Source organism: Metabacillus mesotrionivorans (genome assembly GCF_052171315.1).
Lineage (GTDB): Bacteria > Bacillota > Bacilli > Bacillales > Bacillaceae > Bacillus_P.
Genome location: NZ_JBQMFF010000005.1, coordinates 1 through 57,671, shown reverse-complemented (window position 1 = coordinate 57,671; position 57,671 = coordinate 1). Strand labels below are relative to the sequence as shown.

At 45.6% G+C, this 57,671-nt stretch carries 53 protein-coding genes, 1 tRNA gene and 2 pseudogenes (1 of these 56 running past the window's edge); 20 read left to right on the top strand and 36 right to left on the bottom strand.

Translation table 11 applies throughout. From position 1 onward, the window contains the following. The 4 genes from ACTSEZ_RS14535 to ACTSEZ_RS14520 all read left to right on the top strand — a co-directional run. Positions 1 to 427, top strand: partial view of a PulJ/GspJ family protein gene (locus tag ACTSEZ_RS14535; protein ID WP_369734893.1) — the 3' portion only. Its footprint begins 50 nt before the window's first position; only the last 427 of its 477 coding nucleotides appear in the window; the start codon falls outside the window, past its left edge; its stop codon occupies positions 425 to 427. A 12-nt stretch (positions 428 to 439) separates the two neighbouring features. Continuing rightward, on the top strand, positions 440 to 1,654 hold the full coding sequence (locus tag ACTSEZ_RS14530; RefSeq protein ID WP_369734891.1) for a type II secretion system protein: 1,215 nt from the start codon (positions 440 to 442) through the stop codon (positions 1,652 to 1,654). Positions 1,655 to 1,840: 186 nt separating this feature from the next. Beyond that, positions 1,841 to 3,100 carry a S8 family peptidase gene (locus tag ACTSEZ_RS14525; protein ID WP_369734890.1) on the top strand — a complete coding sequence of 420 codons (1,260 nt, stop codon included), beginning with the start codon at positions 1,841 to 1,843 and terminating at the stop codon, positions 3,098 to 3,100. Positions 3,101 to 3,325: 225 nt separating this feature from the next. Further along, positions 3,326 to 4,531 carry an MFS transporter gene (locus ACTSEZ_RS14520; protein WP_369734889.1) on the top strand — a complete coding sequence of 402 codons (1,206 nt, stop codon included), beginning with the start codon at positions 3,326 to 3,328 and terminating at the stop codon, positions 4,529 to 4,531. Between the two features lie 304 nt (positions 4,532 to 4,835). On the opposite strand, the gene ACTSEZ_RS14515 is transcribed toward ACTSEZ_RS14520, so the two are convergent. Continuing rightward, positions 4,836 to 5,540, bottom strand: coding sequence for a hypothetical protein (locus ACTSEZ_RS14515; RefSeq protein ID WP_369734887.1), 705 nt, complete (start codon positions 5,538 to 5,540; stop codon positions 4,836 to 4,838). A 240-nt stretch (positions 5,541 to 5,780) separates the two neighbouring features. On the opposite strand from ACTSEZ_RS14515, the gene ACTSEZ_RS14510 reads away from it, so the two are divergent. The 4 genes and pseudogenes from ACTSEZ_RS14510 to ACTSEZ_RS14495 all read left to right on the top strand — a co-directional run bounded on the left by ACTSEZ_RS14510 (position 5,781) and on the right by ACTSEZ_RS14495 (position 7,868). Further along, positions 5,781 to 6,743 carry a bile acid:sodium symporter family protein gene (locus ACTSEZ_RS14510; protein WP_369734886.1) on the top strand — a complete coding sequence of 321 codons (963 nt, stop codon included), beginning with the start codon at positions 5,781 to 5,783 and terminating at the stop codon, positions 6,741 to 6,743. A gap of 115 nt (positions 6,744 to 6,858) precedes the next feature. Continuing rightward, positions 6,859 to 7,002: a hypothetical protein gene (locus tag ACTSEZ_RS14505; protein ID WP_369735145.1), complete on the top strand. Its 144-nt coding sequence runs from the start codon at positions 6,859 to 6,861 to the stop codon at positions 7,000 to 7,002. Beyond that, positions 6,989 to 7,081: pseudogene (locus tag ACTSEZ_RS14500) on the top strand (6-phospho-3-hexuloisomerase); the annotation flags it as partial. The gene ACTSEZ_RS14505 and the pseudogene ACTSEZ_RS14500, both read left to right, overlap by 14 nt. Before the next feature lie 70 nt (positions 7,082 to 7,151). Continuing rightward, positions 7,152 to 7,868, top strand: coding sequence for a 3-ketoacyl-ACP reductase (locus ACTSEZ_RS14495; RefSeq protein WP_029282993.1), 717 nt, complete (start codon positions 7,152 to 7,154; stop codon positions 7,866 to 7,868). 189 nt (positions 7,869 to 8,057) lie between these two features. Here the strand turns inward: ACTSEZ_RS14495 and ACTSEZ_RS14490 are convergent, their stop codons facing one another. The 3 genes from ACTSEZ_RS14490 to ACTSEZ_RS14480 are packed head-to-tail and all read right to left on the bottom strand — an operon-like array spanning position 8,058 to position 11,768. After that, on the bottom strand, positions 8,058 to 9,218 hold the full coding sequence (locus ACTSEZ_RS14490) for a Ger(x)C family spore germination protein (RefSeq protein WP_369734884.1): 1,161 nt from the start codon (positions 9,216 to 9,218) through the stop codon (positions 8,058 to 8,060). Continuing rightward, entirely contained in the window at positions 9,218 to 10,675 is a 1,458-nt protein-coding gene (locus ACTSEZ_RS14485; RefSeq protein WP_369734883.1) for a spore germination protein, read from the bottom strand. The genes ACTSEZ_RS14490 and ACTSEZ_RS14485 overlap by 1 nt, the downstream gene beginning before the upstream one ends. Further along, on the bottom strand, positions 10,641 to 11,768 hold the full coding sequence (locus tag ACTSEZ_RS14480; RefSeq protein ID WP_369734881.1) for a GerAB/ArcD/ProY family transporter: 1,128 nt from the start codon (positions 11,766 to 11,768) through the stop codon (positions 10,641 to 10,643). The genes ACTSEZ_RS14485 and ACTSEZ_RS14480 overlap by 35 nt, the downstream gene beginning before the upstream one ends. A 326-nt stretch (positions 11,769 to 12,094) precedes the next feature. On the opposite strand from ACTSEZ_RS14480, the pseudogene ACTSEZ_RS14475 reads away from it, so the two are divergent. After that, a pseudogene (locus ACTSEZ_RS14475) lies at positions 12,095 to 12,535 on the top strand (ferritin-like domain-containing protein); the annotation flags it as partial. A 139-nt stretch (positions 12,536 to 12,674) separates the two neighbouring features. On the opposite strand, the gene rlmH reads toward ACTSEZ_RS14475, so the two are convergent. The 21 genes from rlmH to ACTSEZ_RS14370 all read right to left on the bottom strand — a co-directional run bounded on the left by rlmH (position 12,675) and on the right by ACTSEZ_RS14370 (position 33,194). Beyond that, positions 12,675 to 13,154, bottom strand: coding sequence for a 23S rRNA (pseudouridine(1915)-N(3))-methyltransferase RlmH (gene rlmH, locus ACTSEZ_RS14470; RefSeq protein WP_369734880.1), 480 nt, complete (start codon positions 13,152 to 13,154; stop codon positions 12,675 to 12,677). Positions 13,155 to 13,236: 82 nt separating this feature from the next. After that, positions 13,237 to 13,392 carry a CxxH/CxxC protein gene (locus tag ACTSEZ_RS14465; RefSeq protein WP_070878890.1) on the bottom strand — a complete coding sequence of 52 codons (156 nt, stop codon included), beginning with the start codon at positions 13,390 to 13,392 and terminating at the stop codon, positions 13,237 to 13,239. A 52-nt stretch (positions 13,393 to 13,444) separates the two neighbouring features. Then, positions 13,445 to 14,662 carry a S1C family serine protease gene (locus ACTSEZ_RS14460; RefSeq protein WP_369734879.1) on the bottom strand — a complete coding sequence of 406 codons (1,218 nt, stop codon included), beginning with the start codon at positions 14,660 to 14,662 and terminating at the stop codon, positions 13,445 to 13,447. A gap of 117 nt (positions 14,663 to 14,779) precedes the next feature. Next, entirely contained in the window at positions 14,780 to 15,574 is a 795-nt protein-coding gene (gene yycJ, locus ACTSEZ_RS14455) for an exodeoxyribonuclease YycJ (protein WP_369734878.1), read from the bottom strand. A gap of 5 nt (positions 15,575 to 15,579) precedes the next feature. Next, positions 15,580 to 16,386 (bottom strand): two-component system regulatory protein YycI, encoded by an 807-nt coding sequence (locus tag ACTSEZ_RS14450; RefSeq protein WP_369734877.1) that lies wholly within the window; start codon positions 16,384 to 16,386, stop codon positions 15,580 to 15,582. Next, a complete protein-coding gene (locus ACTSEZ_RS14445) occupies positions 16,373 to 17,713 on the bottom strand; it encodes a YycH family regulatory protein (protein ID WP_369734875.1) in 1,341 nt (446 codons plus the stop codon). Before ACTSEZ_RS14445 ends, ACTSEZ_RS14450 begins: the two co-directional genes overlap by 14 nt. Then, positions 17,703 to 19,547, bottom strand: a complete 1,845-nt coding sequence (walK, locus tag ACTSEZ_RS14440; protein ID WP_369734873.1) for a cell wall metabolism sensor histidine kinase WalK — start codon at positions 19,545 to 19,547, stop codon at positions 17,703 to 17,705. Before walK ends, ACTSEZ_RS14445 begins: the two co-directional genes overlap by 11 nt. A 5-nt stretch (positions 19,548 to 19,552) precedes the next feature. Then, positions 19,553 to 20,257 (bottom strand): response regulator YycF, encoded by a 705-nt coding sequence (gene yycF / locus ACTSEZ_RS14435; RefSeq protein WP_369734871.1) that lies wholly within the window; start codon positions 20,255 to 20,257, stop codon positions 19,553 to 19,555. A 214-nt stretch (positions 20,258 to 20,471) separates the two neighbouring features. Continuing rightward, positions 20,472 to 21,920, bottom strand: coding sequence for a peptidoglycan DD-metalloendopeptidase family protein (locus ACTSEZ_RS14430; RefSeq protein WP_369734870.1), 1,449 nt, complete (start codon positions 21,918 to 21,920; stop codon positions 20,472 to 20,474). Positions 21,921 to 22,335: 415 nt separating this feature from the next. Then, positions 22,336 to 22,408 (bottom strand) — tRNA-Phe (locus tag ACTSEZ_RS14425). A gap of 127 nt (positions 22,409 to 22,535) precedes the next feature. After that, on the bottom strand, positions 22,536 to 23,822 hold the full coding sequence (locus tag ACTSEZ_RS14420; protein WP_029282960.1) for an adenylosuccinate synthase: 1,287 nt from the start codon (positions 23,820 to 23,822) through the stop codon (positions 22,536 to 22,538). Between the two features lie 698 nt (positions 23,823 to 24,520). Next, the gene (gene dnaB, locus ACTSEZ_RS14415; protein WP_029282958.1) at positions 24,521 to 25,885 is read right to left on the bottom strand and encodes a replicative DNA helicase; all 1,365 of its coding nucleotides are present in this window, start codon (positions 25,883 to 25,885) and stop codon (positions 24,521 to 24,523) included. 104 nt (positions 25,886 to 25,989) lie between these two features. After that, the gene (gene rplI, locus ACTSEZ_RS14410; protein ID WP_369734868.1) at positions 25,990 to 26,436 is read right to left on the bottom strand and encodes a 50S ribosomal protein L9; all 447 of its coding nucleotides are present in this window, start codon (positions 26,434 to 26,436) and stop codon (positions 25,990 to 25,992) included. Then, complete coding sequence (locus tag ACTSEZ_RS14405) at positions 26,433 to 28,412, bottom strand: DHH family phosphoesterase (RefSeq protein ID WP_369734867.1); 1,980 nt, start codon at positions 28,410 to 28,412, stop codon at positions 26,433 to 26,435. Before ACTSEZ_RS14405 ends, rplI begins: the two co-directional genes overlap by 4 nt. Before the next feature lie 84 nt (positions 28,413 to 28,496). Next, positions 28,497 to 29,426, bottom strand: coding sequence for a YybS family protein (locus tag ACTSEZ_RS14400; protein WP_369734865.1), 930 nt, complete (start codon positions 29,424 to 29,426; stop codon positions 28,497 to 28,499). A 125-nt stretch (positions 29,427 to 29,551) separates the two neighbouring features. Further along, positions 29,552 to 29,791 carry a 30S ribosomal protein S18 gene (gene rpsR / locus ACTSEZ_RS14395; protein ID WP_029282950.1) on the bottom strand — a complete coding sequence of 80 codons (240 nt, stop codon included), beginning with the start codon at positions 29,789 to 29,791 and terminating at the stop codon, positions 29,552 to 29,554. Between the two features lie 46 nt (positions 29,792 to 29,837). Beyond that, entirely contained in the window at positions 29,838 to 30,365 is a 528-nt protein-coding gene (gene ssb / locus ACTSEZ_RS14390; protein ID WP_203289290.1) for a single-stranded DNA-binding protein, read from the bottom strand. Between the two features lie 38 nt (positions 30,366 to 30,403). Beyond that, a complete protein-coding gene (gene rpsF, locus ACTSEZ_RS14385) occupies positions 30,404 to 30,691 on the bottom strand; it encodes a 30S ribosomal protein S6 (protein ID WP_369734863.1) in 288 nt (95 codons plus the stop codon). 113 nt (positions 30,692 to 30,804) lie between these two features. Further along, positions 30,805 to 31,905 (bottom strand): redox-regulated ATPase YchF, encoded by a 1,101-nt coding sequence (ychF, locus tag ACTSEZ_RS14380; protein ID WP_282033553.1) that lies wholly within the window; start codon positions 31,903 to 31,905, stop codon positions 30,805 to 30,807. 234 nt (positions 31,906 to 32,139) lie between these two features. After that, positions 32,140 to 32,337: a DUF951 domain-containing protein gene (locus ACTSEZ_RS14375; RefSeq protein ID WP_029282942.1), complete on the bottom strand. Its 198-nt coding sequence runs from the start codon at positions 32,335 to 32,337 to the stop codon at positions 32,140 to 32,142. Continuing rightward, on the bottom strand, positions 32,334 to 33,194 hold the full coding sequence (locus ACTSEZ_RS14370) for a mechanosensitive ion channel family protein (RefSeq protein ID WP_369735135.1): 861 nt from the start codon (positions 33,192 to 33,194) through the stop codon (positions 32,334 to 32,336). Before ACTSEZ_RS14370 ends, ACTSEZ_RS14375 begins: the two co-directional genes overlap by 4 nt. Positions 33,195 to 33,396: 202 nt before the next feature. Here ACTSEZ_RS14370 and yyaC point away from each other — a divergent pair, with 202 nt between their 5' ends. Beyond that, positions 33,397 to 34,020 (top strand): spore protease YyaC, encoded by a 624-nt coding sequence (yyaC, locus tag ACTSEZ_RS14365; RefSeq protein ID WP_369734861.1) that lies wholly within the window; start codon positions 33,397 to 33,399, stop codon positions 34,018 to 34,020. Between the two features lie 2 nt (positions 34,021 to 34,022). Here yyaC and ACTSEZ_RS14360 read toward each other — a convergent pair whose 3' ends face one another. From ACTSEZ_RS14360 to rpmH, 11 genes are all read right to left on the bottom strand, one after another. Then, positions 34,023 to 34,724, bottom strand: coding sequence for a DUF554 domain-containing protein (locus ACTSEZ_RS14360; protein ID WP_369734859.1), 702 nt, complete (start codon positions 34,722 to 34,724; stop codon positions 34,023 to 34,025). Between the two features lie 74 nt (positions 34,725 to 34,798). Further along, positions 34,799 to 35,653 (bottom strand): ParB/RepB/Spo0J family partition protein, encoded by an 855-nt coding sequence (locus ACTSEZ_RS14355; RefSeq protein ID WP_369734858.1) that lies wholly within the window; start codon positions 35,651 to 35,653, stop codon positions 34,799 to 34,801. Next, the gene (locus tag ACTSEZ_RS14350; protein WP_029282932.1) at positions 35,646 to 36,407 is read right to left on the bottom strand and encodes a ParA family protein; all 762 of its coding nucleotides are present in this window, start codon (positions 36,405 to 36,407) and stop codon (positions 35,646 to 35,648) included. Before ACTSEZ_RS14350 ends, ACTSEZ_RS14355 begins: the two co-directional genes overlap by 8 nt. A 175-nt stretch (positions 36,408 to 36,582) precedes the next feature. Then, on the bottom strand, positions 36,583 to 37,449 hold the full coding sequence (gene noc / locus ACTSEZ_RS14345) for a nucleoid occlusion protein (RefSeq protein WP_342826968.1): 867 nt from the start codon (positions 37,447 to 37,449) through the stop codon (positions 36,583 to 36,585). A gap of 118 nt (positions 37,450 to 37,567) precedes the next feature. Beyond that, a complete protein-coding gene (gene rsmG, locus ACTSEZ_RS14340) occupies positions 37,568 to 38,284 on the bottom strand; it encodes a 16S rRNA (guanine(527)-N(7))-methyltransferase RsmG (protein WP_369734857.1) in 717 nt (238 codons plus the stop codon). Between the two features lie 19 nt (positions 38,285 to 38,303). Then, on the bottom strand, positions 38,304 to 40,193 hold the full coding sequence (mnmG, locus tag ACTSEZ_RS14335) for a tRNA uridine-5-carboxymethylaminomethyl(34) synthesis enzyme MnmG (protein ID WP_369734855.1): 1,890 nt from the start codon (positions 40,191 to 40,193) through the stop codon (positions 38,304 to 38,306). Positions 40,194 to 40,251: 58 nt separating this feature from the next. Next, positions 40,252 to 41,637 carry a tRNA uridine-5-carboxymethylaminomethyl(34) synthesis GTPase MnmE gene (mnmE, locus tag ACTSEZ_RS14330; RefSeq protein ID WP_369734853.1) on the bottom strand — a complete coding sequence of 462 codons (1,386 nt, stop codon included), beginning with the start codon at positions 41,635 to 41,637 and terminating at the stop codon, positions 40,252 to 40,254. A gap of 259 nt (positions 41,638 to 41,896) precedes the next feature. Then, positions 41,897 to 42,517 carry an RNA-binding cell elongation regulator Jag/EloR gene (gene jag / locus ACTSEZ_RS14325; protein ID WP_369734851.1) on the bottom strand — a complete coding sequence of 207 codons (621 nt, stop codon included), beginning with the start codon at positions 42,515 to 42,517 and terminating at the stop codon, positions 41,897 to 41,899. Next, a complete protein-coding gene (spoIIIJ, locus tag ACTSEZ_RS14320) occupies positions 42,514 to 43,290 on the bottom strand; it encodes a YidC family membrane integrase SpoIIIJ (RefSeq protein WP_369734850.1) in 777 nt (258 codons plus the stop codon). The genes jag and spoIIIJ overlap by 4 nt, the downstream gene beginning before the upstream one ends. A 107-nt stretch (positions 43,291 to 43,397) precedes the next feature. Continuing rightward, the gene (gene rnpA / locus ACTSEZ_RS14315) at positions 43,398 to 43,772 is read right to left on the bottom strand and encodes a ribonuclease P protein component (RefSeq protein WP_282033546.1); all 375 of its coding nucleotides are present in this window, start codon (positions 43,770 to 43,772) and stop codon (positions 43,398 to 43,400) included. Positions 43,773 to 43,938: 166 nt separating this feature from the next. Next, complete coding sequence (rpmH, locus tag ACTSEZ_RS14310) at positions 43,939 to 44,073, bottom strand: 50S ribosomal protein L34 (RefSeq protein ID WP_029282916.1); 135 nt, start codon at positions 44,071 to 44,073, stop codon at positions 43,939 to 43,941. Between the two features lie 854 nt (positions 44,074 to 44,927). On the opposite strand from rpmH, the gene dnaA reads away from it, so the two are divergent. From dnaA to ACTSEZ_RS14260, 10 genes are all read left to right on the top strand, one after another. Continuing rightward, the gene (gene dnaA / locus ACTSEZ_RS14305; RefSeq protein ID WP_029282914.1) at positions 44,928 to 46,274 is read left to right on the top strand and encodes a chromosomal replication initiator protein DnaA; all 1,347 of its coding nucleotides are present in this window, start codon (positions 44,928 to 44,930) and stop codon (positions 46,272 to 46,274) included. Between the two features lie 256 nt (positions 46,275 to 46,530). Further along, positions 46,531 to 47,667 (top strand): DNA polymerase III subunit beta, encoded by a 1,137-nt coding sequence (gene dnaN / locus ACTSEZ_RS14300; protein ID WP_029282912.1) that lies wholly within the window; start codon positions 46,531 to 46,533, stop codon positions 47,665 to 47,667. A gap of 205 nt (positions 47,668 to 47,872) precedes the next feature. Then, a complete protein-coding gene (gene yaaA / locus ACTSEZ_RS14295; protein ID WP_029282910.1) occupies positions 47,873 to 48,091 on the top strand; it encodes a S4 domain-containing protein YaaA in 219 nt (72 codons plus the stop codon). A gap of 45 nt (positions 48,092 to 48,136) precedes the next feature. Continuing rightward, complete coding sequence (gene recF, locus ACTSEZ_RS14290; RefSeq protein WP_369734847.1) at positions 48,137 to 49,246, top strand: DNA replication/repair protein RecF; 1,110 nt, start codon at positions 48,137 to 48,139, stop codon at positions 49,244 to 49,246. 19 nt (positions 49,247 to 49,265) lie between these two features. Then, the gene (remB, locus tag ACTSEZ_RS14285; RefSeq protein ID WP_369734846.1) at positions 49,266 to 49,520 is read left to right on the top strand and encodes an extracellular matrix regulator RemB; all 255 of its coding nucleotides are present in this window, start codon (positions 49,266 to 49,268) and stop codon (positions 49,518 to 49,520) included. 56 nt (positions 49,521 to 49,576) lie between these two features. Continuing rightward, positions 49,577 to 51,499 (top strand): DNA topoisomerase (ATP-hydrolyzing) subunit B, encoded by a 1,923-nt coding sequence (gene gyrB, locus ACTSEZ_RS14280; protein WP_369734844.1) that lies wholly within the window; start codon positions 49,577 to 49,579, stop codon positions 51,497 to 51,499. Positions 51,500 to 51,635: 136 nt separating this feature from the next. After that, positions 51,636 to 51,890, top strand: coding sequence for an inner spore coat protein YmaG (gene ymaG / locus ACTSEZ_RS14275; RefSeq protein ID WP_203289294.1), 255 nt, complete (start codon positions 51,636 to 51,638; stop codon positions 51,888 to 51,890). Between the two features lie 127 nt (positions 51,891 to 52,017). Continuing rightward, positions 52,018 to 53,391 carry a copper amine oxidase gene (locus ACTSEZ_RS14270; protein ID WP_369734842.1) on the top strand — a complete coding sequence of 458 codons (1,374 nt, stop codon included), beginning with the start codon at positions 52,018 to 52,020 and terminating at the stop codon, positions 53,389 to 53,391. A 285-nt stretch (positions 53,392 to 53,676) separates the two neighbouring features. Further along, positions 53,677 to 56,196: a DNA gyrase subunit A gene (gyrA, locus tag ACTSEZ_RS14265; RefSeq protein ID WP_369734840.1), complete on the top strand. Its 2,520-nt coding sequence runs from the start codon at positions 53,677 to 53,679 to the stop codon at positions 56,194 to 56,196. A gap of 106 nt (positions 56,197 to 56,302) precedes the next feature. Next, positions 56,303 to 57,352 carry an HD-GYP domain-containing protein gene (locus ACTSEZ_RS14260; RefSeq protein WP_369734839.1) on the top strand — a complete coding sequence of 350 codons (1,050 nt, stop codon included), beginning with the start codon at positions 56,303 to 56,305 and terminating at the stop codon, positions 57,350 to 57,352. Positions 57,353 to 57,671 lie beyond the last annotated feature (319 nt).

Genomic DNA, 57,671 nt, shown 5'->3' with positions numbered 1-57,671 from the left:
TGCCGTACTGGTCATTCTTTCGATTGTCGGCACACTCGTATCAAGCGTTTTATTAAACGGGATCAACTACTCGAAAAAATCGGAAGAGCAAGTATCCATCCAGCAGGAAATGAATCTATTTTTAACAACCATCACCAAATCCCATGAGTCTTTCGCATCGTACGAGCTTGTCGCTGACCAAAACCCGGCTGCAAATACCATAAAACTCATAGGAAAAGACGCGTCAGGCAAGGTTATCCGAACCGCAGAACTATCCAATGAGAACTATGTATATTCCCTTTACAATTACCAAGGAGGAAGCGATATTCCTCTTCCTGCTTCAGCTATGATTCAGACATCAAAGCCATTCTACATACACATCATCATTACCAGCAAAAAGAAGCCGAACCAGACCTACAGGATAAAAACCATTATTTCCAGGCTATAGGAGGGAATACACGTGCCGAATCTAAAGAATGAACGGGGGATGACCCTTGTAGCTGTATTATTGATCATGACGATGTTTTCTATTTTAGGTCTGGCCGTCATGGCCGCTTCCATCAATAACATGAAGCAGGTCAGCAAATCGGAATTCGATGTCAAGCAGACGGATATCGCCGAAATGGGGGTCGTCTATTATGAGACTCAGCTCAAGGAGTTTCTAAGCCAGCATCTGCTTGATTCAGCTGCACAGAACACGCTCATGAACAGCCTGTTTCCTGCTGCAGCAACCAAAGACCAGCTGATTCAAAGCTTTAAAACTCAGTTTCCAACTAAGTTAAACAGCCTTTATAAAGCTGATCCTTCCCTGTACTCGGCAGACGGGGTTCTTCCGGAGATAACAGTCGATTCAAAAAACGCCTTCAGGATTAAAATTGACTCCAGTGGAATTATACCGCTTGCTACTTGCAAATCGAATGTTCCAAGAGATTCACAGTGTTTCGAGATCCATTTTACGAGTGAGGGCTACCACACCCAAAAGCTCGAAAAAACATTAAAAGCAGTGTATTCCTTTTCCTATTCCGTTAACGCCGGCAGCATAAGCATTTCCACTGCGCCAACATCTGCACCCCTGTACAAAAGCATTTTGGACAGCATTCCCGGCAAAAACTTGAGACAGTGCACCATAAATTCTAAAACAAATTATCTAGAAGCAACCTGCATGACAGATTTGCCTCCTGCAAGTTTCCCAAAAATAAATGGAATCTCCAATTCGTTTATTGTTTTCAACAACAGTGCCAATTTTCAGCATCTGTCTCATGCAGTGTCCCGTTCCACACTGGTCATTTACAGTAAGGACAGCAGCAATCCTGCCACCCTCGGGAAGTTAAATCCCAATGGGTTTATACATTCACAAATCGTGATTGTCGGGAACGCCAAATTGGATGATCAAATCATGAAACCCGTCAATTCAAGCATCTACATAACCGGTGATGCGGACCTTAAAGGGTTCTCCTTCAAAAACCGTGATTCCCTCACGAAAGTATGTGTAGACGGTACGATCACCCCGCCGGCCATGGCAGCTTACGAAGGCGTTTATTCGAAGAAATCCAATCCATCAGCCTATCAGAACAGCTGCATGGGAAAATCGAACACAGGCGGAACCACCTTCCTTACCATTAACGGTGCGATTATTACTCCCATGTTAGAAGATAAACCAGTGGTGACTTATTAAGATCTTTTATCCTATAAGACAAAAAGCGTACATACTGATATGTCCGCTTTTTTTGTATGCCATTGATGATTGGTACGTTCTAGTCCATTCCACCCCGTGAAGATCTGCCTATGTACAGCTTGGACTATTTTTGTTAGGTTTTGGTTGTGTAAAAAAATAGGAACTTTTCAGGGAAGGATGACGAAAATGAAGAGAAGATCAACATGGTTAGGTTCACTCCTGCTAGGTATCGCTTTATTGACCCCTTCACTAGGAGTGCAGGCAGACGCAAATGCACAGGATGCAGACAAAGGACAGGAAACGTTCAGAGTCTATATCCAATCTGAGAAAAGTGATTTTATACAGCAAGCGAAAAACAAGTACGGTTCCAGATGGAACTTAGGTGATCATTCGTTTTCAACAAGTGTTAACCAAAGCCAGTTTGAAGCCCTTCAAAACAATAAAAATCTTTCCGTTCAAAAAGTTTCTAAAGTGAAGGTTAACATTCTCGGAGGGTCGAATCAAACCGTTACTCCTGAGGACCAAACTCCATGGGGAATTGAAGCAATGTATGAGGACCCTGCCATCAAGGCAACAAGCGGCGGTGAAAACATTCGTGTAGCCGTTTTAGATACAGGTGTAAAAACCAATCATCAGGATTTAAAGAACCGCTCAGAGCAATGCAAAGATTTCACAGGTCTCCTTCTGCCGTTAAAAGATGGCAGCTGTTATGATCTGAACGGTCATGGAACCCATGTATCAGGAAGCGTTCTGGCCGATGGAGGAGACAGCGGGACAGGGATTTACGGGGTAGCTCCGGAAGCCAAGCTCTGGGCATACAAAGTACTGGGTAATACCGGAACAGGCTTCTCCGACGACATCGCTGCTGCCATCCGTCATGCAGCCGATGAAGGAAAGCGCCTTGGCGTAAAAACGATCATTTCCATGTCTCTTGGTTCTGAGGGTAAGGACGAATTGATAGCTGAGGCTATATCCTATGCAAATAAGAACGGCACTCTGGTCGTGGCAACTGCCGGAAACACGGGCCCCGATCATAACACGATCGGATATCCAGGCGGTCATCCGGATGCGGTTGGAGTGGCTGCACTTGAGAACACCTTCGAAAACGGATCGTACCGCATCGCAGATTTTTCTTCAAGAGGAAATCCGGCAACGGACGGAGACTATGTGATCGGTGAACGTGACGTAGAAGTGTCTGCTCCCGGTAAAGATATCTTATCTACTTGGAAAGACGGAACGTATAATACCATCAGCGGCACATCAATGGCGACTCCTCATGTGTCTGGGCTTGCAGCAAAGATCTGGGCAGAAAATCCATCCCTGTCGAACGCGGATGTCAGAAAGGAACTGCAAAACAGGGCGAAAGCCAAGGATATACTTGGCGGCCTGCATGCCGCTCAAGGGGATGACATAGCTTCAGGATTCGGTTTCCCGACAGTCAAATAAATCTATCATGAAAAAACAGCCTTCTTTCCCGCATTGTTATCGAGTGGGGAAGGAAGGCTTTTGTTTATTTTTAAGAGGGGAAGACGGTCTGATGATCACTCCGCCCAGGTATTGTGCAACCAGCCTATCATTACCAGGCGTTTTTGTCCGTTCAAAAAGCGCATCTATGGTATCATAGTTAAATTGTTTCATACTGTGCAAGTTCACCTAAGAAGGAAGGTCATTATGAACACTACAGAATTGACTAAGCGGCACTGGCTGCTTATTTTAACACTTTCACTCTTAACATTTGTCCTTGGCACAAGCGAATTTGTCATCGTCGGGATCCTGACCGACATTTCATCGAGTCTTGGAATAACTAATTCACAGGCAGGCACCCTTGTATCCGCCTTTGCGATCACGTTTGCCATAGCCACACCAATCGTGATGTCAGCGACAAGCCATTTCCAAAAGCGCAAATGGATGCTGTTTTTAATCGGGGCATTCATCATGCTGAATGCGCTGTGCATCCTGTCGTCAAGCTATTTCCTGCTCCTTGGTCTCCGCATGCTGACGGCCATTGTCACAGGGGTCTTGATCTCGCTTGCCATGATGGTTGCCAGTGAAACGATGCCGGCTGCAAAACGCAGCCTTGCCATCTCTTTTGTATTCGGGGGCTTTACGCTTGCGAACGTAGTTGGGGTTCCACTGGGCACGCTGGTCGCCGGCTGGTTCAACTGGAATGCAACGTTTATGCTGACGACGCTTCTCGGGGGAATTGCCTTTTTAGCCGCTTTCTTCGTCTTGCCTGATCTGCAGAAGCAAGCCCGAAGTTCCATGCGCGATCAATTCTCATTATTGACGCACCCGAGAATCCTGATGGCCTTTTTCATCCCGTCTCTCGGATTTGGAGCAACGTATGCCGTCTTTACGTATCTTGTCCCAATCCTGAAACAGATGGAAGCGCCAGGCGGCTCCATCAGCCTGATCCTGTTCGGCTACGGATTCATCTCGATTTTCAGCAACATACTAGCCGGCAAAATCGCGGGCCGCAACGCCATCGGACGACTCCGATTTGTCTTTCTCATCCAGGCCATCGTCCTGATCAGTCTATATTGGACAACCAATCAGTTTACGCTCGGTCTGATTAACATCGGCCTCATGTCCCTGATGGCTATCCTGTTAACCACATCCACCCAGCTTTACCTGATCGACCTTGCCGGCATCTACCAGCCAAAAGCAACAGGCCTCGCCGCCTCCCTTATGCCTGTCGCAAGCAACGTCGGCATCGCATTCGGCTCCGCACTGGGCGGAATCGTTTACCATCAGGGAGAGCTGATGAATGTAACGTGGGTAGGCGGAATTGTTGCCGTCGCCGCAAGTCTGTTGACGTTCCTAAGCTATCGTTTGGATCAGAAGCAAATAGTAAGTGAAGAGCTGCGAACTGGTTGAGGGATTATAAATTTAAAAGAAGTACCATGAACATTGAGTGTTCTTTGGTACTTCTTTTTACTTGATTCCCTGCATATACTTGCCAAGCTGACAAGTTGTTCCTTGCAATTATCCGTCTATACTCTGTTTAAATTTATACCATACGAAGCAACAGGACGGTTCTTTTCCATGTGTCCAATTAAAGAAAAAGCACGAGAACCGCCCTTGACCTTCCGTAAATTCCCCCCAAAAAAAGACCTTTAAATTCAGGTCCTTTTTATGCAAACTATCTTCATCCATTTCCAATCCTTTTTAAACCAATCCCCTAGTAATTGAGCCTTTCCTCTATCTCCATTGTTGGAAAGTAATCCCCATATTCATTTGTTTCCTTCTCACTGCGATTCATGCTAATGGTGCCCACATTTAGAAAAGTAACGGTGAGGGTTTCCCAGCCGGTATAGAATAAGAGCTCATCCGATAATTTAGCATAACTGGATACTGCCACATCTTCTGGAGAGCCTATATCATATCCTGATAAGTCAGCTATTGCCTTTATCTCTCCATTTTCAAAAGAAAATTCGCCACCCAAGTGGTTATCGACAATTTCTTTTATTCCATCTTCTTTTATTTCTCCCCCTGGTATCTCCAGTGCATCCATAAGCTCATCTTCCTCTTTAGACTCAGCCTCAGCTTGTAGTTTCGCCTCTTGTTCCGCTGCTTCTGCTTTGGCTTTCGCTTCTACCTCAGCTTTTGCTTCTGCTTCAGCCTCTGCTTTGGCTTTTGCTTCTTCTTGTTCTTTAAACCACGGTGCTGCTTCATCTACCTGTTGCTCCAGGCTTTCAATCTCCTTTTCCAAGTCTTTCTCTGCTGCAGTTTTTTCAACAAGCTGTTCTTCCAAACCGGTTATTTTCGCACCAGCAGTATTCAATTGTTCTTGGGATGGACCAATCAATGATCCAACAGCCAGCGCAATTATTGCAGTTAATACGTACGTCCATCTCTTTTTCAAAAACTCAAATATGATATTCAAAATTTTATCCCCTTACCTTTGGTTCATTTATACAAATCTCATTCATCTTACCAGAATTATAGTTAAAAAGGACTACTTTTTCGACATATTACGAGATGAATTGATAAATTATTTAATAGATCACAGACTGCCCTTGCAGTAGAACGTTTTTTTACTATTTACTTTTCTAAAAAAACGAAATATTGAAATTTTTTAAAAGGTGTTATACAATCTCACAAACAGTGAATGAGGATGTGGGGAATGAAAACGTTAGAAAGGTTTAGTCAGTTTGTATCAAGTACCTTTGCTTATTGGGTCATTTTGTTTGCGGTCGTAGCTTTTATACTGCCGGCAGGATTCACGTGGATTGTTCCGTTTATTAACCCGCTACTCGGAATCATTATGTTTGGTATGGGTTTGACTTTGTCAGCAAGCGATTTTAAAGGCGTGGTAAAACGGCCATTTGAGGTTATGGCAGTTGTAGTGGCACAGTTCTTAATCATGCCGCTGCTTGCTTTTGTTTTGGCAAAAGGGCTGCAATTGCCTCCAGAAGTAGCTGTGGGTGTGATTCTTGTAGGCTGCTGTCCTGGCGGAACGTCCTCTAACGTCATGACCTTCCTGGCTAAAGGTGATGTTCCCTTATCAGTAACGGCTACAGCAATAACAACAGTACTCGCACCGATCGTGACACCTGCACTCATTCTATTGTTCGCGAGCGAATGGATTGAAGTCAGCCCCGTCTCCCTATTTATCTCGATCGTGAATGTCGTCATCATCCCAATAGCTTTGGGACTGCTAGTGAAACGATTCTTCAACAGACAGGCCCAAGCGAGCGTAAAAGTATTGCCCCTGGTCTCAGCTGTGGCTATTATAGCCATCGTAGCAGCTGTCGTATCCAACAGTCAGGAACAGATTGCACAGACCGGACTGGCGATCTTCGGTGTCGTGGTGCTGCATAATGTACTTGGCTATCTACTCGGATTCGCCTTCGCTAAACTTCTGCGAATGGATCTGTCCAAAGTCAAAACCACTTCCATTGAAGTGGGCATGCAAAACTCCGGATTAGGTGCTCAGCTTGCAACCGCTCACTTCTCCCCGCTGGCAGCTGTACCAAGCGCGATCTTTAGTGTCTGGCATAATATTTCAGGTTCTATTTTGGCTAATATCTTAGCGAGGATGGGAACTGTTGAGGAAGAGGGAGTTCCTAAGCAGGAGGTATCGTAATGAAATCAGCCATTCTCCTATTGGAGGATGGCTAGTTCCTTTAAAACCAGTTCCCTGTCATCTCAAATAAAATGCTACAATATATTCCATATAACCCCAAAGAGGTGGCACTGATTTGATCATATACGAAGCAACAAAGACTGAATTCATATCGGATGTGCCGAACGAGCTTCTTGTTGAACGTCATTATGAGTCATACCAAAAGAAGATTGGCCGGGAAGCAACGGGACGGTTCTCGTGCTTCCTTATTTTTTTATAATACGTTGATCTTGCGGTATATAGAGAAAAAAGGATTGGATACCGATAAAATGTACAGCAAACATGCCAATTTGGAATAGATATGATAACCTCTTAAGCAGAGATAACTTTTTGTCTCTGCCTTATTTTCTTTACTGGGAGTGAATCGTTATGGCTTCAATAAAAGGAAAAGCAGCATTAATTACAGGAGCAGGAAGAGGCATCGGGAGATCAACTGCCATCGCTTTGGCTAAAGAAGGCGTAAACCTTGGGCTGCTGGGACTGAACCCGGACAACCTTGAAAAAGTGAAAACCGAATTACAGGAATACGATATCAAGGTTTCAATCGCATCTGGTGACGTTGCTGACCTCGAATCCGTCACACAGGCTGTCGAGCACATAAAATCCGAACTTGGATCCATCGACATTCTCATCAACAATGCAGGAATTGCTCAATTCGGCGGTTTTCTAGAGTTATCACCCGAAGAATGGGAAAAAATAATACGTGTAAATGTAATGGGCGTCTACAATGTCACACGTGCTGTTCTCCCTGAAATGATCGAAAGAAAAACAGGCGATATCGTGAATATCTCATCCTCTGCCGGTCAAAAAGGAGCACCTGTCACCAGCGCCTACAGCGCGTCAAAATTCGCAGTATTAGGGTTGACTGAATCCTTAATGCTGGAAGTACGCAAACACAATATCCGTGTGACAGCACTAACTCCAAGCACAGTAGCCACTGATTTAGCCTATGATGCCAACCTGATCAATGGAGATCCGGAAAGGGTCATGCATCCAGAGGATCTGGCTGAACTCCTTGTTTCCGGATTAAAACTAAACCGCAGAGTATTCGTAAAAACAGCAGGGTTATGGTCGACGAATCCATAAAATAGGTATATTAAATAAAGGATAGATGAACAGAGTATTTCTGTTTTGATCTATCCTTTATCTATTTATCCTTCTATCATGCCAATGTCACCTTTGAACTGAAACAGCATACACAGCCTTTACGGATCTGTATCAATTCTGTTATTGATTTTCTTTCTAAAAGACACGGCGCTTCATTCGCTGTGATTCTTATAAACCCCCATCTATACCCCGGTTAAATTTATAGCTGTTGAAATGCAGAATTTGCACGTTGACTTTCACCTCTGTAAGAGATTCCTGATCAAGATAAAAGGTGTGGTTTTCCTTTAATTTTTGAAACTGCTTCGGGTGCTTTCTGTACCATTTCCCTCCTGCATTCAGGATATCAAGCTCGTTTTCCACCCCCTCATAGTAGATGGATTCAACCTTTGCTTTGATATCTTCTTCTACCTGCTTTTTCAATGAATTCAATGTGAGGTTCTTTTGTATTTTTTCCAGGAGATCCGCACTGACGGAAATTTCTATGGAAAACTTCGGTTTTTCTGCCGTTTCATCATACTTGATTTTCATCTTCGGCTCCCCAAGCTTGACTGCAGCTGCAAGCTTACCCGCCTTTTCGACCCTCTGATCGATAGATATTCCTTTTTCCGTCAGCCAATTAATAATGACTGCATGCTCCAGAGGAATGTCTTTCTTATACTCCTGGTGCTGAAAAGCGGAAAATCCATCGAGGTACAAGACTGGATAGTCCTGATTGGCCTTCCAGCTGCTTTTATCAATTTTTACAGTTGGAATTTTTGCCGTTCCCATGGGTTCATAATAGTCCCGCAGGAAATTCATCATGGTATTAGCTTTTAATTCATTCTCTGCCATCTGACTGATTTTCGCCCTGAAAAGAACGGTGTAGATAGCAGGATAGTTGAAAAGAGCCGGCAGATTGAAGACATCCTCGACTTTCTCTTCTGTTGTAAATACTTTCATGGTCGGCCGCAGGGAACGGTTTCTCCCGACTTCTTCAAGCACTTCACTGGACTTGCTCTGAATGAGACGGTTCGTTAACAACAGAGTATTGACATGTCCGAAGTAAAGGGGCGGTTCGGCTTTCCCGTAGAGCTTGCTTACTGCTATATTCAGGGTTTCTCCTCTTGCCGTAGCGATAAAAATCGGGACAGGATCCACCGATTTCGCACCCTCCTGCTTGGCGACATTGGCAAAATTCAGCCCTTGGAGATAGACGACATATTCATCCTCTGCCTCATCAAAGTCCATCCCGATTGCCACAATATAGGTAAGATCCTGGATATTCTTTACCCCTGAACACCCTGTAAGAAATAGGACACAGCTTAATATGAGTATTTTCACCTTGCCCATTATGACTGGTCTCCCCTTGTGGAATCATTTGGACTGGTGGAGGAGGTTCGTGATTTATAAAATTGGATCGGCGCCCTGAAAAATGATTTAATGCCCTCTTTTAAACTGATAGGAGCCAGTGAACCGAAGTATGGCGTGCCAAAGGACGTCAGGGTAGAAAAATAAAAGACAGTTAAAATAAAGCCCAGCACTACACCGAACAATCCCAGGAAGGTACTAAGAAAGATGGCGCCGAATCTGATGATGGTGATGGCGGAACTAAGCGATTGATTCACCAGTGTAAAGGAGGAAATATAGGTGATCGCCGCAACGACAAGCATAGTCGGCGAGGTCAGGCCTGCCCTGATTGCAGCATCCCCCACAATCAAGCCCCCAAGAACGGCAACGGTCTGTCCGATTGCGCGCGGCAGACGCACTCCTGCTTCATTGAACAGTTCAAACAGAAAAAGAATGACAAACATTTCAACGGGTGCGGATAAAGGCAGTCCGAACCTTGAGACAGAGATGGTAGCCACAAGTAGATAGGGGATCTGCTCAATGTTAAAGGCCGAGAACGCAATCCAGATGCTTGGCAGAAAGCCGGATACCGTAATGCCAATGACCCTGATAATTCTCTCCAGTGACACATAAGCATAGTTGATATACGTGTCTTCAGGAGATTTCGTCTGCAGCAGCAAATTGATCGGCGCATAGGAGACTGTAGGATTCCCATCGACCAAAAGGGCAAATCTGCCCTGGTTCATTGACTGTACGATAAAATCCGGCCTCCCCGTATAGTCCATAGTAGGAAAGACGGAATAAGGCGTATCCCGGATGGCGGATTCTAATTCATAAATACTTGTTAGAAGATCCAAATCTACTCCATTCAATCGTTTACGAACTTCAGCGAGAACGTTTGGATCAATGACATCATCCAGGTACATGAGGGCCACTTTTGTATTGCTTCTTTTTCCGATTGTAAACTTCTCAAGGCAAAGGGAAGTTGTATTAAGCCTTCTTCTGATTAAGGAGATGTTCGTTCTGATATCCTCTACAAACCCATCCTTCGGGCCTCTGATGGATGTTTCCAGTGACGATTCCTCCGGCTGGCGTTTCGGGAAGTCTCCTGCCTGGATGCTTAAAAGCTTCTCTTCAATCAGAAACAGCACATTCCCTTCAAAAAGCAGCTGAGACAGTTCTTCTGCCGACTGACAGGTAACATCCTCCGCCTGAAATCGCGCCTTGATCGTCTTCTCTACCGTTCCTTCATGAACTCCTCCAAGCTTCGGCAGGATCGATTGATTCATAAAATGGCTGTCAATTAAGGTATCCAGATAAATGAGCTCTAAGCTGCCGATCTCCGTTTCGTGCTGCTTCCAGACAAGATCCTGACTTTTCGAGAATTTCCCCTTAAGCCCCGCTGCTTTCTGTGCCACGCTTTCCTCATCCTGAGGAGTCGATCCTTGTATCATTGCCATGCTTTTCATCCCTTTTTTTGATTACAAATATGAGTAGCGCTGATAGTAGTATCTGGATAAAAAAGAATGCCATGCATGCCGGCAAAAAGTATTGAAAAATGACTTGAGAAAACGTATACGTGTCCACATCAATCATGATTGCGGCAAATAAGAGCAGATACATGATGATAACAAGCTTGGCATTCAGCCTGTAATGGTGTTTTTTCTTTGCAAAAAAAGCACCAAGCAAATACATGAACAAGCCGATGCGAATGACAGCTCCGCTCAGCCACTGATACAAAGCAAAAAAATCAAGATGGGAAATGTATTCCCCAATTTTCAGAATCCGCCATTGTTCATAGGCGGGATAGCGGAAGTTGACCGCTTCCGTTGGCCCAAATTCCATAATGGCGGCAGTAAGAGGACCGAGAATCAAGCCAATCAGAATGATCAGAAGCACAAGCAGCTGGCCAAACTTAATCCTTGCCTGGGAGAAGGGCTGCAGGAGGATGACAAGATAAATTTCAAGCAGACCTGACAGGGTGTAGATTCCCCCTTTTATCAAAGGCTCATAGCCATCTGCAAGCAAAGGAAACAAAAGCTGCGGGTCCTTCAGGCTGGTGTTTGTAATGGCGATGAAAATGCCAAAAAGCATCACAAGCGGGAGAAGAAAGCCGCTTGAAATCGCCATCGATCTTATTCCAGCCCAAGTAACGGCACAACAGACAATAATGAGCATGATATTAATCAATAGTAATGAAGCATCTGCGAGAAAATAAGCGTTCAGCCATAAAACAAGATCTTTAAATGTTAAATACGAACTGCAAAACAAAAAAAGAACGACGGGAAGCGATAAAATGGCGGAGAACACCTTGCCGAACCGGTTCCTGACCATGCTGAAAAAACCTTCATCCGGACAATTCTTAACAATGTAGGAAATAAGCCATAAAAACAATAAGGCCACCGGACAGCACAAAAGAACACTCAACCAGCTGTCCCTTCCTGAAGCGGTAAGCAGATTCGGGATGAGAATCACGTGATTAAGCAGACCAGTGGATAGAATAAGGAGCGTAAACAGCTGTCTCGGTATAAGGATTTTCGTTAGACTTTGCATAGGCATCTCCAGGCTGTATAGATTTACCTTTTTATGGTTGCCGGTGAGGTGGTTTATTATGTAAAAAAGAAGGACCAAGAACGCTGGGTGGGTTCTTGGTCCTTCTTTTTAAGTCATGATTTTCGAATAAACCTTACATACATGTCCTGTTTTAAATCAGTTATAAAATCATACGATGTCCTTACACCATACTGATGAGAAAACATATGCTAAACCTAAAAATGACAACAGGGAGGGAATTGCTCACCGTGTATGTATATTACAGAAATCCATTCTATTATGCTCCCGCCGGGACAGCTCATATGGCAGGTCATGCAAATCTTTATAGACAAATCGAAAATTACGGTGCTAAAGGAGCATTAAATGCAGCAACGCTGTCTTTTCCTCAAATGCTGACTTACGCCCTTCAGGACGAATATCTGGCTCAGGCAAGATACAACAATATCCTAGGAACATTTGGATATATCCCTACATTTGCACGAATCAAAGAATCAGAACTGAGACACATAAGCGCATTACTTCCACTCTTTGAACGCTATCAGGTACCTTTACCTGAAGATACATCACAGTCATTCGTGACAACTCCCCCAAACATTAAAGCAGCCTATGCAGCCGGAGTTCAAGGGGAAATCGACAATATCGGCATGTACAACAGATTCTTGACGTTCAATATCCCAAGTGATGCGAGATTGGTTTTTACTCAATTGCGTGACGCTTCACTTAATCATTTAGCTGCTTTTGAGAGAGGGGTTGGGAGGGGGTATTAAGGACCTACCTATTATCTTTAAGAGTTTATATGGGCCTTCCATAGTCAGACTAACTATTAATAAAGTTTAACATCAAGAGAGTGCATTCTTCAGAAGAAGTACACTCTCTTGGTGTTGTCGTTTCTAATTGTTACTCCTATTATTTATGATACGGCTCCCCCCGATTTATCCGAAAAGCCCTATAAACCTGCTCCACCAAAATCAGCCTCATCAACTGATGCGGGAACGTCATTTTCGAAAACGACAGGGTATCATTCGCCCTCTTCAAAACCTCATCGCTCAATCCTAATGATCCTCCAATAACAAACGCCACTTTGCTCTTTCCATATGTAGCAAGCCGGTCCAGATCAGCTGCAAGCTCCTCAGATGATTTCATTTTCCCTTTGATTGCCAGCGCAATGACATGGGTGTCATCGGAAATTTTTGAAAGGAGGCGTTCGCCTTCTTTTTGCTTGACCATTTCCATTTCGGATTCGCTGAGGTTTTCGGGTGCTTTTTCGTCCGGGAGTTCGATGATGTCGACTTTGGCGTATGGTGTGAGACGTTTGAGGAATTCGTCGATTCCTTGTTTCAGGTATTTTTCTTTTAGCTTGCCGATTGTGCAAATTGTGATGTTCACAGGCTATCCCCACTTTGATTCAAATTACCAACAGATGTTATCCACATTTGTGTACAACTTATCCACATTTAGTGTGCGAATATTAGTTCCCCACTATATATACAGCAGGGTTTGTGCACAATTCACAGGTTGTGGATAACTTGTTGATTTCTCTGATTTTTTCGATTTCTGGAGCGATTTCGTGCTCGTCTACGTACATATCTATCGCTAATTCAATGTGTTCTTCGCAGCATTTCATGTTTACTACTCCTTTATCAACAGATTGACTAACAAGAAAAAACAGGAGAAGTTTACCCCTCCTGTTCTTCTCCGAGCTTTAGCTTCACTGATTCCTGTTTTCCTTCACGGTAGTAGGTGATGTCGATCGTTTCCCCGACTGACCGTTTGTAGAGCTGCTTGCGCAGGTCGATGATGTCTTTGATTTCCTGTCCGTCAAATTCGGTGATGACGTCCATTTCCTTAAGTCCTGCCTGGCCTGCAGGGGAGACCGGGTTCACGCTCATGACGACGACGCCTGATAATACTTTGTCAGGCAGTTTGAGCGTCTGTTCCCAGTGGTAGCTTGAGACTTCGTTTAAGGATCTCATGCCGATTCCAAGGAACGGGCGTCTGACTTCGCCGTATTTCTCCAAGTCTTGGATGATTGGAGCAGCAAGATTGATCGGGATTGCCAGACCAATTCCTTCTACCGCTGATTCGGCGATTTTCATGGAGTTGATGCCGATGAGCTTGCCGTCGATGTTGACGAGCGCTCCGCCGCTGTTGCCGGGGTTGATGGCTGCGTCTGTCTGGAGAACTTCCGCGTTCCAGTCGACTTCTCCGTCCTGGTTCGAGTCGACCGGAATGGCGCGCTCTGTGCCGGAGATGATGCCCTGTGTGACAGAGCCCGAGAACTGGAGGCCAAGAGGGTTTCCAATGGCGATGACCGGTTCTCCAGGCTTCACATTGTCGGAGTTGGCAAATTCGGCTACCTGCTCGACGGCTTTGCTTTCGGATCTTAGAACAGCAAGGTCCATAAGCTCGTCGCTGCCGAGTACCTCAGCAGGGATCCGGGTGCCGTCGCTCAGGCTGAGCTCGATTTGCGTGGCTCCCTCAATGACGTGGTAGTTCGTGACGATGAAGGCACTTCCGCCTTCTTTTTTGTAGATGACACCAGATCCGGTTCCGGCTTCGCCTTTTTCATTCCAGAATCCCGCTTCCTGGATGTTGACGACCCCAACAACCGCTTTTGATACGCTGTCTACAGCTTTTGTGACCGCCGTGCTCACATCTACTGAGATGTTCCGGGACGGAACGGTCGAGTTCGGTGTCTCGTCCTCTGTTTCTTCCTCGTCCCCGCCGAGTGCGAGGTCGTACGGAAGGATGTTCATGTTGGCAAGGATCGGAACGGAAAAAAGGACGAGCAGGCCGCCAAGGATGGCGCCGAGCAGGCCGGGCAGAAATTTGCCGCCGCGGTTGCCTTTTTGCTTCCGGTTGTAGTGTTCATAGTCCTGATCATAGTACCCCATTGGTTATCCCACCCATCTTTTATGTAGCGCGAAAGCTCCTTTTTAGCAGGAGCTTTTGCAGGACGTTATATAGATTCAGTATACCCAATGATCTTCAAAAAAACTCCATTTGCTGTGCTAAACGAGCACAAGGGGGGTGGGGGTTTTCGGGTCTGTGTCGTAAAGGTCGAACTGCTCTCCCGGCATATAGCCTTTGCCCTCAAGCGTCTGCTGGACGGACATGCGGGCGAGCTCTTTCATATTGTTGTCTTTACTGAGATGGGCAAGGTAGATGCGTTTTGTGTTGTCGCCGATGACATCGGTCATGGCAAGCGCCGCGTCTTCGTTTGAAACGTGGCCGACATCGCTCAGGATCCGGCGTTTGACGCTCCACGGATAGTGGCCCATACGCAGCATGTCCACATCATGGTTGCTTTCAAACACGAAGGCATCCGCATTGTGGATGATGCCTTTCATTCTGTCGCTGACATATCCGGTGTCCGTGATCAGGGCGAGCTTTTTCCCTTCGTGGTGGAAGGTATAGAACATCGGCTCTGCCGCATCATGGGACACGCCGAAAGATTCGACGTCGATTCCGCCGAACGATTGAACAGTCCCGGTCTGAAAGATGAATTTCTGGTCGGTATGAATCGCTCCGATCAGGCCTTCCATCGCCTGCCAAGTTTTTTCGTTGGCGTAGACAGGCAGATTGTACTTTCGTGCCAGGATGCCGAGTCCTTTGATGTGGTCGCTGTGCTCATGGGTAACGAGTATCCCGGACAGCTTATTGATTTTTCTTCCGATCTGCTGAAACAGGGCTTCCATCTGCTTGCCGCTGAATCCGGCATCAACTAGCAGAGAGTGCTTGTCTGTTTCGACATATGTTGCATTTCCCGTGCTTCCGCTTGCGAGAACACTGAACTGCAGACTCATTGCGTTCACTCCAATTTTTCATTAGAACGGATGACCTGTCCTTCTAATGCATTTACGTAATAATCCTCCGAATCATTGACGACGATGTGCCAGGTCGGGGCGAGGATCTGTTCGCCCGAGAGCGGGAACGGCGTATAATATCCGAACTGAACCTCTGTCACCGTGCTGTTCGGTTTTAAGTCATTCTTGTTGTACAGGGCCTCAAGCGCCTTAATGGCAGGGAGGGTGTCCTGCTTGCCTTCAAGGTCCTGGATGTTTTCAAGCAGCGTCTGCTCATAGCTGACGAGCTGATTTTTATCATTCAAAAACAGGGTCAGCATCCCGATTTTCTGGTCGGCTGACAGGTCCTGAAACACAAGCCGGTCATTGTAGGTCTGGATGTAGATGATCGTGTTTTTCACGTTGTCCGTTTTCCAGAAGGCATATTGGTCGCCCGAGAGAATGTTTTCTCTTACAATCTGATTAAGCTTGCTTTGTGTGTTTGTTTCAGGCAGGGTGAAGGGCTTTTCAAATTCCGCCCGCAGGGACGTAATTTTGTCCTCGAGATTCAGTACGTCCTGAGCAGGGAGGGACTCTAGTTCTTCCTTTGTAAACACCTTGCTTTCAGCCGTAATGTAGGCGCCGGTTTCATTGCCTTCGGGGAGCTTCTTGTACGTAATGCCCTCTGCCGCAAGCTGCTCCTCGATCAGCGGCTCTTTAATAACATCATACCGGCTGTTGGTGATGACGATATTGAAATATTGAATGGCTAAGAAGGTGTTTAGGACAAGGAAAGCCAGAATGAAAATGGTTTTCGTTTTACTCCAGTCCATCGCTGTTCCCTCCAAGCGTTTCGGTATGCAGTTTCACGTATTGGCCGCCCGTTGTTTCAGCGTACCAGTACGGTTTGATGGCAACAATTCTCGGCTCTGCCGTTGCCGACATTTCATAAGCAGGGAAGACCCGCTTCACTTTATCAGGTTCGATGCTTTTTTTCTGCTTAAGCTCGCTGACAATTTCTTTGCTTGAAAGCATGTCGACAGCGCTTGGGCTGTAGCCTGAATTCAGTCGGTAGAGCGGTCTTGAGTAGGTGGCGATTTCATTATCTCCCCAGCGCATCGCGATCTCTGTCGGGCCGAATGTTTTTGAATTGTTTTCAAAAACGGGAATGGAATCGATCATCAGCCGGAATGAGACGAGCTGGCTGTCGGGATTCATGCTGTAGAAGTGGTACTCATCCGTCCATCCGCCGTGATCGTTCAAAAACTCGATGCTCTGTTTCATCGCTTTTCCCCGTTCAATAAACATGCTCGGGTCAATGGTCGGGTTCACAAACCGCAGACGCTCCTGGCTCGGGTAGATCGTTAAAAGACTCGTTCCGTCCGTATAAACGTTCTGTGTCGGCTTCATTTCCCGGCGGACGTAATCGGGATTTGTAAAGAGCGCCCGCTTGAATGCTTCGCCATTGACGGAGTTGATGATATATTCGATTTCATCCAGAGCAATCCGGCCCTCAGGAAGCAGCAGTCGATTGTCTTCAGAAATCACCTCTGGCACGAAGCGGTCAAGGTTTTCCCGCTTTTCAATCACAGACGCAATGATGCCTTTGGCGTTCTCATTGCTGATGGAAGCTTCATAAACAAGTCTTTGCTCCATTGAAATAAACAGGATTTTTTGGAACGACCCGCTTTTTCCGCTTGGAAGGACAATCCGGTCAAACGATGAGTAGATCGTCTTTTGGGACTTGTATTGAAAAATAGACTGAAAGAGTTCAAACGGGACTTTGTCGCTGAAGAGAAACTCAATCTTTCTCGATTCGCTTTTCCCTGTCAGCCACTCATCCAGCTCATCTGCCGTGTATTTGCCGGATACATTTTTCACTTCGCCCATATTCCAGTTTTTCAGCTGATTCCAGACAAAGTCGATCCGTTCCGGCCGGTAGGTGCCGTAATGCTCCGCTTTGTCATGAACCATCATCTGATAGGGACGGATGACGTCCTCCGGCTCATGCTTCACGTTGCTGATCGGCTCGTTCTCAAGGTACTGGCTGCTGTCGATGAAATCGTAGTTCGGCTTAAACGTCCAAAGGTTGTAGGTGAAAAACACACTTCCGCAGACGAGCAGCACCAATATAACGGTTTTTATATTTTCACGATTCATCCCACTCATCCTCTTGATCCCTTGTAAATGGAAGGGTAAACAGGATCGTCGTCCCTTTGCCTTCCACGCTTTCCGCCCAGATTTCACCGTCATGGGCCCCGATCATTTCTTTTGCGATGGCAAGCCCCAGTCCAGTGCCGCCAAGCTTTCTCGTTCTTGCTTTATCCACGCGGTAAAACCGCTCAAAAATCTTATGCTCTGTTCCTTTTGGGATGCCCATCCCCTGGTCGGTGACGCTGATCTGGAGCATGTCATCCATGATTTCTGTCTTAAAGGTAATCAGTCCGCCCTCTGGAGAATATTTCAGGGCGTTGGAAATAATGTTGTCGAGCACCTGTGTAATTTTATCAGGATCAATATCGACATAGAGCTTTTCTTCCGGCAGGTCGCGAAGAAAGGAGACATGCTGCTCTTTCGTCATTTCAAACCTGTCGATAATCTGATTGAAAAAAGCTGTGAAGTTGACCCATTCTTTATTGATGCGGTAATCCTTGCTGTCGAGCTTTGACAGCTGCAGAAGATCGTTGACAAGGCGGATCATCCGCTCGGTTTCATTTTGCGTTACATTTAAAAACTGCGGGGCAATGTCCCTGTCTTCCCACGCGCCGTCAGCAAGTGCTTCCAGGTAGCTGCGCATCGTCGTAAGCGGCGTCCGGAGCTCATGTGACACGTTCGCAACAAATTCGCGGCGCTCCTCATCAATTTTCTCCTGCTCCGTAATATCGTAGATCACGGCGATCAGACCGGTGATGCGCTTTTGCTCCTGCTGAATCGTCGAAAAGTTGACCTTCAGGATGTACGGTTTGTCCTCTGTGCTTGCATCAAGGATCAGAGAGTCCTGCTGGTCAATTAAACTATCAAACGTATATTCATCGTCAATGCCGAGAACCTTTGTAATCGGAACATCAAGCACCGTTTCACGTGAAACGTTCAGCATTTCTATCGCTGGACTGTTCACGAGAATCACATCGCCTGCGCGGTTAGTCGCAATAACGCCGTCTGTCATATGGGCAATCACGGATGCAAGCTTCTTTCGCTCGCCTTCTGTAGATGCCTGGGCTTCTTCAAGCTTGTCTGTCAGGTTGTTAAACGTCACCGCCAGCTGGCCAATTTCATCCTCACCGTAAACGCGGACTTTTCGAGAGAAGTTCCCCTTCGCAAGCTCCAAAGCCTGCTTTCGCATATCGGACATCGGTCTTGTAATCGTTCTTGCAAGAAAGACCCCGAGAAGTGCCGTAATTGCCAAGGAAATACCGGTTCCGGTCGCGAGAATACCGTTGATGACGCGCATTTGGGAAAAGACTTCTTCCATTGATGCGACCAGATAGAGGGCGCCAATCGTTTCCTGATTAATGTTTTTAATCGGTGTGGATGAAATTTTCACGCGCCTGCTTGTTGGTTTATCTATATAGACTTTTTCATCCGGCTTTTCAAAGACGAGGGTACGTTTGACGAGCACTTCCGTCGTCCGCTTGCCGATAATGTCGCTGTTATTCGGATCTGATGTCGCAATAACGCGGCTGTTTTTATCAATGACACGGATTTCCTGGATTTCATCTTTCGCGAAATCCTTTAGTATGGCGGTGATGTCTTCTTCAAGAGTGGGGAGGGTTCCGGTCGGATCCTCTGTCCTCTCCTTGGACATTTCCTGCTCGATGCTGTAGTTGATGAAATTGATCCGCTGCGTGATCGATGTGTTGAAATTTTCGGTGAGGGACCGTTCAAGCTGTTGAACGAAATAAACACCGATAATCTGCATGGCAATCATGATCAGCAGGACATAGACCATGACGAATTTGAAGTGGATGGATCTGAAAAAACCGACTTTGTTCATGAATCCTACTCCTGTTCAGGGTTACGCAGGTAGTACCCGACACCTCGTCTTGTCACAATCCATGTTGGATGACTCGGGTTGTCTTCGATTTTTTCCCGAAGTCTGCGGACTGTTACATCGACTGTGCGCACATCTCCGAAATAGTCATAGCCCCATACGGTCTGAAGAAGATGCTCGCGGGTCATGACCTGGCCGATGTGCTTCGCCAAATAATGAAGCAGTTCGAACTCGCGGTGTGTCAGCTCGATTGTTTCACCGCGTTTAGACACTACATAAGCATCAGGGTGAATCGTGAGGGAACCGATTTCGATTTCGTTTTTATCTGACTGCTGCTCTGGAGGCAGCGCCTGAAGTCTTCTTAAGTTTGCTTTGACGCGTGCAAGCAGTTCTCTTGTGCTGAAAGGCTTCGTCACATAGTCATCCGCTCCAAGCTCAAGTCCAAGCACTTTATCAATTTCCGAGTCTTTTGCCGTCAGCATGATAATCGGAATTTCATATTTTTTGCGGACCTCGCGGCAGACTTCCATTCCGTCTTTGTTCGGAAGCATAATATCTAATAGGATTAAGTCAGGCTGTACTTCTTCGACCATTTCAAGCGCTTCGTTTCCATCATAAGCGCAATAAACGTCGTAGCCCTCTTTTTTTAAGTTAAACTGCAGAATATCTGCAATCGGCTTTTCATCATCGACAACTAAGATTTTCTTTTCCACGGCCAATCGCCCCTTTTATATAAGGTGTTACGTTCTCTCTTCTTAATTTACCACTTATGACAGGCAGATTCATCTTTTCAGGCAGTTTCTTTTTAGGATATCCCAAACTCTGTCAGGCAAATCAGCGGTAAAAAGACAAAAACCCGGCGCAGTGCCGAGTCATAAATACAAGTCCGATGTGAAAAATGAGGAAAACCTCAGGCAGGGCCCAAGGTTATCTCTTTAAATACTTCAATGGATCTTTCAGTTTTCCGTTCTCATAGACTTCAAAGTGAAGGTGAACGCCAGTTGAGCGGCCGGTAGAACCCATGACACCGATTTTCTGTCCCTGAGACACTGTATCGCCAACCGATACAGAGATTGAATCAAGGTGGGCATAAACCGTCTTCATGCCATTTCCATGATCAATTTCGACTTTATTTCCGTATGCGCCATCATTGCCTGCAGAGATAATCTTGCCGTTGTCTGCCGCTTTGATTGTGCGGTCACTCGGACGGGCAATGTCGATTCCTTTGTGCATCTTGCCCCAGCGCGTTCCAAGCTTGCTTGAAACATATCCGCCGACAGCCGGCCACTGAAGAGAGCCGTTTCCGCGTGAAGGAACCACTTTTGTGCCTTTTACGATGATTTCTTTTACCGGTTCAGCAAGCGTTTCTTCTTTTGTCGTTTCACGTTTTACTTCTTTGCCGTTTTCCTTGTGAACAACATAGTTAAGAAGCTTCTGTCCGTCTTTTCCTTCTTGCTTCGTTTTTTTGTCGCCTTTAAACATGGAAGAATCTTCAACCACTTCTGTTTCATAGGCAATGGCTTCTTTTTTTGAAACCTCTTCTTTTACTAGGACATTTGTAAAAGGCTTGTAGTCTTTTACGTTCAGTTCTTCACCAGGCTTGATCACATTTTCATCTGAGAGACCCGGATTAAGAGCAAGCAGTTCTTCAACAGATAGCTTGTATTCAGAAGCGACCTTTGAAAGGACATCTTCATCTTTTACTTTGTGTGTTTTCTCTTCGAGCGTGCCTTTTGCAAGAAGCTTTACGCCTTCCTGTGCCGTCAGCATCTCTTCAGGAGAAATTTTTTCCTCTGAAATTGAAACTTTTCCCGAGAATGAAACGTCTAGTATACGAGATTCATTTTCTTTTAATGGCTGAAGCGGCTGTGGGGACTGCTTCATTTTCTCGGCCTGTTCTACCTGTTCAGCCGGAACGTACTTGGCTTTGTAAGCTTTTAGAACTCTCTCTGCTTCATCTTTGTTCTTGAAGTAGCCGACAGTCTGATTATCTATTTTAAGTAAAGCTGCGTCTGCTGCTACATTAAGCTCTTCTTTAAGCTTGGCAAGAGTTTCCTCGTTGCTTGCAGCAGGACGGAACATTTGCTCAGGGATTACTTCCATCTCTTCAACCGTTAATTGATAATCTTTATACTCTTTTTTGGCCTCTTCAATCTTTTGCTTTGAAAGGTCATCAATTAACTGCTGACTGTCTACCGTTCCTATTCTTTCGCCGTCCAGATAAATATGGTAAACGGTCTCAAGATTTTCCTCTGCAGAAGCATTCATGCCGAATGTCATGGCGCCTGCAAAAGTCAGACCGAATAATGCCTTCTTTATAGTGCTGTTTGTATGCTTCACGTTGTTTCCAACGAATCCAGTTATGCGCTTAAACACGATACAATTTCCTCCCAATTGACCACTGATCAGTACTTTATCTATCATCTATATAAGCCTATAGTGCTATGTTTGCGGATTTCTTTTTTAGCCACTCTACTAACCTACCATATTATCAGACTATTACCTAGCCATTTTCAAAAATGTAACATTTCTGTATTATTGATGTCATATTTTAGATTTTGATGTAAAAATTTGCACTTTTATGTAACGGTTATGCGACTATAGGCATAACAAAAAAGACATGCATCCGATTAAGGATCATGTCTTTTTTGTCGTGTTCGTATCGGTGTCCAGCTCCAGCACCCAACTCCTCTGCCAGAACAAACTGCCCCAAAAAGTCAAACCCGGACTTTTCGGTTCAGTTCTTATCTGGCTTTCGGAGCTAAACGGGTGCTTCCGCTTTTCGATGTAGTGGCTTGGGACGGAATCGAACCGCCGACACAAGGATTTTCAGTCCTTTGCTCTACCGACTGAGCTACCAAGCCGAAGTATGTATGGATCAGCGATTATCTGCCGACCTAAATTATTATAGTTCAATAACAGCTCAAACACAAGACTATTTTAAAAATAATTAAAAAATCGAAAGGGACGGATCCCTTTCGATTCAATGGCTTAGCTGTATACGCTTCTTACAACGTTTGTCTGCGTTCTGTCAGGACCGACAGAGAAGACGGAAAGCGGAATGCCAGTAAGCTGCGATACGCGCTCGATGTAGTTGCGTGCGTTCTGCGGAAGTTCTCCGAGGTCGCGTACGCCTGTGATGTCTTCTGTCCAGCCTGGAAGCTCTTCGTATACCGGCTCGCATTCAGCAAGGACTTTAAGGCTTGCAGGGAATGATTCCATGATTTCGCCTTTGTATTTGTATGCTGTACAGATTTTCAGTGTTTCAATGCCTGTCAGAACGTCAATTGAGTTAAGGGACAGGTCTGTGATTCCGCTGACGCGGCGTGCGTGGCGGACAACGACGCTGTCAAACCAGCCGACACGGCGCGCGCGGCCTGTTGTTGTTCCGTACTCGCGTCCGACTTCACGGATCTGGTGGCCGATTTCGTTATCAAGTTCTGTCGGGAACGGACCGTCTCCAACACGTGTTGTGTAGGCTTTGGATACGCCGACAACGTGGTTGATTTTCGTCGGGCCGACGCCTGAACCGATCGTTACGCCGCCTGCAACAGGGTTTGATGATGTAACAAACGGATATGTTCCCTGGTCGATATCAAGCATAACGCCCTGTGCACCTTCAAACAGCACGCGTCTGCCGCCGTCAAGAGCATCGTTCAGTACAACGGCTGTATCGCAGACGTATTGTTTGAACTGCTGGCCGTACTCATAGTACTCATCAAGAATTTCTTCCATTGTGAAGCCTTCTGTTTCATAGTACTTTTCAAGCATGCGGTTCTTTTCTTCAAGGTTGCGTGCAAGCTTTTCTTCAAATGCTTCACGGTCAAGGAGGTCAGCAATACGGATGCCGACACGCGCTGCTTTGTCCATATAAGCAGGTCCGATTCCTTTTTTTGTTGTGCCGATTTTGTTCGCGCCTTTGCGCTCTTCTTCTACTTCATCAAGTTTAAGGTGGTAAGGCAGAATAACGTGTGCGCGGTTGCTGATGCGCAGGTTGTCCGTGCTGACACCGCGGTCGTGAAGATATTTAAGCTCCGTCATAAGAGCTTTAGGATCAACGACCATTCCATTGCCGATTACACAGGTCTTATCACTGTAGAAGATACCTGATGGAATTAAGTGCAGCTTATATGTTTCACCGTTGAATTTAATTGTATGTCCGGCGTTGTTTCCGCCTTGATAACGGGCAATGACCTCCGCATTTTCGGAAAGGAAATCGGTAATTTTGCCTTTTCCTTCATCTCCCCATTGTGTACCAACTACTACTACTGAAGACATTAATGTGCACCTCCGGTTATTTAAAACACGTTCTAGTTTCGCTCAATCAAACAAGCTAATTCTACCAGTTGAACAAGAGAAAGTCAACGAAAAGACGAACATTAATAAGATTTCAAATTCTTTTCGTTCGTAATATATCGGGATTTTGAGTATTTTAGTTTATCTTTTTATTGGTTAACCGCTGATTTGGGGTTTCATTCTGTTAGGGCAAGATATGCCGCTGTCCTACCAGTTCCTTTCCGCTCCACTGGAGTTAAACAACTTAAAAACGAAGCGTGAGAGTGATACAGGCCGTTTACTTGCCACCACATGTGTAATACTTGCCAGAATAACGCTTTTACTAGAAAAAGCCGATCCGTTATTTGCCGCAAACAGACGTTTACTTGAAAATTTCCAGATACCTCCTAAATAACAGCACGCATGCTTCATACATGCGTCCCGCTCGAAGAAGATTTTGAGCATTCGAAGGCTTAAAAACGAGGCTCGAGAGCCATCCAGGCCGTTTACTTGCCACCATGTGGGAATTACTTGCCGGAATACCTCTTTTACTAGAAAAAGCCGTTCCGTTTCTTGCTGCAAACAGTCTTTTACTTGAAAATTTCCATATCCCTCCTAAATTACAGCACGCATGCTTCATACACGTTCACCCGCATTGCCCCTGCCCCTATTAAAAAAAGCCGCCCCGCAAAGGACAGCTTCTAAGCACCCGGTGGCACGCCGGCATCATCGAAGCGCCGTTCCAGGTTGACGAATTTGTTGTATTCTTTTACAAACGCCAGGCTGACGGTGCCGACCGGTCCGTTACGCTGCTTGGCGATGATGATTTCAATGATGTTTTTGTTTTCGGATTCTTTATCGTAGTAATCGTCCCGGTAAAGGAAGGCTACGATATCGGCATCCTGCTCGATACTTCCGGATTCACGGATGTCGGACATCATCGGACGCTTGTCCTGGCGCTGCTCAACGCCGCGGGAAAGCTGGGAAAGGGCGATGACCGGGACTTTGAGTTCCCTTGCGAGGGACTTCAGTGTCCGGGAGATCTCGGATACTTCCTGCTGACGGTTGTCCTTGTTACGTCCGCTTCCCTGGATGAGCTGCAGGTAATCGATCAGGATCATGCCGAGGCCGCTTTCCTGCTTCAGGCGGCGGCATTTTGCGCGGATGTCGCTTACGCGGATGCCGGGCGTATCATCGATGTAGATGCCTGAGTCAGAGAGGCTTCCCATGGCCATTGTGAGCTTGCCCCAGTCTTCAGGGGTCAGGTTTCCTGTACGAAGTGCCTGGGCGTTAATGTTGCCTTCTGCACAGAGCATCCTCATGACGAGCTGGTCCGCACCCATCTCGAGACTAAAGATGGCGACGTTTTCGTCCGTTTTTGTTGCGACGTTCTGGGCGATATTCAGGGCAAAGGCTGTTTTACCAACGGATGGACGGGCCGCCACGATGATGAGGTCATTTCGCTGAAAGCCTGCCGTCATCCGGTCGAGCTCGGTAAATCCTGTCGCGATTCCCGTGATGTCGCCTTTTCGTGTGTGCAGCAATTCAATGTTGTCATACGTTTGGACGAGTACATCTTTTATGTTCTGGAAAGCTCCTGCGTTTTTCCGCTGTGAGACTTCCATGATGTTTTTTTCGGCTTCGTTGAGGAGAACGGCCACTTCGTCTTCGCGTGAATATCCGTCCTGGGCAATGGTTGTTGCCGTGCGGATCAGGCGTCTGAGAATGGATTTTTCTTCGACGATTCTGCCGTAATATTCAATATTGGCTGCTGTCGGGACTGAACCCGCCAGGTCGCTTAAATAAGATACACCGCCGATTTCCTCTAGTAAATTGGCATCTGCAAGCTCTGAGGTGACTGTTACTAAGTCAACAGGCTCTCCTTTATCCGCAAGCCCGAGCATGACATTGTAAATCTTCTGATGAGATGCTCTGTAGAAGTCTTCTGGAATCAGAATTTCAGAAGCTGTAATCAATGATGCGGGTTCGAGAAAAATGGCTCCGAGCACGGCTTGCTCCGCCTCAATGTTCTGTGGAGGAATCCGGTCATCAAACATTTCATTCATGATGATCACCGTCCTTAACTTGATTTAGGCAGGACTTAAGCCTGCAAAAAAGATGTGATGCGCAGAAAAGAAGCAGCATCCATTCACACATCACATCTTGCTTATTATTGTTCAGTTACATGCACTTTCAGTGTTGCTGTTACGTCAGGGTGAAGCTTGACAGGCACGTTTGTAAACCCTAGAGCGCGGATGGCATCCGGCAGCTCGATTTTGCGCTTGTCGAGTTTATGGCCATGTGTTTTCAGCAGTTCATCTGCGATTTGCTTGCTTGTGATTGAACCGAAAAGGCGGCCGCCTTCTCCTGATTTTGCTTTCAGCTCAACTGTCAGGCTCTCGAGTGTTTCTTTCAGTTCTTTTGAGCGCTCAAGCTCTGCTGCAGCTTCTTTTTCTTCTTTTTTCTTCTGGCCCTGCAGTTTGCTGATTTCTGAATTGTTTGCTTCAATTGCAAGACCCTGTTTGATCAGGAAGTTATGTGCGTAGCCGTCTGCTACATTTTTCACTTCCCCTTTTTTCCCTTTGCCTTTAACATCTTTCAGGAATATAACTTTCATGATTTGGTTCCTCCTTCTAAGTACTCCAGGATTGCCTGTTCTAATCTCTCTTCTGCCGCGTTTAGGGACAGGTTTTCAAGCTGAGTGGCAGCATTCGTCAGGTGTCCGCCGCCGTCTAAAGCTTCCATAATCAGCTGGACGTTTATGTCCCCGAGTGAACGGGCGCTGATGCCGATGGTCTGGTCGTTTCTTCGGGCAAGGACAAACGATGCCACAACCCCGCTCATCGACAGCAGGGTGTCCGCCGTCTGGGCGATGATGACCTGATCAAACGTTTCCTCTGAATCAGGATCTGCCTTCGCGATTGCGATGCCTTCTCTCAGCATGTTTGTATTTTGAATCAGTTTTGAACGCTTCACGTAGTGCGTAATATCTTCTCTCATAAACTTCTGCACAAGGATCGTGTCTGCCCCTTTGGACCTTAAATAAGAAGCCGCATCAAATGTGCGCGATCCCGTTCTGAGCGTGAAGCTTTTCGTATCCACGATGATGCCGGCAAGCAGCGAAGTCGCTTCAATCATATTCATTTTCAGGCGTTTTGTCTGATATTCGAGAAGCTCTGTTACAAGCTCGGCCGTTGAAGAAGCATAAGGCTCCATGTAGACGAGAAGCGGATCTTTAATAAATTCTTCGCCGCGTCTGTGATGGTCGATGACGACGACATTGTCCATTTTATTGAGCAGTTTTTCATCAATGACAAGAGAGGGCTTATGAGTGTCTACGACAATCAGTACAGAATCATCGGTCGATATCTCAAGCGCCTCATCTCTCGTAATAAAACGGGACCAGAGATCCGAATGCTGTCTGACTTCCTGGATCAAGCGCTGTACACCTGTATCAATTTCGTTTTGATCAAGCACGATAAAGCCTTCTTTATCGTTCACCTGCGCCACTTTCAGGATGCCGATAGCGGATCCGATCGAGTCCATATCAGGGTATTTGTGGCCCATAATGATGACCTTGTCGCTTTCAGAAATAATTTCTGTCAGAGCGTGTGAAATAACCCTTGCCCGGACGCGCGTTCGCTTTTCCATCGGATTCGTTTTTCCGCCGTAGAATTTAACTTTTCCGTTCGTCTGCTTGATGGCCACCTGGTCGCCTCCGCGTCCTAGTGCAAGATCTAGACTCGACTGGGCAAGGTCGCCAAGCTCAGTCAGAGAAGGGACGCCTGACCCGATTCCGATGCTCAGCGTCAGGGAAATGTTTTTGGCGGTCGTCTGCTCTCTTACTTCGTCAAGAATCGAAAACTTTCCTTTTTCAAGCTTGATTAAAATATGCTCATTCAGAATTGCCATAAAGCGTTCTGAGGATGTTCGTTTCAAATAAATGCCGTTTTCGGTCGCCCATTTGTTCAGGATGGACGTGACATGAGAGTTGATCGAACTCTTGGTCTGATCATCCAGACCCTGGGTCACTTCATCGTAATTATCCAGGAAAATAAGCCCCAGAACCGTGCGCTCATCTTCATATTGCTTCTCAATTTCAATCTGCTCTGTTACATCAAAGAAATAAAGCAGCCGTTCTTCGCGCTTAATGATCACCTTGAATTTCCGTTCATGAAGGGTGATCGTTTCGGTGTCCACTTCCTGTTTCACAAGCGGAACGAGAGCTTCTGCGACATCATACATGGAGCGCCCGACAAGGGTATCCTCATGAAAACAGGAGGTAAGGAACGGGTTGGTCCATTCAATATGGAACTGTTCATTAAACAGCATAATGCCAATCGGCATTTCCATCAAAGCTTCCTCTCCAACCCGTTTCAGACGGTAGGAGAGCGTGGAGATATAAGTCTCCATCTCTGCTTTTATTTTTCTATCGGCAGCCCGGAGAAGAAACAAAATCGCACCTAAAAGAAGGACCCCGGCTAAACCGATCATCCACTGATAGTAAAAGAGGATGATGATGGAAATCGCGGTCAGGGCAATCAATGCTAGAAGGGGGTACCTGATTAATGGTTTTTCAAAAAAACTGGGCATGTTGTTTCATCTCCTCAAACCTACAGTGAAACATACGCAAGATTGCTGGGGTCAATGTATGAATCTAGTTTATGCGCTTTTCTTTTATTTTTTCACGCGGCCCCGCAAATTAAATGCTAAATCAATTATACCTAAGATTCTTACGAGATACATCAGGATCGGCACAATCAATGACACAATGACCGCAACAATCGGTATCGCTTTTGAATAGTTTTTCACATAGCTGTAGAACCAGATGAATGAAAATCCCTGGATGACAAGGAGCATCTGCAGCATAAACAGAAGGTTAACAGCGGCGATAAAAAGAAAGCTCCCTTCCTGAAGATCGAAAAACATCAGAAAACTTACACCGAGGTAATACCATACGATGCTTGAAGGCAGTTTCCACTCGCGGAAGTGCTTAAGCTTCGCCATCTGCACATTCAGTCTTTTCATCACCGGAATGGCCGCGGCGTGCGAGAGCAGGGTGAAAATAAAAGCAGAAGAGAGAAGGACACTTGGAATCAAGTAGCCTATGAGCTTCATCTGCTCTTCCAATTGTTGAATTGCGTCTTCATTTGCTTCCTGGCCCACTGCTGCCATCATGGATCTCGCCATTTCAAAGGTTTCATCCATCGCAGCTGTCATTTCCTTCACAGGATCAACCTGAAAAAACGCAACGGATGCAGCATACAGCACGACAAAGCTCAGCAGAAAGGAAAGTGTTCCAGCGATTAAAGCTCCTGCTGTCTGCTTTTTTCTGTAGAAATGACCCATCACAATCCCGCTTATTGAAAAAATCAGGGTCAGCGGCAAAGCAAACAAAGAACCAATTAACAATGGCACAGCACAAGATGCAGCCGTCAGAATGCCTGCCGGCTTTAAACCATGCCTGACCGTATATAAAATAAACGGCAGCGGCATAAAGAACATTAAAATTGCCCCGAACAGCGGCAGATAAAGCGTCATAAATGTTAAGACAGCAAACAGCGCCAAAAGAATCGCGCCTTCTGTCAGTACGTTAACCCGTTTCACAGATTCACCTCTTTTTTACCTTCCAAGCTTATTTTAAATGAAGCAAGACCTGCAAATCAAATATGTCGGAATTTCTTTGAATAATAAAAAAGCAGCAAGGAATCCTCACTGCCTTTTTCATCTTATTATTCGCCAGAAACGTATGGAAGTAAAGCCATTTGACGAGAGCGTTTGATAGCAATCGTTAATTTACGCTGATATTTAGCGCTAGTTCCTGTTACACGACGTGGTAAAATTTTACCGCGCTCAGAAACGAATTTTTTAAGCAAATCTACATCTTTGTAGTCGATGTGAGTGATTCCGTGTGCAGTGAAGTAGCACACTTTACGACGTTTTGCACGTCCACCTTTGCGTCCGCCTGCCATAGTTGTTTCCTCCTTCCGTAATTACATTTAGTTCGAGCTGTATGTTTTAGAACGGTAAGTCATCATCAGAGATATCAATCGGCTTTCCATCGTTAGCGAATGGATCGTCATCAAAGTTCGAACGCCCTTGATTACGCTGATTCTGATTTTGATTTTGGTTTTGGCTGAATGGATTTTGCTGTCCGCCTTGTCCACCCTGGCCTCCGCCGTAATAATTGTTGTTTCCGCCACCGCCGCTGTTTCCACCACCGCCGCTTTTAGGCTCAAGGAACTGGACGCTTTCTGCAACCACTTCGGTTACGTATACGCGCTTGCCAGTCTGGTCTTCATAGCTGCGTGACTGAAGACGTCCATCAACGCCCGCAAGACTGCCTTTTTTAAGGAAGTTTGCAACGTTTTCGGCTGGACGGCGCCATACGACACAGTTAATGAAGTCAGCTTCTCTTTCGCCCTGCTGGTTTGTGAAGGCGCGGTTTACAGCTAATGTAAAAGTAGCAACTGCCGCTCCGGCTGGAGTGTAGCGCAGTTCTGGATCTTTTGTTAGTCTGCCGACTAAAACAACCCGGTTCATCATCAGAATCATCCTTTTCTGAGATATCTAATCTATATGAATTACGCTTCTTTTCTAGTTACCATGTGACGCATGATGTCTTCGCTGATTTTCGCTAAGCGGTCAAATTCTTGAACAGCTTCAGGCTTTGATGCAACTTGAAGAAGCATGTAGTAGCCATCGCGAAGATCGTTGATTTCGTAAGCAAGACGGCGCTTGCCCCACTCTTTCACTTCTTCAACTTCCGCACCATTGTCAGCTAAAATTGTGTTGAAACGCTCAACAAGAGCTTTTTTAGCCTCATCTTCAATGTTTGGGCGGATGATATACATGATTTCGTATTTATTCATCTCTTACACCTCCTTTTGGTCTAAACGGCCCTAAACGGGCAAGGAGCAATTAACATTTCAATTACTCACAAGTTTAAATTATAGCAAACAAATGGACTTTAGGCAACCCGGGATTAGACATTAAAACGGAAATGAATAACGTCTCCGTCCTTCACGATGTATTCTTTTCCTTCAAGGCGCACTTTTCCGGCTTCACGGGCTGCTCCCATTGTTCCTGCATTCAGCAGATCTTCATAGGAAACCGTTTCGGCGCGGATAAATCCGCGTTCAAAGTCAGAGTGGATGACTCCGGCACACTGAGGTGCTTTCATGCCTTTTTTGAACGTCCATGCACGCACTTCCTGAACGCCTGCCGTGAAGTAAGTAGCAAGACCAAGAAGGTTGTATGATGCTTTGATCAATTGATCAAGGCCTGATTCTTCAATTCCAAGCTCTTCAAGGAACATTTCTTTCTCCTCGCCGTCAAGCTCGGCAATTTCAGATTCAATCTTGGCGCAGACAACAATGACCTCTGCCTTTTCGCCTGCTGCAAATTCGCGGACAGCCTTTACATATTCATTGTTTGACGCATCTGCCACTTCGTCTTCAGAAACGTTTGCTACATAAAGAACCGGCTTGCTTGTAAGCAGGTGCAAGTGCTTCACGATTTTCATCTGTTCGTCTGTAAATTCGACAGAACGGGCAGGTTTGTCATTCTCTAGCGCCTCTTTAAGCATTAACAGAACCTCATGCTCATAAACGGCATCTTTGTCTTTTTGTTTTGCAAGCTTGCCGACGCGGTCTGCACGCTTGTCTACTGATTCAAGGTCTGCAAGGATCAGTTCAAGGTTGATTGTTTCGATATCATCAATCGGATCCACTTTTCCTGCAACGTGAGTGATGTTGTCATCTGCAAAGCAGCGGACAACGTGGCAGATTGCATCTACCTGACGGATATGAGAAAGGAACTTGTTTCCAAGGCCTTCTCCTTTGCTTGCGCCTTTTACGATTCCTGCAATATCGGTAAATTCAAATGCAGTCGGAACCGTCTTTTTAGGCTGAACAAGATCTGTCAGCTTTTGAAGACGCTCATCCGGCACTTCAACGATCCCTACGTTCGGATCGATTGTGCAGAACGGGTAGTTGGCTGATTCTGCTCCAGCCTGTGTGATGGCGTTAAAAAGAGTCGATTTCCCGACGTTCGGAAGACCGACGATTCCAGCTGTTAAAGCCATAATGAATTCCACTCCTCTATATTTAAATGGCCCTTATCAAAAAGGGCTTTGCGTTTTATCTTCTGGACAAAAAAAAGACAAGTCCTCGTTTCTAAACCAATCTTCAACAATTATAGATAGTAACGAGGGAAATGACAAGCTAAAGAGGGAGAGGCCCGGAATGCTGAAATGGCATTATCTCCACTAAAAAAAGGAAAACCGGCTTGTAAATCCGTGTTTTCCCTTTAGAAAAACTTATTCTTCATGTTTAACTAATCTTTTTTTCATCTTCCGGGCAAATTCCCGGCGCGGAATCATGACACTGTGGGAGCAGCCTTCGCATTTGATGCGGATGTCCATGCCCATCCGGATAATTTTCCAGCGGTTCTCTCCGCACGGATGGGGTTTTTTCATTTCGACAACGTCATTTAAGCCGAACTCTTTATCCACTATTCCGTCATCCTTTCTTTTGGCCTTGATTCCTCGTTTCTTGAGTACATCACCATGCGCGGATATGGAATTTCTATTCCGTGCTCATCAAGTCTCATTTTAATTTCCTTTCTGAGCACCCTTGAAATATGGAAATGCTTCATCGGGAGAACCTCGCTTACAACCCGGAGCACAACTTCAGACGGTCCGAGATTCTGCACGCCGAGCAGTTCAGGCGGCGCGACCATTTCTTCATATTTATCAGGAAGCTCAAGCAGAAGGTCCTCAATGACTTTTTCAGCCTTCGGGATGTCTCCCTCATAGGCAATGCTGACATCGACAAACGCCACGCTGTTGTTGATCGAGAAGTTTGTCACTTCCGTTATGTTCCCGTTTGGAAGAATATGAATTTCACCGGTCCAGCTTTTGATTTTTGTCGTCCGCAGGCCGATTTCTTCAACCGTTCCTTCAAACTGCCCTACACGGATCATATCCCCTACAGAAAACTGATCCTCAAAAATAATGAAGAAACCCGTGATAATATCCCTTACAAGGTTTTGCGCGCCAAAGCCGACGGCAAGACCTACAATTCCCGCTCCGGCAAGAAGCGCCTTTACATCAAAGCTCAGCGTCTCAAGAATCATGAGGAGCGCAATGAAGTAAACAAGATAGGTCAGAACATTGTCCAGCAATTTAACAAGGGTGTTTTCTCTCCGCTCTGAAATCCTGAGCGGTGATTTTGTGCGGAGCATGAAGATCTTTCCGATCACCACATTGCCGATCTTGATCAGGATGGAGGCAAGGATGAGGATTCCAATGATTTTCAGCAGGCCTTGTCCGACACTGATCCACATATCTTCATTAAAAAAAGAATCTGTCATTTTATTTATCAGCTTGTTTGCAAAGTCCACTATTTATCAACCTTTCTAATGAAAGATAAAACATTCCTAAAGATAAAATTTATTTTAGCAACTTTTCATAGGAAATGACAGTCCTGACCTAAAACTCCCGCAATCACGTAATCATGTATAGAATTCTGAATTCTTCCGTATACTGATACTACTAAAATGAGGGAGTGAAAGGATGAATTTTAAACCTGGCTTTTTAAAACCGTCGCGTGACCGTATCCATTATGAAGATGAACATGCGGCCGAGCAGCTGTCAGCTGAACTGAAACTCCTTCATTCTGTACGGAAACCGGTTGTTGTGCTCTGCATTGGAACAGACCGTTCAACAGGTGATTCCCTGGGGCCTTTAGTCGGAACAAAGCTGAAGGATGCAGGCCTGCGCCATTTTCATATATACGGAACACTTGCAAACCCTGTCCATGCGGTTAATTTAGAAGAAACCATCGAGGCGATTGAACGCGTCTTCCATAAGCCGTTTATCTTAGCTGTGGATGCATGCCTCGGCAGGTTAAAAAGCGTCGGGACGTTTCAGGTTGGGGCTGGCCCGATCAAGCCTGGCGCAGGCGTCAACAAGGTTCTTCCTGAAGTCGGAGACATCCACATTAACGGCATTGTCAATGTGAGCGGATTTATGGAGTTTTTTGTCCTTCAGAACACAAGGCTGCATCTTGTGATGTCGATGGCCTCGATTATTGCAGACAGCATTGCATCCATTGACCGCGAAATGAACGCAGCGCCGCCAAAGAAAAAAACCTCCTGGCTGAACCAAGTAAAGGATGCCAGCAGGTCTATACAGTAAGATTATACAAGTTTCATCACAGTGATGATCACAGCAACGACAGCCAGACTCGGAAGCAGATTTGCCACGCGGATGGCTTTAATCGAGAGCATGTTCAAGCCGATTGCAAAAATCAGGATTCCGCCGACTGCTGTAATTTCTGAAATAAGATCATCAAGCAAACTCTCAGGGATATACTGATGAATCACATTGGCAAACACGGCGATGCCGCCTTCATACAAAAAGACCGGCACGGCCGAAAACAGCACGCCGATGCCAAGCGTGCTCGAAAGAACCATGCTCGTAAAGCCGTCTATCATGGACTTCGTATACAGAATGTCATGGTCCTGTCTAAGACCGCTGTCAAGCGATCCGACAATCGCCATTGCCCCGATAACGAAAATAAGTGTGGCCGACACAAAGCCCTGCGCAAAGTTTCCGGTCTGATCCCTGCTGAATTTCCGTTCAAGCAGGCGTCCGACCCGGTGAAGCATTTGCTCAATATCAATTGCTTCCCCAATGACCGCTCCAAGCACTAGGCTGATGATCACAATGAAAAGCTGATTGCTCTCAAGCGCCATATCAAGCCCTAAAACCATTACAAACAGACCGATCCCAGCCATGACGGTCTGTTTCATTGTCTCAGGTATTTTCCTCAGCAGAAGGCCTAACAGGGCCCCTGCAATGATACCCGCTGCATTAACCAAACTTCCTGTTAAAACCAATTTATATCACTCCGTTTAGCTGTATGTACTGTCAGCCAAAGCAAAAGAAGCCGCCTTATGGGCAAGATGGCTTCCTAAGATGATTGCTCCGCTTCAAGCAATTCCAGAATTCTCTCGAGATCTTCCTTTGAGAAAAATTCAATTTCAATTTTGCCTTTTTTCTTTTGCTGCCTGATGGTGACAGATGTACCGAAATACTCCCGCAAGTAGGATTCTCTTTCTTTAATAAACACATCTTTGCTGACAGCCTTCTTTTTCGTTTCACGTGGAACGTTTTCGTTCAGCTGCTGCACCAGAAGTTCCACCTGGCGGACATTCAGCTGTTCCTTCATGATTTTTTCAGCGAGCGGCTTCACTTTCTCTTTGTTTTTCAGTCCAAGCAGCGTTCTGCCATGGCCCATTGAGAGCTTGCCATCGGATATATGCTGCTGAATGGCTGCCGGAAGGGAAAGGAGCCTCAAATGATTGGCAATGTGAGGTCTGCTTTTGCCGAGCCGCCTGGCGAGTTCCTCCTGCGTAATGTGCAGGTGGTCAAGCAGGGACTGATATGCAGCAGCCTCTTCAATTGGAGAGAGGTCTTCTCGCTGAAGGTTTTCAAGGAGAGCAAGCTCCATCATCTGCTGCTCGGTCAGCTCCCTCACAACGGCAGGCACAACCTCAAGTTCTGCTTCTTTCGCCGCGCGGTACCGTCTTTCACCGACAACAATTTCATAGCCCTTTATGCTTTTTCTCACAACGATCGGCTGGAGAATGCCATGCTGAAGAATGGATTCCTTCAGTTCTTCAATCGCACCGGGTGCAAATGTTTTTCGGGGCTGATAGGGATTGGGACGCAAATCCTTCAGTTTGATTTCCTGATAAGATTCATCTTTGCCGGCTTCTATATTCGTAAAAAAAGCGTTAAGTCCTTTTCCTAACCCTTTAGCCATTCACTACCACTTCCTTTGCCAATTCTAAATATACATCTGCGCCTCTTGATCGCGGGTCGTAAATGATAATCGGCTTTCCATGACTTGGTGCTTCACTTAAACGCACATTACGGGGAATAATCGTTCTGTAAACTTTATCGCGGAAATACTTTTTCACTTCTTCAATGACCTGTATACCCAAGTTGGTCCTGGCATCAAGCATTGTCAGAAGAACGCCTTCAATCATTAAATCGGTATTCAAATGTTTTTGGACAAGCCTTACTGTGTTCAAAAGCTGGCTCAGCCCTTCAAGAGCATAATATTCGCATTGCACAGGGATGAGGACGGCATCAGAGGCCGTCAGAGCGTTGATTGTCAGAAGCCCGAGAGAAGGCGGACAATCGATAATCATATAATCATAGTTATGTTTTACTTTTTCAAGCGCACGTTTCAGACGGACTTCCCTGGAAATGGTCGGGACAAGTTCAATTTCGGCACCCGCTAATTGGATCGTGGCCGGAATAACATCCAGATTTTCGACAGCAGTCGGCTTTATGACATCTACTACATCTGCATCATCTACTAAAATATCATAAACACATAGTTCAACATCTGCTTTTTCAATTCCAATACCGCTTGTCGCATTTCCTTGTGGGTCAACATCAACGAGCAAAACCCGTTTTCCAATATAAGCCAGGCAAGCGCCAAGATTTACGGAAGTTGTTGTTTTGCCGACTCCGCCTTTCTGGTTCGCAATGGCAAGAATTTTCCCCACAGTGTCACCTCATTCACTAGACATGAACTCTATCATCTCTTTATTCTATCATGAAATATGGACAATAGTTTGAACTTTTTAGGAATTTAAAAAAATGCGCCGATAGGCCGTAAACCTTGTTTTATCAGGTCCTGCCCGCAAAAGAAAAGCCCGCCTGCAACGGACGCAGGAGAGCTTATTTCGGGATTTTTATCGTGAATTGAATGTATTCTTCAAACTCTTCTTCTTCGGCATTAATTTTGACGCCTGTGTCTGCAACCATTGAGAGCGACTGGCGGATTGTGTTCATGGCGATGCGCGTATCACGGCTGAACGCTTTTCGTTTCGCTTTTGCTTTTGGCGCCGTTTTTTCGAGCATTTTCACAACACGGTCTTCTGTCTGCTTCACATTAAGCTGCTTTTCCATAATTTCTGCAAGCAAAAGGATTTGAGGTTCAGGTTTCTTAAGAGGAATGAGCGCTCTCGCATGCCTTTCTGTGATCTTCTTCTGAAGCAGCGCCTGCTGCACTTCATCCGGAAGTTTCAGCAGCCTGAGCTTATTCGCTACAGTAGACTGTCCTTTTCCAAGTCTCTGTGCAAGGGCCTCCTGCGTCAGATTATGAAGCTCGAGCAGCTTTGCATAGGCAACAGCCTCTTCAATGGCAGAAAGCTCTTCCCGCTGAAGATTTTCGATCAGCGCAACAGATGCCGTTTCCGTATCGTTGAAATCCTTGATGATGGCAGGAATCGTTTCCCAGCCAAGTTTTTGAACAGCTCTGAATCTTCTTTCCCCGGCAATAATTTCATAGTTGCCGTCTGCCTGGCGCACAACAATCGGCTGAATGATGCCATGTGTGTGTATTGTAAGAGAGAGTTCCTCAATTTTTTCATCAGCAAATACAGTACGCGGCTGAAAACGGTTCGGGACGATGTCCGCAACCGGAATCTTCTTTACCTCATCATATACTGAATCATCAATTTCTTCTGTATCTATTCCTGCTGTTTTTTCTGCTGTATCTTCTTTTTCTCCCAAGCCGAAAAAACGAGAGAATGGATGCTTCATGAGCCTACACCACCTTTAGAAACTGCCATCATATTATTTCTCTTTCAAGTCTCTTTTTTCCTGCATGCAAATCAAACTTTCCTCCTGATCCGCTTCACCTGTCTTCAGGCGAGCCTGTCTACTCAAGAGGAAGTTTATTCGGCGTACCCGGTTTTCGCGGATATTTTGCAGGTGTCGGTTTTTGCTTATGGATGACGATGATTGAGCGCTCACTTTCTTCAAGAGGCAGCTCAAAAGCATATTTATTTTCTGTTTTTCCGCCGAGGGTGCTGATGGCTTTTCTTGCTGTTAAAAGTTCATCTTCCGCACTTGCTGCCTTCATGGCCACAAAATGTCCGCCAGGCTTGACAAGCGGGAGGCAAAGCTCGCTTAATACGGAAAGGCGCGCTACCGCTCTCGCTGTCACAACGTCATACGACTCTCTGTGTTCTTTCTTTTTGCCGAACGTTTCGGCTCTGTCATGATAAAGCGAAACCCCGGACAGATTCAGAGATTTTGAGAGGTGGTCGAGAAACGTGATGCGTTTATTCAGGCTGTCCACAATCGACACGTTCAGATGCGGAAAGCAGATTTTGATCGGCAGGCTCGGAAAACCGGCGCCTGCCCCTACATCACATATGGAAAGCGGCTTTGTAAAGTCAAAATAAAAAGCAGCGGAAATGGAGTCGTAAAAATGCTTTAAATAGACTTCCTTTTTTTCCGTAATCGAAGTCAGGTTCATTTTTTCATTCCACTCTACAAGCAGATCATAGTATGTCTCAAACTGCTGAAGCTGCGTGTCTGTCAGGGTGATTCCTTTTTCTTCGAGACTTGCCTTAAATAACGAAATGTCCATAGTCAAAACCTTTCTGATGCTATTCGTTCGCCACTCTGGCGATCTTGCCCTGTTCTAAATAAACAAGAAGAATGGAGATATCAGCAGGATTAACCCCTGAGATTCGTGAAGCTTGTGCCATTGAAAGCGGTCTGACCTCTTTCAGCTTCTGGCGCGCTTCTGATGCAATCCCTGAAATTGCGTCATAATCGATGTTTTCAGGAATTTTTTTGTTTTCCATTTTCTTGAGCTTTTCCACCTGCTGAAGAGATTTCTCAATATAACCTTCATACTTGATTTGAATTTCAACCTGTTCAGCTATTTCTCCGGAAATAATTTCATCTGCCGGAACAAGCGCCTGAATATGATCGTAGTTCATTTCCGGTCTTTTGAGGAGATCGGCTGCACGGATTCCGTCTTTCAGCTCGCTTCCGCCAGCCTGTCTGATGACGTCCTGAGTTTGCTGATTCGGCTTGATGATCACGGTGCTTAAGCGTTTCTTCTCTTTTTCAATCTCGTCTTTTTTCAGAAGGAACGACTGATAGCGCTCTTCTTTAATCAAACCGATTTTATGGCCGGTTTCTGTAAGGCGCAGGTCCGCATTGTCATGTCTTAACAAGAGACGGTACTCTGCTCTTGAGGTCAATAAACGATACGGCTCATTCGTGCCTTTTGTGACAAGGTCATCAATCAGAACTCCGATATAAGCGTCCGAACGGCTCAGAATGACCTCTTCTTTGCCAAGGGCTTTGCTGGCGGCGTTAATTCCGGCCATCAGCCCTTGTCCGGCAGCTTCCTCGTAGCCGGATGTGCCGTTGATCTGTCCGGCAGTGAAAAGTCCCGGCACCTTTTTCGTTTCAAGGGTCGGCCACAGCTGCGTCGGAACGATTGAATCGTATTCGATTGCGTAGCCGGCGCGCATCATTTCTACCTTTTCAAGACCAGGGATTGATGAAAGAATGCGTCGCTGCACATCTTCAGGAAGGCTTGTTGAAAGTCCCTGCACGTACACTTCCTGAGTGTTTCTGCCTTCAGGCTCAAGGAAAATCTGATGGCGCGGCTTATCGTTGAAGCGCACTACTTTATCCTCGATGGACGGGCAATAGCGCGGACCTGTTCCTTTGATCATGCCTGAGTACATCGGCGAACGGTGCAGATTGTCATCGATAATCCGGTGCGTTTCTTCACTTGTATACGTAAGCCAGCAAGGAAGCTGGTCTGTGATGTATTTTGTCGTTTCATAGGAAAAAGCTCGGGGTACCTCGTCTCCCGGCTGAATCTCTGTTTTGCTGTAGTCGATGGAGTGGCTGTTGACCCGCGGAGGCGTGCCTGTTTTAAAACGGACCATATCAAGGCCGATCTCCTGAAGGTGCTCAGACAGCTGAATAGACGGCTGCTGATTGTTCGGGCCGCTTGAGTATTTAAGCTCCCCGAGAATGATTTCCCCTCTAAGGAATGTGCCTGTTGTCAGCACAACCGTCTTAGCGCGGTATTCAGCACCTGTCTGCGTGATAACCCCGCGGCACTCGCCGTCTTCCATGATCAATCGCTCGACCATTCCCTGAAGCATCGTCAAATTCCGTTCGTTTTCCATCGTTTTTTTCATTTCATGCTGATACGTGAACTTGTCTGCCTGTGCACGAAGCGCTCTGACAGCCGGTCCTTTTCCTGTATTCAGCATTCTCATTTGAATATGTGTTTTATCGATATTTTTTGCCATTTCTCCGCCCAAAGCATCAATCTCGCGGACAACAATTCCTTTAGCCGGCCCGCCAACAGACGGATTGCACGGCATAAACGCGACCATATCGAGATTAATCGTCAAACACAGCGTTTTGGCGCCCATTCTTGCAGAAGCGAGAGCAGCCTCAACTCCTGCATGGCCGGCGCCTACGACAACAACATCATAATCACCTGCGTGATATCCCACGGCAGTTCCTCCTTAAAAAAGTCATTTATAAAAAACGCAAAATGTAAAATCGTGCAGCTTATTTTCCGAGACAGAACTGGGCAAACAGCTGATCAATCAGGCTTTCATGAACAGCATCCCCGATGATTTCGCCGAGAAGCTCCCATGTGCGCGTCAGATCAATTTGAACGATATCAATCGGAACGCCGGCATCAATGGCTTCAAGAGCATCTTCGATTGACCGTTTTGCCTGCGACAACAGTGCAATGTGTCTTGTATTTGAAACATAGGTTAAATCTGAAGGACCGACTGCCCCTTCAAAAAAGAGGGAGCTGATGGATTCTTCAAGCTGGTCAATGCCCTGTTCTTCGAGCAGTGACGTCGTGACAACCGGCGAGTTTCCGGCAAGCTCTTTTACCCGGTCCAAATCAATCTGCTGAGGCAGATCTGTTTTATTGACAATCACGATGACATCCATCCCGCTGACAGCTTCAAACAACTGTTCATCTTCTTGTGAGAGAGCTTCGCTGAAGTTCATGACAAGCAGAATGAGGTCGGCCTTTTTCAGCACCTGTCTGGATTTTTCAACGCCGATCCGCTCTACAATGTCTTCCGTCTCGCGGATTCCCGCCGTATCAACCAGCCTTAGAGGCACGCCCCTTACGTTCACGTACTCCTCAATCACGTCGCGCGTCGTTCCCGGAATATCTGTGACAATCGCTTTATTTTCATGGATGAGGCTGTTAAGCAGCGAGGATTTCCCTACATTCGGACGGCCTACGATAACAGTCGAAAGGCCTTCCCGTAAAATTTTCCCCTGCTGGGAAGTCTGGAGCAGCTTTTCAATTTCCTGCTTCACATACGTCGCTTTTTCAATGAGCACACTGTGCGTCATTTCTTCAACGTCATCGTATTCAGGATAATCGATGTTCACTTCAACGTGTGCCAGTGTCTCAAGTATTTCCTGGCGCAGCTTTTGAATCAGCTTGGAAAGTCTTCCTTCCATCTGGCCAAGCGCTACGTTCATGGCTCTGTCCGTTTTGGCACGGATGAGGTCCATCACCGCTTCAGCCTGGGACAGGTCAATTCTTCCGTTTAAAAACGCACGTTTTGTAAACTCACCGGGATCTGCAAGTCTTGCTCCTCCGTTCAGGGCAAGCTGCAGAACACGGTTAACCGAAACAATGCCGCCGTGGCAGTTGATTTCAACAATATCTTCTCTGGTGAATGTTTTTGGTCCTTTTAATACAGACACCATCACTTCTTCTACAATCTGGCCTGTATCAGGATCCTTTATATGTCCATAATGAATGGTATGACTTTCAACGTCACGCAGTCTTTTTCCGGATGGTCCGGAGTAAAGCCGGTCAGCTACCGCGATGGCTTCATCGCCGCTCAGTCTGACAATGGCGATCGCTCCCTCTCCCATCGGTGTGGATATCGCCGCAATTGTATCGAAATCCATGCGTTTCACCCCGCTTCTTTCAAAATTAATCTATAATGGCATGTTCTATTAAATACGCAGTCAAATTTATAAGATATCACAGTTATTTCTTATTTGAAAGGAAAAAAGTTCAATTTATCCACAGTCTGATTTTCCGCACATTCAGCTACCTATTATTTTAACTTATCCACATGTTAATAACAATATTTCCAATCACGCTTCATCTAAGTCCTCCAGAAGACAGAAAAAACCCCGCTGACTTCGTATCAGCGGGGTTTTGCTATTTAGGCGCAATCACCAAATGGCGGTGAGGTTCTTCACCTACAGAGTAGGTTTTGATCTTATGCTGCTGGCTGACCAGTGCAGCATGGATGATCTTCCGTTCATAGGAAGGCATCGGCTCGAGCGGAACTTCTTTCCTCGTCCGGATCGCCTGATGGGCAAGCTTGTGAGCGAGCTGAATCAGGGTCTCTTTGCGGCGGGATCTGTAGTTTTCCGCATCAACGGTAATGTTCAGATAGTGATTGGCATGGCGGTTTGCCGCAAGCTGCGTTAAATACTGCAGGGAATTGAGGGTTTGTCCTCGTTTTCCGATTAAAAGAGCCACTTTCTCTCCTTCAATTTGAAACGTCACATTTTTCCCGTCCTGCTTCATTTCAACAGCGGCGTCCACGCCCATATTTCTGACAACATCCGTTAAAAAGCGATGCGCTTCTTCTGCGGGGTTCGGCCGTTTAACAGCTTTCACCCTTGCCGGCTTTGAGCCGAACAGGCCCAAAAAACCTTTTTTTCCTTCATCAATCACGGTGATTTCTACTTCATTTTCAGTTGCATGAAGCTCTTTTAAAGCGGATTGTACTGCTTCTTTGACGCTAAGTCCCTCAGCAGTTATTTCTCTCACTTTTTCTTTCCTCCCGATTTCAAAAGGGCATTCTTTTTAATATCAGGTCCGTAGATGATCATAGTCTGCACGATCATGAACAGGTTACCTACAACCCAGTACAGGGAAAGTGCAGCCGGGAAGCTGACAGCAAAGATGACGATCATAATTGGCATGATATAAAGAAGCATGGCCATTTGCGGATTTTGACTTGCTGTTCCTGCCATCGTTAATTTCTGCTGAATGAATGTTGTAATACCGGCAATGACCGGCAGAAGGAATAATGGATCACGTGCACCAAGGTCAAACCACAGGAAGTTGTGATCGGCAATTGCTTCTGTTCTCATGATGGCATGATAGAATCCGATAAGAATCGGCATCTGCACAAGTAAAGGAAAACATCCTGCAAGAGGATTTACCTTATTCTTCTGGAAAAGAGCCATTGTTTCCTGCTGAAGCTTCTGCTGTGTTTTCTGATCTTTCGAGCTGTACTTTTCACGCAGTTTCTGCATTTCAGGCTGCAGTTCCTGCATCGCTTTGGAGTTTTTGATCTGCTTGATCATCAGAGGCAGAATGGCAAAGCGGATAAGAAGTGTAACGATAACAATGGAAATTCCGTAGTTTTCACCCGTTAATTCTGCGAAATATATAATGAGCCATGACAACGGATAGACAATATATTGGTTCCAGAACCCCTGGCTTTCTTCTGTGATTGGCTGATTGACTTCTGTACATCCTGCAAGAAGCATCACCATGCTCACTAAGCCAAGCACTAACAATATTCTCCTTTTCAACCGGTATTCCTCCTAACAATCTAACTGAACCGGACAATTTTTGCCGGCGTACCCAACCTATATTCTAACATCTTTAGATAAGAAATCGAAATTTGTTCTAAACATTTCTATGTATTTTTTATGGCGCTTTCACGGCGAATGCCGGGCTTTAGGATTTTCGTTTTTCTGAAAAGGTGCAGGAGACTGCTTTTCACTTCATGATAGTCCATTTCAGACGCGGGTTTTCTGGCAATGACAATGTAGTCCATGCCTGTTTTCAAGCTGTCTTTTTCTTCAAGGAATACTTGACGGACGAGACGCTTTACCCTGTTTCTGGTCACGGCATTTCCTATCTTTTTGCTGACTGACAGGCCTAAGCGGAATTCCTTTTCTTCAGGCTGGTTCAGCATGTAGATCACAAATTGTCTGTTTGCCATCGACTTGCCCTGCTTGAATACTTTTTGGAAGTCTTCGTTTTTTTTAATGCGGTTTTTCTTTTTCATGCCCTCACTCCGGATCCTTCCCTGACGTTCCTTTAGCCTGCTGAAAGCTCTGCCATCATTATTTCTTTAAAAGAATCTATTTAAACAGCTGTTTTCCTAAAAACATGGCCCAATCTGTTTGAAGGATTGGGCCATGTAAAAAAGACCACTGATAGTTTTCAGTGGCCTATGCTGATAATACTTTTCTTCCTTTGCGACGACGTGCTGCTAGCACTTTACGTCCGTTCTTTGAGCTCATGCGAGCGCGGAAACCGTGAACTTTGCTGTGTTTGCGGTTATTTGGCTGATACGTTCTTTTCATTATAGACACCTCCCTGAGGAATAGCTGTTAAAGACAGTCTTTCTAATTATAGAGAGTGACCCCTCGAATTGTCAACCATCTGTCAAAAAAGATTTGGTTCTGCGGTTTTTCGTTGTTGTTTTTCTGGCATTAGCGTTTTTTGCAACCCGTTCCCTTTCGCTCCAGTCACTTGCTTTCCGCGGGGAGCGCCGGGAGCTTCCTCAGCTGCGCTTGCGGGATCTCCCGTGCACTCTTCATCCCGCAGGAGTCAAGTACCTTCCACTTCAGTCCACTGGAGAATTGTTTATGTAAGTAAAACATTCCTTCCCGCATGACAAACTGTTCCCTTTCCCTTCCGCTGCAGTCCAATGGATTTCTGCTCTATTCAAGTACTAAAGCCATAAACAATTCTGGAGACTTAAACACCTTCTGCAGCCTGTCCAATTTCCCCCGCGATGCCGGCCTGTGCACAATTTTTTCGACATATTTTTTTATCCACACCTGTTATCGACAGGTTTCTCACAGAACAAACAGATGTGGACAATTTTTCTCAACAGGAAAGCAGGTATGTGGATAAGTTTTTCAAAACCATTGCGCCGCTTCGTTTAATTTGATATTATATTTGTGTTTTCACTCTGAATATCAAACGGTATAAAATCAATTATCCACACATTGTGGATAACATGTGGAAAGATTATAAACACCCTGTTAAAAAACTTGTCCACACGTGATGGTTTATGTCGAAAAGATGTTTTACTACTATATTATATATTTATGCACATTTTGTCCTTTTTGTATATTTATTCGCACGCCTATGAATGGTTGTACAAAACATATACACGTTACTTTTTAAAAGAAGGAGGGAGATGCCTCATATGGAGAATATTGATGAGCTGTGGAGCAAGGCGCTGTCTGAAATTGAAAAAAAACTCAGCAAGCCAAGCTTTGAAACGTGGCTGAAATCGACGAAGGCCCATGCACTTAAAGGAGACACGCTGACGATTACGGCTCCTAATGAATTTGCACGCGACTGGCTGGAATCACGGTATCTGCATTTAATTGCCAATACCATTTATGAACTGACAGGCGAGGAGCTGCTGATCAAGTTCATTATTCCCCAAAATCAGAACGAAGCAGATTTTATGCCGAAATCACCGATTAAGCAGGTGGCAAAGGACGAAGAGCAGATCGAGCTGCCTCAAAATATGTTGAATCCAAAATATACGTTCGATACATTCGTTATCGGTTCAGGCAACAGGTTTGCCCACGCAGCGTCGCTTGCCGTGGCAGAAGCGCCTGCAAAAGCCTACAATCCGCTGTTTATCTATGGGGGAGTAGGACTTGGAAAAACGCATCTTATGCATGCAATCGGCCATTATGTCATTGATCATAAACCAAATGCAAAGGTCGTTTACCTGTCCTCAGAGAAATTCACGAACGAATTCATTAACAGCATCCGTGATAACAAGGCGAAAGATTTCCGCAACAAATACCGTAGCGTTGACGTTTTGCTTATAGATGATATTCAGTTTCTTGCCGGAAAAGAACAGACGCAGGAGGAGTTTTTCCATACGTTTAACACCCTGCATGAAGAAAGCAAGCAGATTGTCATTTCCAGCGACCGTCCTCCAAAGGAAATACCGACACTAGAAGACCGCCTCAGATCCAGATTTGAATGGGGACTGATTACGGACATTACCCCTCCGGATCTTGAGACGCGTATTGCGATTCTCAGAAAAAAAGCAAAGGCTGAGGGCCTTGATATCCCTAATGAAGTCATGCTTTATATCGCCAATCAAATTGATTCCAACATTCGTGAACTTGAAGGCGCACTTATTCGGGTTGTTGCTTATTCATCCCTTATCAATAAAGACATAAATGCAGATCTTGCTGCAGAAGCTTTAAAAGACATCATCCCGAGCTCAAAGCCGAAAATGATCACCATTGCGGATATTCAGCGCATGGTAGGCCAGCATTTCAGCGTGAAGCTTGAGGATTTTAAAGCAAAAAAACGAACAAAATCCGTCGCGTTTCCAAGGCAGATCGCGATGTATCTGTCACGGGAACTGACTGATTCCTCTCTTCCGAAGATCGGCGAGGAATTCGGAGGCCGCGACCATACAACCGTCATTCATGCCCATGAGAAAATCTCCAAGCTCCTTCAGGCTGATGATCAGCTTGTTAAACAGCTGAAAGAAATAGAGAGCATGCTGAAGAACTAGCTCTCTCTCAAGCAGCATAAACCAGGAAAAATCATCTCAAAATAAAATAGAGCATCCGGGATAATGTGAATAACCCAATACGATTCATACACAGTCTGTCCACATGTGGATAGGCTGTGTTTCCTTTCTTCAACAGAGTTATACACATATCAACAGGCCCTACTAGTACTTCTACTATTTTTTTCTTTAAAATATATATATATTAAGTCACCAGAAGAAATATTCCACCGTACGAAAAAAAGGAGGATTTACCCTAATGAAATTCGTCATTCAAAAAGACCGTCTTGTTCAAAGCGTACAGGATGTCATGAAAGCTGTTTCGTCCAGAACGACTATTCCAATCCTGACGGGAATTAAAATTGTGGCAACAGAAGAAGGAGTCACTCTTACAGGAAGTGATTCTGATATCTCGATTGAGTCTTTCATTCCTACAGAGGAAAACGGAAAAGAGATTGCAGAAATCAAGCAGGCAGGCAGCATCGTCCTTCAGGCCCGTTTCTTCAGTGAAATCGTTAAAAAACTTCCTAAGGATTCTGTGGAGATGGAGGTTCATGGCCATCACATGACAGTCATCCGTTCAGGCAAAGCAGAGTTCAACTTAAATGGACTGGATGCAGAGGAATATCCGCATCTTCCTCAAGTGGAGGAGCACAACAGCTTCAAAGTTCCGACAGATCTTTTAAAAACGATGATCAGACAAACCGTTTTTTCTGTTTCAACTTCCGAAACACGCCCGATTTTGACAGGTGTTAACTGGAAGCTTGAAAATAAAGAGCTGATCTGCATCGCAACAGACAGCCACCGTCTTGCCCTCCGCAAGGCGAAGATTGAAATGGAAGCTGACACTTCCTACAATGTTGTCATTCCCGGAAAAAGTTTAAATGAATTGAGCAAAATTCTTGCTGATACAAGTGAAGAAATCGAAATCGTGATCACAGAAAGCCAGGTGCTTTTCAAAGCGGAAAACCTGCTGTTCTTCTCAAGACTTCTTGACGGAAACTATCCTGATACAACGAGGCTGATTCCTTCTGAAAGCAAAACAGAAATGGTTCTGAATACAAAAGATTTTCTTCAGGCCATCGACCGCGCATCTCTTCTTGCAAAAGAAGGCAGAAACAACGTTGTAAAGTTCTCTACGCTTGAAGACGGAATTGTCGAAGTTTCTTCGAATACTCCGGAAATCGGAAAAGTTATCGAGGAAGTGCAGACACAGGAACTCTCAGGAGAAGAATTAAAAATTTCTTTCAGTGCAAAATATATGATGGATGCATTAAAGGCACTTGAGGGAACAGAAATCAGCATCAGCTTTACAGGTGCGATGAGACCGTTTTTGATTCGCACTCCAAATGACGATTCCATCCTTCAGCTGATTCTCCCTGTCAGAACGTATTAATGACACAAGCTGCCGGCGGTCTGCCGGCAGCTTTCTTTTTTTAGCTGAAGTCTTAACCCGGCCAGGGAGGACTTTTGTCACGAATGGTGTCCGCGCAGAAAAGACATGATTTTCTTTAAAAAGAACAGACAGCTGCCTATTGTGGTATGGCCAGTATATTTAGTAAAATAAAGTGTTAGAGATTTTAGAAAGAAGGCGATCCGGAATGTCCAGAAAACCTGTTAAAATAGATACAGAATATATAGCACTGGGCCAATTTTTAAAATTGGCTGATGTGATTCAGACCGGCGGCATGGCAAAATGGTTTCTTCAGGAATATGCGATATTTGTAAACGGGGAGCCAGAGAACCGCCGCGGCAAAAAACTTTATGACGGAGATCTTGTTGATATTCCTGATTTCGGAACATTTATCGTTAAAAGCTGAATGTTTCAAGATGTGAAATACACAACTTAAAGTTGGTGAACGGATTTGTTTATCAAAGAACTGTCCCTGCGTAACTACCGCAACTATAAAGAACTGACTGCGGAGTTTGAAAACAAGGTCAATGTCATCCTCGGGGAGAATGCCCAGGGAAAAACGAATGTGATGGAAGCGATCTATGTCCTGGCCATGGCCAAATCCCACCGCACGTCAAATGACAAAGATCTTATCTACTGGGACGAGGAATATGCTAAAATAGAAGGCAGAGCAGAAAAACAAAACGGTTCTGTGCCCATGCAGCTCGTCATTTCAAAAAAAGGAAAAAAAGCGAAGCTGAACCACATTGAGCAGCAGAAATTAAGCCAGTATGTCGGAGCGATGAACGTGATCATGTTTGCTCCCGAAGACCTTAACCTTGTAAAAGGCAGCCCACAGGTCAGAAGACGCTTTATCGATATGGAAATCGGACAGGTTTCGCCTGTCTATCTTCATGATTTAAATAAATTTCAAAAAGTCATGCTGCAGCGGAATCAGTATTTAAAACAGCTGCAGATGAAGAGGCAGACAGACCGGACGATGCTTGATGTGCTGACTTCGCAGCTTGCAGAATCCGCTGCAAAAGTAGTGAAAAAGCGAATGGAGTTTCTCGGCAAGCTCCAGAAATGGGCTCAGCCGGTCCATGAGGGTATCAGCAGGGGGCTTGAAACACTGACGATTGAGTATAAAGCCTCCGCTGATGTATCAGAAGCCTCAAGTTTGTCGAAAATGATAGAAGGATATGAAGAGAAGTTTGATAAAATAAAAGAAAAAGAAATTGAGCGCGGAGCAACACTTGCCGGTCCGCACAGAGATGATCTTCTTTTCTTTGTGAACGGGCGGGACGTTCAGACGTTCGGCTCCCAGGGACAGCAGCGGACAACCGCTCTCTCGCTGAAACTTGCAGAAATCGATCTGATTCACGAAGAAATCGGCGAGTATCCGATTCTTCTTCTTGATGATGTTTTATCTGAACTTGATGATTACAGGCAATCGCATTTATTAAATACAATTCAGGGGAAAGTGCAGACGTTTGTCACGACGACAAGCGTTGAAGGCATTGACCATAAGACGCTGAAGGAAGCAACAACGTACCGCGTTTCAAAAGGCACGCTTACTTAAGTGAGAGAGGTGGTTTTTCATGTATATCCACTTGGGAGACAATTTCGTGATTCCTTCAAAGGAAGTCGTCATGATTATTGATCATCAATCGTCAAAGACGTCCGGAATTGTCACTGAATTTTTGGAAAAGCAGCAGAATCAGCCGGTAAAGCTTGCAAATGGCGAAACAAAGTCGATTGTTGTGACGACAGACAAGGTTTATTTTTCTCCTCTTGCTTCAGGCACGCTGAAAAAACGTGCAAAATTCTCATTTGACATAGAGACGGCAGAATGAACGTTCTGAACCCAATCTATAAGCCCTTAAGAAAAGTGTAGGTGATCATAGTGGCGATGGAACAAAAACAAATGGAACAGCAATCATATGATGAAAACCAGATACAAGTACTAGAAGGCTTAGAGGCTGTCCGGAAACGTCCCGGAATGTATATTGGCTCAACTGCGGTGAAAGGTCTCCACCATCTGGTCTGGGAGATTGTCGATAACAGTATCGATGAAGCTCTTGCAGGCTACTGCGATGAGATTAATATTATCGTTGAAGAAGACAACAGCATTACCGTAAAAGACAACGGCCGCGGAATTCCGGTTGGAATCCATGAAAAAATGGGACGTCCTGCAGTTGAAGTGATTATGACGGTGCTTCATGCCGGAGGAAAATTCGGCGGCGGCGGATACAAGGTCTCAGGCGGTCTTCACGGCGTAGGTGCATCTGTCGTAAATGCCCTGTCTACGTATCTTGAAGTCACTGTTTACCGCGACGGCAAAATTCATTATCAGAAGTTTGAGCGCGGTGTGCCTGCTGCTGACCTGTCAGTGATCGGCGAAACAGAAGTAACCGGAACAACCACTCACTTTGTCCCCGATCCGGAAATTTTCACTGAGACGACAGAATATGATTTTGACACGCTTGCAAACCGTTTAAGAGAGCTTGCCTTCTTAAACCGCAATATTAAAATCACAATTGAAGACAAACGTGAAACGAAACGCAAAAAAGAATATCTGTACGAAGGCGGCATTAAATCCTATGTTGAGCATTTAAACCGCACAAGAGAAGTCATCCATGAGGAGCCTGTCTACATGGAAGGTGAAAAGGACGGCATTACAGTCGAGGTTGCCCTTCAGTACAATGATTCCTATACAAGCAACATTTATTCGTTCGCCAACAATATTCACACTTATGAAGGCGGAACGCATGAAGCTGGATTTAAAACGGCTCTTACACGCGTTATCAATGACTATGCCCGCAAAAGCGGCGCTTTTAAAGACAATGATGCCAACCTTACAGGTGACGATGTGCGCGAAGGTTTGACAGCCATTATTTCTGTTAAACATCCGGACCCGCAGTTTGAGGGCCAGACGAAGACGAAGCTCGGCAACTCAGAAACGCGGACTGTAACGGATAATGTCTTTGCAGATGCGTTTGAAAAGTTCCTGCTTGAGAATCCTTCAACAGCAAAGAAAATTGTTGAAAAAGGGGTTATGGCATCAAGAGCGCGTCTTGCAGCCAAAAAAGCGCGCGAGCTGACGCGCCGTAAAAGTGCGCTTGAGATCTCCAACCTGCCTGGGAAACTTGCCGACTGTTCGTCTAAAGACCCGTCCATCTCAGAACTCTACGTCGTTGAGGGTGACTCTGCCGGCGGTTCTGCAAAACAGGGGCGCGACCGTCATTTCCAGGCGATTCTGCCGCTTAGAGGAAAAATCATCAACGTAGAAAAAGCACGTCTTGATAAAATCCTTTCCAACAATGAGATCCGGACCATTATTACGGCACTCGGAACAGGAATTGCGGAAGACTTTGATATCTCAAAAGCCCGCTATCATAAAATCATTATCATGACAGATGCAGACGTTGACGGAGCCCATATCCGCACACTGCTACTGACGTTTTTCTACCGCTACATGAGACAGATCATCGAAAGCGGATTTGTCTACATTGCCCAGCCGCCGCTTTACAAGGTGCAGCAGGGAAAACGGATTGAATATGCGTACAATGACAGAGAGATGGAGAAGCTTATGGCAGAACTGCCTGCAACTCCTAAGCCTGGAATTCAGCGCTACAAAGGTCTTGGCGAGATGAATCCTGAGCAGCTTTGGGAGACAACGATGGATCCGAACACGCGGACATTCCTTCAGGTTACTCTTGAAGATGCGATGGAAGCAGATGAAACCTTTGATATTCTGATGGGCGACAAAGTCGAACCCCGCCGGAACTTTATCGAAGGCAACGCCCAGTATGTTAAAAACCTTGATATCTAAGTTCAAAAAGGCAAACCGGATCCCGGCTTTGCCTTTTCTTTTTGTCTGAAATTCCGTCATAGCCCACTACATTTCACATGTCCCTGCATATCTTTGTAAAGAAAGTAGGCAACTTATCTAAGCAGGAGGCGTGAAAATGAATAATCAGCAATATGACATGAGGCGTCCATTCGGATTTGGAGGAGGCTTCGGGAGACCGGGCTTTGGCTTTGGAAGACCAGGCTTCGGATTTGGAAGACCTGGATTCGGCTTCGGGAGACCGGGCTTCGGTTTTCCGTTTGCAACAGGGTTTGTCGGCGGTCTTGCGACAGGAGCGCTGCTGTCGCCGGGCTACGGCTACGGATATCCTTATCCATATTATCCGCCGTACCCGTACTATCCGTATTATTAAGTTCCTTAAAAAACATCCGGGCAGGATGTTTTTTAATTTTTTTAAAAAATAAGTGATCCATGCTTAAATTCTCTCCGTTAGTCATGATGTAAACGTCAAATAAACATAAATAAAAGGAGAGAATAACATGAAGATGAAAAAAGCACTGATTGCTGTACCACTCAGTTTTTCCCTGCTGATTCCGGCTTTTGGAACAGTGAACGCAGAAGATCACGGAGGCAGCCACGGCGGAAGCCACAGCGGCATGGCATCAGCAGAAGTATCAAACCCTGCCATTGATCTTCGGGCATCACTTGATGCGATCCTCTCAGAGCATGCATACTTAGCAGTAGTCGCGATGCAAAAAGGCATTGACGGCAAAGAAGATTTTGAAGCAGCTGCAGGACAGCTTAATAAGAATACAGAAGATTTATCGGCAGCTGTCGGATCTGTTTATGGTGAAGAAGCCGGAAATCAATTCAAAGAGATTTGGAGCAGCCACATCGGCTATTTCGTGGACTATGTAACGGCAACAGCTGAAAACAATGAAGAAGGCAGAAAACAGGCACTCGCTGAACTTGACGAATACCGTGCAGAACAAGCGAAGTTTCTCGATACAGCAACAGAAGGCCGCCTGAAAGCAGCAGATCTTGAAGCAGGTCTTAAAGTTCACGTTGACCAGCTGATCGGGGCTTTTGAAAGCTACAGAGCGGGCGAGTATGATAAAGCATATGATGATGTAACAGAATCGATGCACCATATGTTTGGAGTGGGTAAAGGTCTTTCATGGGCCATCACTGACCAGTTCCCTGAGAAATTTGAAAATACATCTCCTGACACACCTGCTGCTGACTTGCGCGCAAATCTAAATCAAGTATTTTCTGAACATGCAGCATTGGCGGCATTGACAATGCAAAAAGGAATTGACGGAGCAAAAGACTTTGATGCGGCGGCGGCAGCACTGAACGAAAACACAGATGATCTGACAGCGGCTGTTGAATCTGTCTACGGTGCTGAAGGAGCTGCGCAGTTTAAAGAAATCTGGAGCAGCCACATCGGCTACTTTGTTGACTATGTGACAGCAACTGCCGAAAACAATGAAGCCGGGAAGGAAGAAGCGGTAGCGGAGCTTGATGCATACCGTGCAGAACAGGCGGCATTCCTTGACGCTGCAACAGAAGGCAGACTGAAAGCGGCTGACCTCGAGGCGGGTCTCAAAGAGCATGTTGACCAGCTTCTTGCGGCATTTAACAGCTACACAGGAAAAGACTACCCTGCAGCCTATGAAAATATCCATGTTGCGTATTCGCACATGTTCGGAGTAGGCCAGGCCCTGTCAGGTGCCATTACGGACCAGTTCCCTGAAAAGTTTGAAGGACAAAAGCCTTCTGACATGCCGAAAACAGGCTTGGGCGGCATGAGCCAGTCAAACAGCAGTGTCATTATGTGGGCTGTATTCGGATTTATCTTAGCCTCTGCAGCGGTCGCAATGATTGCACGCAAAAAATCAGTGAAAAACTAAGGGCTGGAGCAGAGGTTTTGAGCAAGGCCCGCCTTATTTGAAAAATAAGAGTAAAAGAACTGTGATCCCTGCCGAAAAGGCAGGGATTATTCGGTTTTTCGGGATATTTCTATGAAATTGACGTGTAATGTCATAGGTTTATTGATATAATGGAGAGTAGGCTATTATTCAATTATCGGAAAGACTTACATATTTAAGATCTTATATATTTCAGCAAGAACATCATTACAAAAACTTTTAACTCCCGTTTTTTATGGAGCTAGATAGATTAGGGAGGTTCAACTCATGGAAGAAAACAAAACACCTAACGTGAAAGAGATTAATATCAGTCACGAGATGCGTTCTTCTTTTCTCGATTATGCGATGAGCGTTATCGTTTCGCGCGCTCTTCCGGACGTTCGTGACGGCCTGAAGCCTGTTCACCGCCGGATTCTCTACGCGATGAATGACCTTGGCATGACATCGGACAAACCGTTCAAAAAGTCTGCGCGTATCGTCGGTGAAGTAATCGGGAAGTATCATCCGCACGGCGACAGCGCCGTTTACGACTCTATGGTCCGGATGGCACAGGATTTCAACTTCCGCTATATGCTTGTCGACGGTCACGGGAACTTTGGTTCAGTTGACGGTGACGGTGCAGCAGCGATGCGTTATACAGAAGCCCGCATGTCGAAGATCGCGATGGAGCTTCTCCGCGATATTAACAAAGACACCATCGATTATCAGGACAACTATGACGGGTCTGAACGTGAACCTGTCGTGCTTCCTTCAAGGTTCCCTAATCTTCTGGTAAACGGAGCAGCGGGGATTGCTGTCGGCATGGCGACAAACATTCCGCCTCATCAGCTTGGAGAAGTCATCGACGGGGTGCTTGCTGTCAGCAAAGATCCGGAAGTCAGCATACAGGAGCTTATGGAAATCATTCCGGGCCCGGACTTCCCTACTGCAGGACAGATTATCGGCAGAAGCGGCATTCGCAAAGCGTATGAGACCGGCCGGGGATCGATCACCATCAGAGCAAAAGTTGAAATTGAACAAAAAGCGTCAGGCAAGGAAGTCATTATCGTTAAAGAGCTTCCTTACCAGGTGAACAAAGCGAAGCTGATCGAGAAAATTGCAGAGCTTGTCCGCGACAAAAAGATCGAAGGCATCACTGACTTAAGGGACGAATCCGACCGAAACGGCATGCGTATTGTCATTGAAGTCCGTAAAGATGCAAATTCAAATGTCCTTTTGAACAATCTTTTTAAACAGACGGCTCTTCAGACAAGCTTCGGCATCAACATGCTTGCTCTTGTAGGAGGACAGCCTCAGGTTCTGAACCTGAAGCAGTTCCTTGTCTATTATCTGGACCATCAAAAGGTGATTATCCGCCGCCGCACAGCCTTTGAGCTGCGCAAAGCGGAAGCGCGTGCGCATATTCTTGAAGGACTCCGGATTGCACTTGATCATCTGGATGAAGTGATTGCTCTTATCCGTGCATCACAGACAACAGATATCGCCAAACAGGGATTGATGGACAACTTCTCTCTTTCTGAAAAACAGGCACAGGCTATTCTTGACATGCGTCTTCAGCGCTTAACAGGACTTGAGCGCGAAAAGATTGAAGAAGAATACCAGAGTCTTGTTAAACTGATCGCAGAACTGAAGGCGATTCTTGCAGATGATGAGAAAGTTCTTGAAATCATCCGCGAGGAGCTGGAAGAAATTAAGGAGCGCTTCAATGATGTGCGCCGTACGGAGATTGTAACCGGCGGCATCGAAATGATTGAAGACGAAGACTTAATTCCTGTTGAGAACATCGTGATTACGCTCACGCATAACGGCTATATAAAGAGACTTCCAATCTCCACATACCGAAGCCAGAGAAGGGGCGGACGGGGGATTCAGGGAATGGGCACGAATGAAGATGATTTCGTCGAACATCTGCTCACAACCTCAACCCACGACACGATTCTGTTCTTTACGAACAAAGGAAAGGTTTACCGTGCAAAAGGCTACGAGATTCCTGAGTACGGAAGAACGGCAAAAGGTCTGCCGATCATTAACCTGCTTGAGATTGAAAAAGGTGAATGGGTGAATGCCATCATTCCTGTTTCGGAATTTGCAGATGACTGGTCACTCTTCTTCACAACGAAAGAAGGAATCTCAAAACGGTCTCCCCTTTCTCAATTTGCCAACATCAGAAAAGGCGGCCTGATTGCTGTCAATCTGCGCGAAGCAGATGAGCTGATTTCGGTAAGGCTGACGGACGGAACGAAACACATCATGATCGGAACGAAAAAGGGAATGCTGATTCGCTTCCCTGAAACAGACGTCCGCTCAATGGGCCGGACGGCTACAGGTGTAAAAGGCATTACGCTTGATGCGGATGACGAAGTTGTCGGCATGGAGATCCTGGAAGAGGACGCAGACGTTCTGACTGTCACGCGAAACGGATTCGGCAAGCGGACGCCTGCAGCTGAATACCGCGTGCAAAGCCGCGGCGGAAAAGGGATTAAAACATGTAATGTAACTGAAAAGAACGGTACTGTCATATCTGTTAAGCCTTCAACAGGAGAAGAGGACCTGATGCTGATTACAGCAAGCGGCGTTCTGATCCGGATGGCCATTGACAGCATCTCGACAACGGGACGAAACACACAGGGCGTCAAGCTGATTAAGCTTGGTGACGAAGAACACGTTGCAACAGTAGCGGTAGTGGAAAAAGAAGAACTGGAACCTGAAGAGGATCTGACAGAGGAACAGACTCAGGATCCTGAATCTGAAGCACCGACGGAAGATCCAACAGGCACTGAAGAATAAGGAGGAAAAGTACAGCTTAAGCTGTACTTTTTTTCTGTCTTTTTTATTCAATAAATCCATATCCTTCTAAAAAGATTGGGTTATAATCAGGTTGGGAGGGATTCATGTGAGGGTCCATATCAATCAGATAAATGAGGGGAACATCTTGCTGAAGGATGTTCTTTCAGCATCGGGTAAACCGCTTATGCGGAAACATACTGTCCTTAAACGGGAACTGATCGATGTTTTGAATGCGTTTTTAATAGAGACAGTAGATATAGAATCATCCAGCGAGACCGAGCAGGACAAAAACGTTCCGGCGGACAAGTCTGTTACCTCGTTTGGGACTGTCTACCATGCTGCTGTCCATGGCTTTAAAAAACTGTATGCGGACTGGCATTCAGGTGCTTCAGTTGACATCTCAAAGGTTAGAAATCTTCTGATTCCTGCTGTGGAACATATCCTGCAACACCCGTCAGAAGTGTTTAAAACAACCGGATATTCAGGAGAAGAAGACTATCTCTACCATCAATCTGTATCAGCGGCGCTTCTTAGCGCAAGCCTCGCCAAATCTTCAGGCTTTCCGCACGGTGACGTGATTCAGATTGCAATGACAGGACTGCTTTGCGACTGCGGACTGACTAAGCTTGATCAGGGGTTTATTCAGAAAAAAAGAGCTCTGACCGCAAAAGAATTTGACGAAATCAAACAGCATCCTGTACACAGCTATAAAATGCTCAAAAACATTGTATCCTTAAAAGAAGCTGTCAAGATCGGCGTCCTGCAGCATCATGAACGAATGGACGGAAGCGGGTATCCCCTCGGCACTAAAGGAGACCAGCTTCATCCTTACGGGAGGATTGCAGCGCTTGCCCACGCCTATCAGGCTATGGTCAGCAGCAGGCCGTACAGAGACCGGCAGTCTCCATTTCACGTTCTTGAGCAGCTGATGGAAGATGAGTTTGGCAGATTTGACCTCTCAGCTCTTAATTCATTGAAAAAAGGACTGCTGACATTCAGCAGCGGGACAATCGTCAGGCTGTCTGATGGGCGAACAGCAGAAATTGTATTTATAGAAGATCACCAGCCTGCAAGACCTCTTGTGAAGCTTCAGGACAGCGGGGAAATGATTGCTCTAAAAGAATACAGACAGCTATATATAGAAGAAATATTATAAGAGCAATTTTTTGCTCTTTTTTTATTGCTTATTTAAAAGAATGCTGATATAATTCTAAAAGTCAGTAAGAAAGCCACTACATAAGCGAGTTTAGCAAAAAAACATTTACAAAATGTTATTGACTTAATGGGCTTTAGAGTGATATACTGATTAGGTCGCTTCGAGATGAAACGACACAAAAAGTTCTTTGAAAACTAAACAAAACCAAAAGCGTACCAAACGTTTTAAATTTTTAAGTCAGCAACATTTATGAGTCACAAATTTTCTTCGGAGAGTTTGATCCTGGCTCAGGACGAACGCTGGCGGCGTGCCTAATACA

Excerpts from the sequence above, each read along its gene's own strand:
- rpmH (WP_029282916.1), bottom strand. The coding sequence starts at position 44,073 with ATGAAAAGAACGTATCAGCCAAATAACCGCAAACACAGCAAAGTTCAC.
- rpsF (WP_369734863.1), bottom strand. The coding sequence starts at position 30,691 with ATGAATAAATACGAAATCATGTATATCATCCGCCCAAACATTGAAGAT.
- ACTSEZ_RS14405 (WP_369734867.1), bottom strand. The coding sequence starts at position 28,412 with ATGCCCAGTTTTTTTGAAAAACCATTAATCAGGTACCCCCTTCTAGCA.
- ACTSEZ_RS14270 (WP_369734842.1), top strand. The coding sequence starts at position 52,018 with ATGAAGATGAAAAAAGCACTGATTGCTGTACCACTCAGTTTTTCCCTG.
- ACTSEZ_RS14525 (WP_369734890.1), top strand. The coding sequence starts at position 1,841 with ATGAAGAGAAGATCAACATGGTTAGGTTCACTCCTGCTAGGTATCGCT.
- ymaG (WP_203289294.1), top strand. The coding sequence starts at position 51,636 with ATGAATAATCAGCAATATGACATGAGGCGTCCATTCGGATTTGGAGGA.
- ACTSEZ_RS14445 (WP_369734875.1), bottom strand. The coding sequence starts at position 17,713 with ATGAATCGTGAAAATATAAAAACCGTTATATTGGTGCTGCTCGTCTGC.
- remB (WP_369734846.1), top strand. The coding sequence starts at position 49,266 with ATGTATATCCACTTGGGAGACAATTTCGTGATTCCTTCAAAGGAAGTC.
- rpsR (WP_029282950.1), bottom strand. The coding sequence starts at position 29,791 with ATGGCAGGCGGACGCAAAGGTGGACGTGCAAAACGTCGTAAAGTGTGC.
- rsmG (WP_369734857.1), bottom strand. The coding sequence starts at position 38,284 with ATGGACATTTCGTTATTTAAGGCAAGTCTCGAAGAAAAAGGAATCACC.
- yaaA (WP_029282910.1), top strand. The coding sequence starts at position 47,873 with ATGTCCAGAAAACCTGTTAAAATAGATACAGAATATATAGCACTGGGC.
- ACTSEZ_RS14420 (WP_029282960.1), bottom strand. The coding sequence starts at position 23,822 with ATGTCTTCAGTAGTAGTAGTTGGTACACAATGGGGAGATGAAGGAAAA.
- yyaC (WP_369734861.1), top strand. The coding sequence starts at position 33,397 with ATGAATTTTAAACCTGGCTTTTTAAAACCGTCGCGTGACCGTATCCAT.
- ychF (WP_282033553.1), bottom strand. The coding sequence starts at position 31,905 with ATGGCTTTAACAGCTGGAATCGTCGGTCTTCCGAACGTCGGGAAATCG.
- dnaA (WP_029282914.1), top strand. The coding sequence starts at position 44,928 with ATGGAGAATATTGATGAGCTGTGGAGCAAGGCGCTGTCTGAAATTGAA.
- ACTSEZ_RS14460 (WP_369734879.1), bottom strand. The coding sequence starts at position 14,662 with ATGGGGTACTATGATCAGGACTATGAACACTACAACCGGAAGCAAAAA.
- noc (WP_342826968.1), bottom strand. The coding sequence starts at position 37,449 with ATGAAGCATCCATTCTCTCGTTTTTTCGGCTTGGGAGAAAAAGAAGAT.
- dnaN (WP_029282912.1), top strand. The coding sequence starts at position 46,531 with ATGAAATTCGTCATTCAAAAAGACCGTCTTGTTCAAAGCGTACAGGAT.
- ssb (WP_203289290.1), bottom strand. The coding sequence starts at position 30,365 with ATGATGAACCGGGTTGTTTTAGTCGGCAGACTAACAAAAGATCCAGAA.
- ACTSEZ_RS14495 (WP_029282993.1), top strand. The coding sequence starts at position 7,152 with ATGGCTTCAATAAAAGGAAAAGCAGCATTAATTACAGGAGCAGGAAGA.
- ACTSEZ_RS14355 (WP_369734858.1), bottom strand. The coding sequence starts at position 35,653 with ATGGCTAAAGGGTTAGGAAAAGGACTTAACGCTTTTTTTACGAATATA.
- dnaB (WP_029282958.1), bottom strand. The coding sequence starts at position 25,885 with ATGAATGAAATGTTTGATGACCGGATTCCTCCACAGAACATTGAGGCG.
- gyrB (WP_369734844.1), top strand. The coding sequence starts at position 49,577 with ATGGAACAAAAACAAATGGAACAGCAATCATATGATGAAAACCAGATA.
- ACTSEZ_RS14510 (WP_369734886.1), top strand. The coding sequence starts at position 5,781 with ATGAAAACGTTAGAAAGGTTTAGTCAGTTTGTATCAAGTACCTTTGCT.
- walK (WP_369734873.1), bottom strand. The coding sequence starts at position 19,547 with ATGAACAAAGTCGGTTTTTTCAGATCCATCCACTTCAAATTCGTCATG.
- ACTSEZ_RS14465 (WP_070878890.1), bottom strand. The coding sequence starts at position 13,392 with ATGAAATGCTGCGAAGAACACATTGAATTAGCGATAGATATGTACGTA.
- rnpA (WP_282033546.1), bottom strand. The coding sequence starts at position 43,772 with ATGAAAAAGAAAAACCGCATTAAAAAAAACGAAGACTTCCAAAAAGTA.
- mnmE (WP_369734853.1), bottom strand. The coding sequence starts at position 41,637 with ATGGATTTCGATACAATTGCGGCGATATCCACACCGATGGGAGAGGGA.
- yycJ (WP_369734878.1), bottom strand. The coding sequence starts at position 15,574 with ATGAGTCTGCAGTTCAGTGTTCTCGCAAGCGGAAGCACGGGAAATGCA.
- ACTSEZ_RS14450 (WP_369734877.1), bottom strand. The coding sequence starts at position 16,386 with ATGGACTGGAGTAAAACGAAAACCATTTTCATTCTGGCTTTCCTTGTC.
- ACTSEZ_RS14490 (WP_369734884.1), bottom strand. The coding sequence starts at position 9,218 with ATGGGCAAGGTGAAAATACTCATATTAAGCTGTGTCCTATTTCTTACA.
- ACTSEZ_RS14480 (WP_369734881.1), bottom strand. The coding sequence starts at position 11,768 with ATGCAAAGTCTAACGAAAATCCTTATACCGAGACAGCTGTTTACGCTC.
- ACTSEZ_RS14485 (WP_369734883.1), bottom strand. The coding sequence starts at position 10,675 with ATGGCAATGATACAAGGATCGACTCCTCAGGATGAGGAAAGCGTGGCA.
- ACTSEZ_RS14370 (WP_369735135.1), bottom strand. The coding sequence starts at position 33,194 with ATGACAGATTCTTTTTTTAATGAAGATATGTGGATCAGTGTCGGACAA.
- gyrA (WP_369734840.1), top strand. The coding sequence starts at position 53,677 with ATGGAAGAAAACAAAACACCTAACGTGAAAGAGATTAATATCAGTCAC.
- rplI (WP_369734868.1), bottom strand. The coding sequence starts at position 26,436 with ATGAAAGTTATATTCCTGAAAGATGTTAAAGGCAAAGGGAAAAAAGGG.
- ACTSEZ_RS14520 (WP_369734889.1), top strand. The coding sequence starts at position 3,326 with ATGAACACTACAGAATTGACTAAGCGGCACTGGCTGCTTATTTTAACA.